Origin of the sequence: Pedobacter sp. MR2016-19, assembly GCF_014947265.1 — a bacterium.
Classification (GTDB): domain Bacteria; phylum Bacteroidota; class Bacteroidia; order Sphingobacteriales; family Sphingobacteriaceae; genus Pedobacter.
In genome coordinates this window covers 57,672-115,342 of sequence record NZ_JADCNK010000005.1, presented here as the reverse complement: position 1 = coordinate 115,342, position 57,671 = coordinate 57,672, and the positions used below count along the sequence as shown (strand labels likewise).

The following is a 57,671-nucleotide window of genomic DNA, read 5'->3' as shown; positions in this document are numbered from 1 at the left end:
TTTAACCAGGGCCCCCAAGCCCGGCTATATTTGTAACATATGGGAAAAAGCAAGCCACGTAACCGTCATAAACACTATAAAGTTCCAGCGCCTGGCACCAGTCCGGGTTTGTACGCCATCGATGAAGATGCATTAAAGCCACGCATTGTATTGCACACTTATAATGATAAGAGTTATAAGAAAACCGAACTGGAAAACATTAATAACATCGATAAACTGATCGAGAACAAAGATTTTTATTACTGGTTCGATATCAAAGGTTTGGCTGATCCCGATATATTTGAAACCCTCTACGATAAATTAGACATTAGCAGGCTCGTGCTTGAAGATATTACGAGTTCTTATCAGCGGCCTAAACTGGATGAATATGATAATGATAAGTATATTTTTTCAGTAAGCAGGCATTTATATTTAGGTGAGGATAATGTGCTCTGCAATGATCAGATTTCCTTTATTTTATCGGAACGGACATTGATTACCTTCCAGGAAACTTATGCAGATTGTTTTGAACCGGTAAGGAAACGTTTGGAAATAGGGAAGGGCAATATCCGCATTGGTGGCAGCAGCTACTTAATGTACGCAATTATGGATGTGATTGTAGATAATTATTTTAGCCTTTTAAATTTTTGGGGTGAAGAATTAGATGCAATTGAAGACCGCTTATATGATCATCCTGATAAAAGGATCATGTACGATACACAGGCCATAAAAAGATCTTTGATCACAATTAGGAAAGTAACCTGGCCGGAAAGAGATAAATTGAACGATATTATCCGTACGGACAGTCCTTTGATATCCGATCTGACTAAGACCTATATGAAAGATGCTTACGACCATTGCATCCAGATCATTGATTTTATTGAATCCTTAAAGGAGATTGCTTCTGCCAATATTGATATGAATTTATCGATCATCAGTAACCGGATGAACGAAATTATGAAGGTATTGACCATTATTTCGTCCATATTTATTCCATTAACCTTTATTGCAGGGATATATGGAATGAATTTCAGCAGGGAAGATCCTGCAACAGGAAAAATACTGAAAGATAATATGCCTGAACTATATGCGGCACACGGTTATTTATACACCTGGATTGTGATGGCGGTGATTGCAGTTTTGCAGGTAATTTATTTTTGGCGTAAAGGTTGGTTTAAATAAAATTTGTTAAATAATACCAATTATTGGTATATTTAATTAAATAATATAATTATGGGACGAAATACATCAATCCTGCTAGGCGATCATTTCGATAATTTTATCAACGAAAAAATTGCTTCTGGTAAATTTAATTCTGCAAGCGAGGTGATTAGAACAAGCTTAAGACTTTTAGAAGAAGAAGAAAAGCAGATCGAATTGTTGCGTGAAGCTTTAAAAGTTGGTGAGGAAGGTGGGTTTGTAAAAGATTTCGACCCCGTTAAACACTTGCAAGAGTTACACCGCAAGCATTTATAATGGTTACCTACCATATTAGTAAGCCTGCACAGATAGATCTTGAAGATATTTGGTTATATACATTTAAGAATTGGTCTAAAGATCAGGTAGATAGATATTACAGTTTATTACTTAGTGAGTGTGAATATATATCAAATCATTTTGAACATGGAAAAGTAATGGATCATATATTAATGGGATACAGATGTTCGGCGGTTAAATCTCACCTAATATTCTATAAGTTGGGAAAGGATGGCTTAGTGGAAATAATCAGGATTTTACATCAAATGACTAATATTAAAAGTCACTTATTGTGAAAAATAAATTTTTAATATTTGTAGCTTTAGGGCGTTTTGGTTAGGTTATAGATGCAGTCATTCGAAATAGATAAAAGCGACGTACTCAAGGTTAAAAATGCAATTTTAGCCGGTGATGAAACTTTAAAAATAGTTTTAGAGGAATATCATGCCTCAGAAATCGCGATTTTGTTCGAACGTTTGGATAAATCCGAACAACGGCATATTATTAACCTACTTCCGGCAGAAATCGCTTCCGAAATTATTTCGGAAATGGATGAAGAATCCCATCCGGAGGATTTACTCTTTGAGCTTCACCCCGATAAACGTACCGAAATTGTTGAGGAGCTGGATTATGATGATGCAACGGACATTATTTCGCAACTGGAAGACCACGAGCAGAAAGAAATTCTGGAAGATCTTACCGAAGATCATGCTTCAGAAATCAGGAACCTTTTAACTTACGACGAAAAAACCGCTGGTGGTTTGATGAACACAGAACTGATCTGTGTAAACATCAACCTCACTAAAAAAGATGCAATTGAAGAGATTATCCGCCAGAGCGAAGAAATGGAGGAGTTTTACACCATTTATGTGGTAGATGACGAGGAGATTTTTAAAGGCATTGTTTCGTTAAAAGATATTATAAAGGCAAAACATAATGCCAAAATAACTGAACTGGTTAAAATAGATGCCGTTTACGTGCATCCCGATACCGACCAGGAAGAAGTAGCCAACCTCATTTCTCAATATAATTTAACCAGTATCCCGGTAATAGATGATCATCAGAAATTATTGGGAAGGGTAACTTTCGATGACGTGATCGATGTAATGGAAGCGGAAAGTACAGAAGATATCTTGAAAATTTCAGGGGTATCGGAAGATGAGGAATTAAGTGGTAACTGGGTAGAAGCGGTAAAATCGCGTCTACCATGGTTAATCATCAACTTGGGCACGGCTTTTTTAGCTTCATCAGTAGTGCGATATTTCGATCCCACCATTAAATTAATCCCTTCCTTAGCAGCTTACATGACCATTATTGCCGGGATGGGCGGAAATGCAGCCACCCAAGCGCTTGCTGTAACTGTAAGGCGTATTTCGCTATATGATTTAACAGATAAGCAAGCTTATAGAACCGTTTTAAAAGAGTTTACCGTAGGCTTGATCAATGGGGCATCAAACGGAATAATTGTATTTATTTTTGCGTTCTTTTTTGATGGGAACCCAATGCTCGGTTTGGTTATCTTCCTGGCTATGACGGGTAATTTGGTTATTGCGGGTATCACTGGTGCAGGTATTCCACTTATTTTAAAACGTGTAGGTATCGATCCTGCCATTGCATCATCTATAATTATTACTACTTTTACCGATGTTTTTGGCTTCCTATTAATTTTAGGATTGGCCAGCAAACTTTTACTATAATCGGGATTTGCTTGATTTTAGGAGTTCGGTATCTTTATCCGAAAGACTGAATTGGCTGCCTGCTAATTAACTAAGACGAATAAAATTAAATCTGTAAAATCTGATCCACATGCAAACAACAAGACACGATTGGACAAAAGAAGAAATATACGACATTTATAACAGGCCATTTTTAGATCTGGTTTACGAAGCTGCAACTATCCACAGAGAGAATAAAGATTACAATGAAGTTCAGGTAAGTTCATTAATCTCGATCAAAACCGGAGGTTGTGCCGAAGATTGTTCATATTGCCCACAAGCTGCCCGTTACCACACCGAGTTAGAAGTACAACCTTTAATGCAGGTTGGACAGGTAGTTAGTGCTGCTGTTAAAGCTAAAGAAGGTGGCGCATCACGTTTGTGTATGGGTGCTGCCTGGCGCGAAGTGCGCGATAACCGCGATTTCGACCGCGTAATTGAAATGGTTAAAGCGGTTAATGATATGGATATGGAAGTTTGCTGTACCTTGGGTATGCTTACTGAAAACCAGGCGCAGCGATTAGCAGATGCCGGTTTATATGCTTATAACCATAATATCGATACTTCGGAAGATGATTATAAACGCATCATCTCAACCAGAACTTACGATGACCGTTTAAATACCATTAAAAACGTGCGTAAAGCTAAATTAACGGTATGTAGTGGTGGTATTATCGGTTTAGGTGAAACTGTAGAAGACCGTGTCTCAATGTTGCAGACTTTATCGAATATGGAAAAACATCCTGAATCGGTTCCGGTTAATGCTTTAGTTCCGGTAAAAGGAACGCCTTTGGAAAATCAACCGCGTGTTCCAATCTGGGATATGGTAAGGATGATTGCTACTGCACGGATCGTAATGCCAAATTCGGTAGTGCGCTTATCAGCTGGTAGAAATGAAATGAGTACGCTGGAACAGGCTTTCTGCTTTATGGCCGGTGCAAGTTCTATTTTTGCAGGCGATAAATTATTAACTACACCAAATCCTGCTTTTGTAGATGATATGGCTATGTTTGAACTATTAGGTTTGAAAACCCGTGATGCCTTTAAAAATGGCAGACCTGCAAATACAAGGATTGAACAAGAAGCTGTTTAGCTAGAAAATATAATCCAAAAAAAAAAGTCCCGACTAAAACCGGGACTTTTTTGTTGCTATTTTTCATAAATAGTGGTGTCAGATATTACTAACTGACATTAAGTTAACTCCTGTTTTAAAGTCAGATGGTAACATCTGACCTCACAACTCAGTAAGATGTGTTTTACTAGACTGCAGTAACCCTTACTTCAATATTTCCTTTAGTTGCTTTCGAATATGGACAGGCCCGATGTGCCTTATCAGCCAGAACTTGTGCTTCCTCATGAGAAATCCCTGGAATATGAACATCCAGATCAGCAGAAAGTACAAAAGAGTTTCCGTCTTTATTAAAAGAAACCAATACTTTCACATTTGCTTCGCTAATATCAACACCTTCACGTTCCGCAACTGAGCCTAACGCTCCAAGATAACACGGCCCCCAGGCAGCAGCAAAAAGCTCTTCGGGGTTTGTAGCACCTCCTTGCCCTCCAAGTTCTTTTGGTTTTCTTAGCTCTAAATCTAAAATTCCATCACTTGATTTAATGTGTCCGTCTCTTCCTCCAGTAGCTGTAACTTCAGCTGTATATAGCTTTTCCATAATAATTTCTTAATTGATTAAGTTTAACAAATTATACTTGTCTTTGTTTTTAGTAGCCGCAAAGATTGCCTAATCATACCGCCGGAGGATATATAAAATTTAATGTAAGCCGATTCGGGCGGCTATCAGAAATGTTGTTAAGATCTTAAATAATTTGTTTTGCAGCTTTCCATTTTAGCAGGTGCCTAGGTGACCACTTAGCAAGAAGTTTTTTTAACTAAAGTTTTATTTTTACCGATAGTTTGTAGATGTCGTAAGCAACCTTCTGGATCAGATCGAATTGCTCCGGAATTAAATCTTCACCTTTTTTTATTCCCAAACCATTGTCGTTTAACCTGATTAAGGGTACATTATCAATGGTATTGGTTCCCTGCTCCAAATTATCAATTGATGTATCCAATAAATAATTGGTGTTATTGGCAAGAGGTTTTAGGTTATCGAAACTTTCGAAGATAAATTGATGCTCCTTATTGTAGAGCGAAAGTGTGGCAACATAAGAAGACAATAAATGACTTAAAGCTGTAAACTGATGCACCTCTTTTATGAACAACTGTTTGCTTTTGGGTTCAGAAAACATTCTTTGAAACAGGGAAGCCAAGTTTGCCGTGCTTACATACACTTCTTTCCGTGCCAGTTTATATTCCGTTCTGTTATAATTTTTCTCAAAATACAACTTAATTACCTGTTCATAATAAGCCTTATTTGCTCTTAAGATGTTGATCATAGCCTCTTTGAGCTTTTCATACTCCCAGGTTGGGAATAAAGAATAACTGGCCAATAACGCAATGCCGGAGCCTATAAAAGTATCGTAAATCCTTTCACGGGCCAGCGCTATTGATCCCATACCCAGGAAATCAAAGAGGATTAAGATATAGGGTGTCATAAATAGGACACTCACTACATAATTTTTCCTTTGGAAACTATAACAGCCAATCATGCAGATTAACAGAATCACGAATAAAGTGTTTCGATCGTGAATGTAAGTTATTACGGCCATACCAATAAAGGCCCCAACTGTGGTGCCGATTAAACGTTGATAGTTACGTTCTTTGGTTAAACTAAAACCCGGTTTCGAAATTACCAGGATGGTGAGCAGAATCCAGTAACTATGCGAGAAGTTGAGGATCTGAGCCACTATAAAACCCAACAACATCACCACGGTAACCCGTAGCGAATGCCTGAAAGTAGAGGAAGTGTAGGTTAAATTCTCTGAAAATAGTTTAAAATCGAATTTTTGTCTGGTGATAAATTTCTCTGTATCTACATCAGCCTGCCGAATATCTTTGCTGTTTCTGATTTTAAAATAGCTGAAAATAGTTTTAACCCTCGATAGAATATTCTCAATATTCACTTCAATATTCTTTAAGGCAATAATACCCAAAGTATTGTACTCCTGATTCTGATTATTCTTTTCCAGATCGTTAATTTTGATCTTTAACCTTTCAATCTCAATCAGTAAACGTTTGGAAACAACAGGTGTCCCACCACTTTTTAGTGCAAATGAAATATCATCAAGGGCATACGAAATCCGCTTAATGGCCATTTCATAATCTGATAATATGCCTGCTTTATCAAACTGATCGTGCAACTGCTCATAATTATAATAGGTAGACATTACCTGCTCAAACAGATCAACCATATCTACAAATACCAATAATAAAAATCTGCCCTCAGGAGTAGAATCTCTTACAATTTCGCGAGTTCTAAATAGTAATTCTCTTACGGCATCTTGTTTTTCATGAACTGAAACCTGGAGCTGTAATAAATCCGAATAGGTTTTATCGTAATTGTTGTTCTGATGATAAAACTTAGCTTTTTCGCGCAGAAAATCTGCAACCTCTAAAATAGAATCACTTAACGATTGCTGTACCAAACGGAAAGGACGTAATCTATACACAAAATAGCTTAAACCAGTATACCAAAGTCCACCAGCCAGAACCATAAAAGCGTATAATAATACTTCTTGCCATGGACGAATATCATCAATGCTCAATACCATAATCAACAAAACTGCAGTACCAACTGATGCAGCCCTAACCCCATAGATGTAAAACATCGAAAATACAAAACTCGATACAGCCAATAAAAAACCGATAAAATAATGGTTTTTGTTGGTTAACCCGGTTATGATGGAAAAGGTAAATATGAGTGCTGTGGTAATCAGCATGGCATTTCTCCGGTGGACCATTGGCCCCGGACTATCTACCACACTTACACACAATGCCCCAAGCGATAAGGTCATCCCGTACTTTAACATGCCAAACTGGGCCAGAATTAAAGAGGGGAGCAGCACGCCAATAGTAATACGGAGACCGTCGGCAAAATACGTACTCAATAAAAAGTCTTGTATATTTCTAATGGGTTGCCTGATCTGCATGTTACAAACATAACATAATAGCGAAGTTTTTTGTTGTGATTAAAATTAAGTTTTTTTTCTTTTTTTCATTTTTAAGCAGAAAAATAATAACTGTCTGATTGATAAATTGATAAGCTATGTTTATAAGTTCAATTGTTATTATTGTTAATAACCTTATAAGATGCAGTAATTTTGTTGTGAAAACGAAGATTTTTAAAAACTAACATGTTGATAAACAGTATTTTTAAGTGGATAACTTTGTTTATAAAAACGTTTACTTTTCTCTTGACAAAAGTGTGTTTTCGTACTAAATTAGATCATATCAAATACGAAGTACTTTGAATTCTGACAAAACAATCCAAAAGAGATAAAGAACCGAAAGGAGAATTGTTTCGGATAGTTTACAGGGAAAACGATTAATTTCAGAAAGGGTTAAACCGAGTAAGGATATACATGACCACCGCAAGGTTGGAGAATGAGAAAATCGAACAGGCCCAAACAGAGCTTATGGAAAACCGAGAAGTTTACGGACGGAAGAGTTGGAAATAAATTTTCACGGATCGCAAAAGTTGCAAAACCTAATGATAACGGAAAAATCAAAGTAACAAGAATTAGATGCTTTAAAATACAGCTATGGTTGTTTTTAAAGTTAAAACGGGGAAAGAATCGAAAGAAGAAGGTCCCCGTTTTTATTTTGCCTAAAAATTTGCTCCACTCTTAAATATTAAAAAAATGTATATTTGTATATAAATACATTACCATGGAAAGCTTTGTAATACATATACCTTCTAAAAAAGCTAATTTAGTTAAAGCGCTTTTAAAGGAACTTGGGGTTACTTTAAAAGCTTTAGATCCTAACTTAGAAGATTGCAATAAAAATCATGTTCCCAACGAGGAAACCATTAAAGCAATGACAGAAGTTAAAGAGTGGAAAGGTGTAAAATTCGCTACAGCAAGCGATTTATTTGCAAGTATTAAATAATGTATCAAATTGTTGCCTCCAACAAATTTCTTAAAGATTTAAAACTACTTAAGAAAAGATCATTAAAGGATTTTGCCCTGCTGCAAGACGTTGTAACAATACTAACCGAAGAGGGACATTTAGGATTAAGTAGAAAACATTTCGCCCATAAATTAACTGGAAATTTTAGCGGTTATTGGGAATGCCATATCAAGCCAGATTTACTTTTGATCTGGGATGAAAACGAAGCAATAAAATTGATAGAATTAATTCGAACAGGCACCCATATTAAGACCAAAAAAGAATAGCCAATTCTTCTGCTAATTATCCCTAAAATATTAAATTTACCAAATGGCCAAAAAAGGTAAATCAATCTCCCATCCATCAAAAAAAATATTCGTTTTAGATACCTCGGTTATTTTATACGATCATGATGCGATAAATAACTTCCATGAGCATGATGTGGCCATTCCCATTCAGGTTTTAGAAGAGCTTGATAATTTCAAAAGCGGTAATGATACCCGGAACTTCGAGGCCAGAAGTTTTATCCGTCTGATAGATGAAACTTCAAAACAAAAACTGATCAGCGACTGGATTTCGCTAAAAAGTCCGGATTCCGGTAAATTTAGGGTAGTACTGAACGAGAAACCTTTAATTGTAGATGCAGAGAACATTTATGGAAAAGGCAAAACAGACCATAAAATTTTAAATGCTGCATTAAGCTTAAAAGAGGAGCATCCTGATAAAAAAGTAATCCTGGTATCGAAAGACATTTGCCTGAGGTTAAAAGCAAAAGCACTCGATTTAAATGCGGAAGATTATGAAACGGGTAAAATTAAAAATGTAGATGAGCTTTATGCGGGCAAAACAGAACTGGTTGATTTCCCTGTCGAAGTGATAGAAGAGGTAAAAAAACATACTTTTATAGATGCAACTGATTTAGGATTACCGCCTAAAAATGCCAATCACTTTTATATTCTAAAAAACAAAAGAAAAACCGCTAACATATTTTACAATAACAGTTTAAAAACCATCTCGACCGTTTCTACTGATGCCATTTTTAAGATCAAACCCAAAAATATAGAACAGGCATTTGCCATTCATGCCCTTTTAGATCCCGAAATCAAGCTGGTAAGTATTCAGGGTAATGCCGGAACCGGAAAAACCTTGTTGGCGCTGGCCAGCGCTTTAGAACAGCGTAAAAATTTCAGACAGATTTATGTTACCCGGCCGATCGTTTCCTTGAGCAATAAAGATATCGGCTTCCTTCCAGGCGATGCAAAATCAAAAACAGATCCTTTTATGGCGCCGATATGGGATAACCTGCGTTTTATTAAAGAACAGTTTACTGGCGATGATAAAATGTCGGAAAAGATTGATGAGCTGATTACGACCGAGAAAATAGCCATAGCCCCTTTGGCATTTATAAGAGGCAGAACACTGACCAAAATCTTCTTTATCATTGATGAAGCGCAGAATCTTACACCACATGAAGTTAAAACGATCATTTCGAGGGCAGGGGAGCACACTAAAATTGTTTTTACGGGCGATATTTACCAGATTGATACCCCTTACCTTGATTCAGAAAGTAATGGCCTGTCTTATTTAATTGAAAACGCGAAAAATCATCCCCTTTATGCCCATATAACCTTGCAAAAAGGCGAAAGGAGTGAGTTGGCCAATTTGGCAAATGCCTTACTTTAGTTTATTCTGAATACAAAATTTATATTTCTACACCATTAAAATTCTATTCTATTGGGTTCCATGTTCTCTTTGTTCTTCATCATTATTGTAATTCGGGTAATGAATAAATATCTGGATAAGGATTCTGGTAAATTAACTGTAATGGATAACCCAAACAACGGAACTAATAAAATTGAGAATTTTAGTCCTCTGGTTTTTCATTTAGTTATCATTGTATTGATTTTAATTTCATGTTTCACACCAGGAATTTTAAATGCACAAAGAATCAAAATCCTGATAGCTGATGGTGTTTTTCAGTTTGTAAGTACAATGCTGATTGTGATCATTGGATTGATAAATCCTTTTATATCTTTTTCACCTGAAACAAGATCAAAGCTCGAACAGAAAGCCTCTGAAGCTGATTTTGAATGGATGAAATGGCTTTTAGTAAATAAGAACTGGCAGTTATTGAAAGCGTTTTTTTGTATTGTTATAGTTGCTTATTTTATTTATAAAGGTTATCTGGTTATTCCAAACCTGAACCAAGGGACGCTATCAGGAATTGCAATCTTTTTAATTTTGTTTTTTGTATTCGGAAATCTCATTCAACTGATTAAAGATCCGGTACTTTTTAAAAGAAAAACCCTTTTCAGATTATCAATGCTTTATCGCTCATTTAAGCTTTCCTTTTTTATATCGGCAGGATCAATCCTGGTCATTTTTTTAGCTGCTACAATCCTTAAATTAGATATTGATAAGCTGGTAAATATCCAGGGGATAATTCTTTTGGTTTACAATATGGTTATGGCTTATAACGAATACAGGGTATTGAATGCTTAGCTTAATGGTATTTTCTTAACGACCTAAGCGCTATAAACAAACCAATCAACGTTGACATGGCACTCAATATAAACGGTGCTCCTGGAAAATAAACAGTTGCTTTGCCTTCTGCTAATTTAGAGAATGAACTGTTATAGTGATTTGTTCCCCGCAAATTCCGCAGAAAAGGTGCGCAGATTTAAGAGGATTTTTATAAATGTAATGTGGAGCTTTTAGCTGCCAAATCTGTATGATCTGCGTTTTTTATCTTCTCAAATCTGCGGGGAATTCATTAATGATATTTCTTCAAACTCCTTAAACAAATAAACAACCCAATTAACGTTAACACGGCACTCAATATACGGTATTCTTATTATGCTCCAAAAAGGGGAGTGCAGCAATTCGCTAATTTAGCGAATGAACTGTTTATAGTGATTTGTTTCCCGCAAATTCCGCAGAAAAGGTGCGCAGATTTAAGAGGATTTTTATAAATGTTAGCGTGGACCTTTTAGCTGCCAAACCTGTATAATCTGCGTTTTTTATCTTCTCAAATCTGCGGGGAACTCATTAATGATATTTCTTCAAACTTCTTAAACAAATAAACAACCCAATTAACGTTAACACAGCACTCAATATAAACGGTGCACCCGGAAAATAAACGGGTGCTTTGCCTTCTATAAAATAAGCAAAAATATGCGTCATCACCCACGGTGCAAATATGGCCGCCAAACTCTGTAAACCCGTTAAAACACCTTGCATTTCACCTTGGGCATTGGATGGGATCTGATTAGAGATTAAACCCTGCATCGCTGGCCCGCCGATTCCGGCCAAACCGTAAGGGAGCATAAAGGCAAACATCATCCAGCCTTTTGACGCAAAAGCAAAGGCTATAAAGCCGATTACATATAAAATCAGGCCAAAATAAACCGCTTTCTTTTCTCCAATTTTCGGCAAAATTACCCTGATTAAACCTCCCTGTACAATTCCAATCACCAAGCCCACAAAACCCAATGAGTAACCCACCCATGCGGCATCCCAGTCGAATTTTTCCATGGTATAAAACGTCCAGTTCGATTGAACCGAGTGACTTGCGAAGTACAATAAGAATAAAGTAATCATCAGCCCCAGTAAGGCAGGGTATTTACCGATACTAACCAGTGAGCCTATTGGGTTTGCTCTTTTCCATTCGAAAGCCCTGCGTTTTTCAACTGGTAATGACTCAGGTAATATAAAATAGCCATAAAGCCAGTTAATCAAAGATAAACCTGCAGCAACCATAAAAGGAACACGGGTACCAAAATGACTGAATGCACCACCTAAAACCGGACCTAAAATAAAACCTACACCAAAAGCAGCACCAACCAGACCGAAATTCTGCGCTCTTTTCTCAGGCGACGAAACATCAGCAATATAGGCCTGTGCAGTAGTAAAACTCGCTCCGGTAATCCCAGCGATAATCCTTCCAACAAATAACCAGGTAATGGAAGGGGCGAAGGCTAAAAAAATATAATCAATACCTAAGCCGAACAAAGAACTTAATAATACTGGCCTTCGTCCGTACCGATCGCTTAAAGCGCCAATAATCGGCGAAAAAATGAATTGTACTGATGCATAAGCAAGCGTAAGCCAGCCCCCATATTCTGCTGCCAACCCAAAACCGCCACCGGTAAAATCCTGTATAAGTTTAGGTAAAACCGGAATAATGATCCCAAAACCTGTAAAATCGATCAGGAGGGTTACCATAATAAAACTCATTGCAGATTTTTTCTCGTTTGCCATCTTATAAAAGGTTGAAAAGCAAAAGTATCAGAATTACCTAAGAATGTAAATTTTACTTTTACAAACCTATCAGGTTTTAAAAAAGCTGATAGGTTTAAAATAGGATCATAAATACAGAACCCCTGTTTATAAACCTGATATAGCGAAAAGCCCGCATCCCGATTTAAGCACCGTCTATGTTGTCTTTTATTGAGTGCTTGCTTGTTTCACAGGTTTCATCGGGGAGGACTTGGAGCGGTAGCAGGGCTGCAGACCGCCACCTACACGGTACCCTACATTTCCAAAAAAAAATATCAACCCAATCTGACAAACCTCGCAGTTTTCAAAAAGCTAAACAGGTCTAAATCAAAAACTCATAAACTAGCCTTCAATAACTTAAAATTACATCGGGAGTGAAAAACCTATAACAAAGGTCAAAAATTTTCCACAATGCCTTAATTCGGCATAATTTTGTTAAATTCGCAAGGTTATAGTAATACCCTTTTTTAATATCGTTTTAAGTAACGAGAATAATAATTTATGGCAGAAGATTTAGAAAATCAGCAGAACGACAAAATCATTCAAATTAACATAGAAGAGCAGATGAAATCGGCCTACATTGATTATTCAATGTCGGTTATCGTATCAAGGGCTTTGCCTGATGTACGCGATGGATTGAAACCAGTACACCGCCGTGTGCTCTACGGCATGTTGGGTTTAGGTGTAACCAGCGGAAAACCGTATAAAAAATCTGCCCGTATTGTGGGGGAGGTTTTAGGTAAGTATCACCCACACGGTGATGCATCTGTATATTTTACCATGGTTCGTATGGCTCAGGATTGGAGTTTACGTTATCCAATGGTAGATGGTCAGGGTAACTTTGGTCACATTGATGGTGACTCTCCGGCTGCAATGCGTTATACTGAGGCACGTTTTAGCAAACTTGCTGAAGAAATGGTTGCAGATATCAATAAAGATACAGTAGATTTTCAATTAAACTTTGATGATACAGAGCAGGAGCCAACGGTTTTACCTGCAAAAATACCTAATCTTTTAGTTAACGGTTCTTCCGGTATTGCGGTAGGTATGGCCACCAACATGGCGCCACACAACTTAACTGAAGCAATTGACGGTGTTATAAATTATATCGACAATAGAGATATCACGATAGAGGAATTAATGAAGTTTGTAAAAGCTCCCGATTTCCCTACAGGTGGTATTATTTATGGTTATACGGGTGTAAAAGAAGCATTTGAAACTGGCCGTGGACGTATTGTAATGCGTGCAAAAGCCGAAATCGAAAACATTAAAGACCGTGAAGTAATCATTGTTACCGAAATTCCGTACCAGGTAAATAAAGCACAAATGATTGAGCGTACTGCTGAATTGGTTGGCGAGAAAAAACTGGAAGGTATATCGAACATCAAAGACGAATCGAACAAAGATGGTATCCGCATCGTTTACGAAATTAAACGTGATGCAAATGCTTCTATCGTTTTAAACAACCTATATAAGTATACAGCTTTACAAACCTCTTTCAGTGTAAATAACATTGCATTGGTAAAAGGCCGTCCACAGATGTTGAATCTTAAAGATTTGATTGTTCATTTTGTGGATCACCGTCATGATGTAATTGTTCGCCGTACCAAATACGAATTGGCCGAGGCTGAAAAACGTGCACACATTTTAGAAGGTTATTTAATTGCTTTAGATCATTTAGATGAAGTAATTAAATTAATCCGTGCATCAGAAACGCCGGAGGAAGCCCGTTTAGGCTTAATGGAAAAATTCGGGCTGAGTGACCTTCAGGCACGTGCGATCCTGGATATGACATTGCGTCGTTTAACAGGACTAGAGCGTGATAAGATTAAAGAAGAATATGCTGAATTAATGAAAACCATCGATTACTTGAAATCTATTTTAGCAGATGAAGGTTTGCGTATGCAGATTATCAAGGATGAACTGGAAGAAGTGAAACAGAAATTTGGCGATGAACGCAGAACTACAATCGTTCACTCAGCCGAAGACATGAGTATGGAAGATTTCATCGACGATGAAGAAGTTGTGATCACCATTTCTCACGAGGGTTATGTTAAACGTACGCCAGCAAGCGAATTTAAAGCACAGGGAAGGGGCGGAAAAGGATCTAAAGGCAGTAACTCAAGAAATGAAGATTTTATTGAGCATATGCTGGTAGCTACCAACCACAATTACATGTTATTCTTTACCGAAGCCGGAAGGTGTTTCTGGTTGAGGGTGTACGAAATTCCGGAAGGTTCGAGAACCAGTAAAGGAAGAGCGATACAAAACATCATCAATATCCCGAAAGAAGAGAAAATTAAGGCGTATATCAAAGTTAAAAACCTTAAAGATCAGGAATACTTAGAGAACAATTTCATCATCATGTGTACTAAAAAAGGTACCATTAAGAAAACTTCTCTCGAAGCATATTCACGTCCACGTGTAAATGGTATCAATGCCATTAATATTAACGATGGCGATATCTTATTAGAAGCTTGTTTAACCAACGGTGAAAGCGAAATTGTAATGGCTTTACGCTCAGGAAGAGCCATCCGTTTCAATGAAAAAACCGTTCGTCCGATGGGTAGAACAGCTACAGGTGTTCGTGGTGTAAGACTTGCGCACGATCAGGATGAAGTTGTTGGCATGATTGCTGTAAACAATCCTGAAGTTACGGTGTTAGTAGTATCAGAAAAAGGTTACGGTAAACGTACTGATATTGAAGATTACCGTGTAACCAACCGTGGCGGTAAAGGTGTAAAAACAATTAATGTTACTGAAAAAACCGGGCAATTAGTTTCTATAAAAGACGTTACTGATAGCGAAGATTTGATGATCATTAACCGTTCAGGCATTGTAATCAGAATTCCGGTATCAGCATTAAGGGTAATGGGACGTGCAACACAAGGGGTTCGTTTAATATCGTTAAAAGGTGATGACGAGATTGCATCGGTTACTAAAATTGACCACGAAGAAGACGAAGAAGAAACAGTAGATTTAACAGATGTTATAGTTACAGACGGTGAAGAAATAGAAGCCGATACTACTCCGGAAGCTGATGATACTGAAGAAGAAGGCGAATCAGATAACGAAACGGAAAAAGAAAATTAACTAAATTAAGATTAGAATAAAAATTATGAAAAGAGTATTTCTAAGTATATTTCTAGCAGGTGCGGTAAGCGCTGCTTTTGCTCAGAAAAGTGAAGTAACCGCGGCAAAAAATGACTGGGGTTTATTCCAGTTAACTTCTTCAAGCGCTACAACTCCATTGGCAAAAAAACTTGAAGCGTTAGCTAAAGGCTTGGCCCATACTGATAAAGCCATTGCGGATGAAAAATCTAAAGTAATGCCTGAAGCATGGTCTTACCGTGCGCTATTTGCTTCTTCTTCAGCGATTTTAGATTCAACCAGTACTGCAAACGCTGATGCAAATTTGAAAATTGCACAAGAAGCTATTGCTGAAGCAAAAAAACTGGATACTAAAGGTGCTGAAAAAGACAACATCAGTTCAGCTGAAACGAATGTAAGCAATGCCGTTAGAAACGCTGGTGTAATCGCTTACAACAAAAAAGATTACAAAACAGCTTACGAAAAATTTGTTGCTGCTACGGTAATTAACCCACAAGATACTGCGATGTATTTAAATGCGGGTATTGCAGCAAGAAATATTGAAGATTATCCAGGTATGATTACCCAGTTTAAAAAAGTAATCTCTTTAAACTCACCACAATCTAAAGATTTATATTCTGAAATTATCAATGCTGTTTTAAGCAAGCAGAAAGATACTACAGCTGCTTTGGCCGTTATTAAAGAAGCAACTGCAAAATTCCCTGAAAATACCGACTGGATTAAAACTGAAACCCAGATCTATATTGATAGGGGTGATGCAGCAAAATCGGAGCAAATGTTGGTTGCTTTAGCTGCAAAAGAGCCAAATAACCCTAGCTATCAGGTTTTATTAGGTAATATCTATTTCAGCCAGGCTTTAAAATTACAGGCTGACAGAAATAAAATCGATCCTAAAAAAGTGAAAGAATTTAACGAAGTAACCGGTAAAATGAATGCTTTGTTAGATAAATCACTTCCATTTTACAAAAAAGCTTTAGAAGTTGATGCTAAAAACCAGGGTGCATTAGAAACATTGAAAACGATCTATGCTTTTAGAAATGACACTAAAAATTACGAAGATGTCAAGAAACGTTTAGATGCATTACCTAAACAATAATTCTGATACGATTTAAAAAAAGAGCCTTGAAATTTCGGGGCTCTTTTTTTTATGTTTATTTTTATGGTTTATTACGGTTTTATCACATCAATACATTATGCAGAATTGCCTTAAAATATCTTTAACCGCTTTAATTTTCGTCTCTTTTAATGCTGTAGCCCAAAAAAGTCAGATCCTCATTGCCAGAAATTCAGTCGGCAAACTTCAGGCATCTATAGCCAACAAAGAAGATGAGAAAAAGCAGTTAAGCATCATTACAGAAGGCTTAAAATCGATAGAATCTGCTGAAAAAGATAATAAAACCAAAAACTGGACAGAAACCTGGTCTATAAAATCCTACCTTACCTCATTTGCATCACTGATTGATACCGACCCGAACAATGCAAATAAATTTTACGACAGCGCAGTAGAGGCGGTTGCCAAAGCAAAAGCATTAGACCGTTACAATGATAATGCGGGACTTATTAAAGCGTCTGATCACAACATTTTAATCAAAAAGCAGGATAAGGGTAATGAAGCTTATTTTAACAACGAATTTAAAGAGGCTTTTGCCGACCTGAAAGAAGTTTCAGATAATTTTCCTGCCGATACTACTCTGGCGTTAAATACCGCGATTTGTGCATTAAATATTCAATCTTACGATGAATCTTTAACTTATTTTAAACGTGCAAAAGAAAATGGAATTAAAAATCCATCTGTTTTTCAGAAAATGGCTCAGATGTACGTAGTGAAATCAGAAAACGAAACCGCCATCAAAACTTTAGAAGATGGATTGGTTTTAAATCCATTTAACCGTTTTTTAACGAACGATTACATCAATCTTTTGCTTGACACAGAAAATTATAGTAAAGCACAGGGATTGATCGAAAATAATTTAAAAGTAGAAAAAGGAAATAAACTGCTTTATTTTCTATATGGTTACCTGCAACAGGTTGGTGGAAATAATGCTACAGCAATTTTAGCTTACGATAAAGCTTTAACCACAGACCAGAATTATTTCGATGCCTTGTACCAATTGAGTTTAGCTTATATCAATACGGCGAACGAAACTTTGCGCAAAAGCGATGCGGACAAAACCGAAAAATATAAAGGTCTAATTAACCGTGCACAATTTGCTTTACAACGTGCCAACGAAATTAATCCAAACGATAAGAAAACTGTACAGTTGCTGATAGATATCTATAACAAAAAAGGCGCAACAGATAAGGCACAGGAACTTAACCGCAAACTTCAGGAACTGTAATTTTATAGAGAATCTAACGAGAATAGGATAGTGTTAGAAAACACAACTTAACATAATATTAATTATAGGACAATTAATTTATAAACACTATTTCTCGAAGGCTCCAGCAGCTGCTACAATTCTTAACAACTCTTCTTTGTGATCTGTTTGATAAATATAGTGAAATGTTTATAAAACATTCGATGACAATTTTTGGGATTTTTCTTCACTTTTGGTGAAGTGCTTCATTCGTTTATATTAAGGATAACAACGATGAGCGTTTTAGTATTCTTCCCAAATCAAAATGGTTCATGGTTGTTGGGGATTTCGGCTGGAACAAGCCATCTGTATCTGGATGCGGCCCTTTTAATTTTATCGTTACACTTAGGTTTAGTCAAACAATTTGCAGCATTAACTTGTACTAAAGCCATGTACGAACACTACAGCTTCGAAGAGGCTACCGCTTATCAAATTGAACTGGCTAAACAATTAAAATTTCAACCGCTTGATAAAATAGAAACCATTGCAGGCGCTGATATTTCTTTCAACAAAAACAGTTCTACGATGTATGCCGGAATTGTGATATTAAGTTATCCCAGTATGGTATTGAAATCTTTTGCACTGGAAACCTACGAAACTAATTTTCCATACAAGCCAGGATTTTTGGGTTTTAAGGAAGTTCCGGCATTATTAAAAGTTTGGGAATTGATAGTCGAAAAACCAGATGTTGTAGTGCTGGATGGCAATGGAATTTTGCATCCACGCCGTATGGGCGTTGCTTCACATTTTGGAATATTAGCTAATCAAAGCACAATTGGCTGCGCAAAAAGCCTCTTGCACGGAAAAGATCACCAGCCAGAAAATGTCAGATATAACACTTCAGAAATTAAAAATAATACAGGCGAGCTCCTTGGTTTTGCATTGAAAACAAAAATCAATTGCGCACCTGTTTATGTATCCGCTGGTCATTTAATTACTGCTGATCAAAGCTTAACGATCATTAAAAACTGTGTCGGAAATTATCGCATTCCCGAACCAACCCGCATGGCTCACAATGTTGTAAATGATTTTAGAATTGGAAAACTGAAAGCTGGTTTTCACGAGGTATCAGCACCGCTAACTTTGTTTTGATTTCCCAATTTACCGTCATTTCGAGCAGAGTAGGACGCAACCGAGAACCACGTAAGTGCTCAGCGAAGCTAAATCTATCATGGCATATCCCTCCATTCCGCTGCGCTTCATTCGATAGCTATCGAATCGAGATGACCGAATTCCTAAACCCAGTTGATCCCTTTTTTAAGCAGTTGTTGGGTTTTGTATTCATCAGAATTAGCTTCTGGTTGAACATTATAACCCCAGTTGGCCTGTGGTGGTAAACTCATTAAAATAGACTCAATCCGTCCATTGGTTTCCAGTCCGAATTTAGTTCCGGAATCGTAAACTAAATTAAATTCTACATAACGGCTACGGCGTTGGTATTGCCATTCTTTCTGTGCTTCGGTAAATTCTTTATCCCGGTTACGGTCGATTAATTCGGTATAAATCGGCAAAAATGTTTCACCAATATTAATGGAAAAGTCTAAAATCTGCTCCCATGATAAATTTGTGTTTTCAGGTTTTAAACGATCGTAAAAAATACCGCCAATACCACGCGTTTCTTCACGGTGTTTAATAAAAAAATAATCATCAGCGTGTGTTTTGAATTTTGGATAAAACTCAGCACCGAAATCGTCACAAGCCTGTTTTAGTTTATGGTGAAAGAAACGGGCATCGTTTTCGAAAACATAATGTGGCGTTAAATCAATACCGCCACCAAACCAACGCGTTTCTTCATTGAGTTCAAAATAGCGAATATTCATGTGGATGATTGGTACCAAAGGATGATTTGGATGGATCACAATAGAAACACCAGTGGCAAAAAAATCATCTTCTGTCACATTAAAGGCTTTTTTTACCGCTTCAGGAAGCTTTCCATGTACAGCAGAGAAATTTACACCACCCTTTTCGATAATAGCACCATTTTGCATAATCCGGGTACGTCCACCTCCCCCGCCGCTTCTCTCCCACAGTTCCTCTTCAAATTTTCCTTTGCCATCGGCAATTTCCAATCCACGGCAAATTTCATCCTGAATTTGCTTATATCTCTCTGCTACTTCTTCTTTAAACATGACGGCTCTTTCTATTTCTGTACAAATTTAACCCTATTAAACCAGCTATATTGATTTATGTTTAGATAGTACATTTTATTGACATTGCTGTTAATCCAGAGTCCTAAATTAGTTTTCTAAATAGTTAAGGTCTTTATTAAAGCTTTCTTTTAAATAGATAACCGAAATCATGGCGATCACGGTAACAATTCCCATGACAATAAAACCAGCCGAAATAATGTTGTAACGGTGCACAAAAAATTCAAAAACAAATGTAATCGGAATTAATGCCCCACGCACAAAGTTTGGAGCTGTGGTGGTCACGGTCGAACGGATGTTAGTGCCAAACTGTTCAGCGGCAATAGTTACAAACGTTGCCCAATAGCCAACTGCAAAGCCCATAAACAGGCAGATCAGGATAAAGCTACTTTCTGTTAAACCTGTACTGGTTAAATAAACAATTACTGTAATTACCGACAGACTTTGAAAAATAAGGACTGTTTTTCTGCGTGACTTTAATACCTGTGCCAAAAAGCCACATACTACGTCGCCGATGGCGATACCGAAGTAAGTGTACATAATGCCTGTACCGGCATTAAGCAGTTCTTTTGCACCAAGTGCTTTTCCAATCTCTGGCGATTGAGTAACTAAAATACCTACAATAAACCAAAGTGGAAGCCCTAAACAGATACAGGCCAGGTACTTTAAAAACCGCTTCCGGTTAGAAAAAAGCATAAAAAAGTTGCCTTTCGAAACTTCTGAACTTTGCTCAGCATGTTTGAACATTCCAGATTCGAAAGTGCCAACGCGTAAAAGTAGCAGTAATAGTCCCATGCCGCCTCCTACAAAATAAGAGGTTTGCCAGGTAAAATGTTTTCCTATGGTAGCTGCTGCTGCTGCTCCCAGTAAACCGATGCCAGCCACCACCATAGTACCATAGCCACGCTTTTCTTTGTCCATGGTTTCAGTAACAAGGGTAATGCCTGCGCCTAACTCCCCTGCCAAACCAATACCTGCTATAAGCCTGATAATGGCATAAGTATGTACATCCGTAGCAAAACCATTGGCTAAATTTGCTAACGAATACATTAAAATTGATCCAAATAATACTTTGATTCTGCCGAATTTGTCGCCGATGATTCCCCAAAGCAAGCCACCAAGCAATAAACCGAACATCTGCATATTGATTACATACTCCCCTTCGGTACGCATATGTGCTGCAGAAATACCGATATCGGTAAAACTTTTTACCCTTACAACAGAAAATAGAACAAGATCGTAAATATCGACGAAATAGCCCAGAGCAGCTACAATAACTAAGAAAATTACATTGCGGCTGTTGGTTTTTGCTTGAGAATCCATTTAATTATTTGGTTTAAACGCTGAAAGTACGCAATAACACAAATATTTAAAATAGATTTTTAAAAATAAAAGCCACTCTGCGTTAGAGTGGCTTTTAAGATCCTACATAGTAGGGTTCTTTTTTGTAGTGTCAGTTGGCATTTTTGTTGTCGTGTCTGGCATTTTTTTAGATGTTGTATCCATTGGTGCCGTTGTTGTCGAATCCGTTTTAGTGCTGTCTGAAGAACCAGCCATATTTTTTGACGAATTGCATGCTGATGTGGCTATCATAAGAGAACCCGCAAAAGCAAGACTTAAGATTATTTTTTTCATAGTTTTTATTGTTATCTATCATCCTAACAACCTTCTAATCATTTGGTTTTATTTTTTTTCTTCAAAAAGGATATTTTTTGACAGATAATACTGATTTTTAAATGATTATGTTATAAAACAATTGCTATTTGTGATGGATCTTTAATTTATTCTGCAGCCTCGAGATATATTTTCAATTAAAATTAAATTATAACCACAACTATCCAAATCTGTTAAAGCGTCGCTAAGGGTATCATAACATGCATGATCTAAATTACTGAAATATTACTAAAACAACATGGCCAAAACTTTAAAAGGTGATAAAACTTTCTGATATTAGTAAGTATGATAATTTCTCAAAATACCCTTAAATGGGTAATGCGTTTTTACCCACCCCTATTTTTTCAACGCATTTGGGTTCAGAGATTTGAAAATGAATTTAGAAGCTGTACAGTTAAGCTTAGCAAGAGTTTTCTGAATAAAAATTATAACGGCTCTATTTTTGGAGGTACTATTTATGCAGCTACAGACCCATTTTATGCCTTGTTATTTGATCAGTTGATGCAACGTCGGGGATTTAAAGTACGTGTGTGGTTAAAGAGCGCCTCTATACAATATTTAAAACCTGGTCGTTCTACATTATATTTTACTATAACAGTAACTGACGACATGCTTGCTGAAGCAGAACATGCCTTAAAAACCATTGGAAAGTTTGTAAAGGCTTACCCCATGGAAATAACCAATAAGAATGGTGAACTGTGTGCGACCGTAATGAATGAAGTATATATCCGAAACCTGCATCAGGGCGAAACGCCCACAGTTGCTTACTAATTTTTAGATTATGCCGAGTATTAAGAGTTTAATTTTGCAGGGTGAGGGCGTTATGCTCGATTTTAAGAAAACCATTACCAATACCGAGAAAATTGCCAAGAGTTTGGTTGCCTTTGCTAATAATAAAGGTGGTAAATTATTAATTGGTGTGGCCGATAATGGATCTATTAAAGGTGTGAAATCAGAAGAAGAAGAAAAATATATGATTTTAACTTCTGCGCATCAGTTCTGTAAACCTGCTATTGAACCTTACTTTGAGGAAATTTATGTTGATGATAAATTAGTGCTGGTAGTTAATATTCCTGAAAGTGATACCAAACCGCATTATGCACTTGATGTTCAAAAAAAATGGTGGGCTTATATCCGCATTGATGATAAAAGCGTTTTAGCCAGCCGGATTATTGTTGAAGTCCTTAAACAGGAATATAAAAATGACGGCGTGTTAATCTCTTACTCGGAGAACGAGAAAAAATTGCTCGAATACCTGGAGCAGAATGAAAAAATAACACTGAAAGAGTTTAGCAAACTATTACGCAGTTCTTATCGGAAAGCCCAAAAAGTATTGGTGAATTTAATCCTAACCAATGTAATTAAGTCGCATACTTCAGAAAAGGAAGAGTATTTTACAGCGGTGAGGTAGTTGAATATAATTATAATAGAATTTAATTAGAAAAATCGTCATTCCCGCGCAGGTGGGAATCTTAATCTTTAGGCTTATGGCATTAAGATTCCCAATCGACCAGATAGCTATCGAGTTGGGAATGACGATTCCTCGCGCTACCCTATCTCAACTGAAGCACAGCCCCATAAATTCGGAAGAAAAATCTATCTCTTTAGATTTCTCCATTTCGCTGCGCTTCAGTCGAAAGAACGATCGTTAGAGATTAACTTTTCTACATCCCTACTTTTTGAGCTTTAAAAACGCGACCTTTGCAAACTATGTTTTCTAAAATTTACACCAGGTATAAACCTTATTATAAAGAAAATCTTCACTTGGCACTGCCAATTGTAGGTTCTCAGGTTGGTCATACTCTGGTACACATGGCTGATAGTATTATTGTAGGTCATTTTACAGATACTATTCAATTGGCTGCTGTTTCATTAGTGAACAGTATATTTATGCTTATCCTTGTAATTGGGCTGGGTATTTCTTATGGTTTAACACCATTGATTGCACAGGAAAATGGCCGTCAGAATTATGATGAATGCGGAAAACTTCTATCAAACAGTTTAATAATTAATATCTGTATAGGCATATTTTTATATATACTGGTTCAATTGGGGATATTTTTTGTCATCGATCGACTTGAACAAACCCCTGAAGTAGTACGCTATGCAAAACCCTACCTGAATCTTTTATCAATTTCAATTATTCCATTATTGATTTTTCAGACCTTTAAACAGTTTGCTGAGGGCTTAGGTTTTACCAGACAGGCGATGTTCGTTTCGATCTGGGGAAATGCACTCAATATCATTCTGGGAATTATTTTCGTTAAAGGAATGTTTGGCATTAAATCGATGGGTGTTAGCGGAGTAGGTTTAAGTACTTTAATTGACAGGATTTTAATGGCTACAGTAATGTGTTTTTACGTTTTACGTTCACAGTACTTTAAAAAGTACCTGACGAGTTTTAAAGCCACGTTTTTTGATAAAATAAGGGCAATTAAAATTGCAAAGATCGGAATGCCGGTTGCCATGCAATATTCTTTTGAGATTAGTGCTTTTAGTGGAGCAGCAGTGCTTATCGGTACCATTGGTGCAACAGAACAGGCTGCACATCAAATCGCCATTAGTTTAGCTGCAATGACTTATATGATTGCCAGTGGTGTAGCTTCTGCAGCGACCATTAAAACCGGAAATAACTTTGGAAAGAAAAATTTTGACGATTTACGTAAATCTGCTATAGCCAGTTATCACGTTATTTTATTGTTTATGTGCTGTACAGCGGTAATTTTTGTATTGGCAAATAACATGATGCCCTTTATTTATACCGAAGATGCAGCAGTAATTCCTATTGCAGCACAACTATTAATTATTGCAGGCTTTTTTCAATTATTTGATGGTACCCAGGTAGTGGGATTAGGTGTTTTACGTGGCATAGGCGATGTCAACATTCCAACCTTTATTACTTTTTTAGCCTATTGGGTAGTTGGAATTCCTATTGGTTATGTATTGGGATTTCATTTTAACTTAGGCGTTAATGGTATTTGGTATGGGTTAACCTTAGGTTTATTAACAGCCTCTATCCTATTGTTTTTAAGGTTTCAGAATAAAACAAGAAGTTTGAAGGTGGAGCAGATGCATCCTTAGATAAATTCGTCATTTCGACCGCAGTGGAGAAATCTATCAAACAGAATTTCTTATGGATAGATTTTTCCATTTCGCTTCGCTCCAGGCGAAATAACGCGAATAAGTAATAAAACGAGAAATTTGAAGATTATTTAATTGTCATTCTGAGGGATAATTTATTATATAAAAATCAATATGAATGACAGATTTTTTAGGAAACTATAGGCTGCGAGGAATCGTCATTCTCAACTTGATTGGGAATCGTAATGCAAGCACTTTAAGATTCCCGCCTGCGCGAGAATGACGGCCGTACTGATAGATTCTGTCAATGGTAGCGCAGACGAAATCCCTTAACCAAGAATAGTGGATCCTGTGACTTCCCCCAGGCTCAACAGAAGATTGAAGTTAATATACGCTGAGTCAAAACAGATTCTTCGCTGCGCTCAGAATAACAGCAGGTGCTATTTCCCTCCAACATTCACCACAACACCAATGGTGAAGATAGAATTACCAGCTGACATGTATTTGCGGTTCTTTAGGCCAATATTACTGCTCGTGGTATATTGTAACTGAAAGGTTTTGCTCAGCGCCATGCGGGTAAAGAAAACCGGCTCAAAGAAAATATTGTCTTCTTTTGGTTGGACAACTCCATTTAAAAAGAAACGGTCCATTTTAATATGACTAATTCTGAGTGCAGTACCATAACTGATCGGGAAGTCGGTTCCAAACAAACGCAGGTTGTTTTTCTTTTTCGAACTATAATTTACCTGTAAAAACGTTTTTCTGTAATCTACTTCCTGCAATTCACTGCTGATCAGAACATCATTTTGAAAATCGCGGTAGGTAATGTCACTCCAACCCTTACCTACGCCAGCATAAACCTCAATAATACGGTTGTTATCCGGACCAAAGGTATCAAAGTAACCACCGCCGATCTCAATTAATTTATGTCCAAAATCTTTGGTTTTTCTTTCGCTGTTCATTCTTGAACCACTAAACAATAAACCAATATGATCAGAAACGGCATAAGCGCCATTAACACTGGCATTACCTTTTAATGAAATGTGTGCGCCTCCGCTAAATTCGCCCTGTTTACTTAACATAGGCGTATTTGGAACGTTTGGCATATAAACTGAAGAACAACTGGCTGCGAAAAGCACTAAAACGGGGAGTGTAAAACGTAAGTATTTAATCATAGATGTTATATAAACAGATTTTGGTTTTAAAAATTGTGCTAAAGTTTCATTTTCATGAAATCCATCACTCTTTTAAATTCCTCATGTAGACCGGCTTTTAAATGGATTCTTTCCTTTGTAACGGGGTGAATAAACTCTAATTCAGAAGCATGCAGTAACATGGTGGTCATATCCCATTGCGCTTTGAAAAATTTATTCTGTTTGTTGCAGCCATGTGTCCTGTCGCCAATAATTGGATGTAAGATATGACTAAAATGACGCCTAAGTTGATGCATTCGCCCGGTTTTAGGGGTAGCTTCTACCAATGAGTAGCGGGATGTTGGATGTTTGCCAAAAGCTACTTCAACCTCTGCTTTTTGAAGTGTTCTGAATGAGGTGAAAGCATCTTGCATGGTTCCGTTTTCTTTAGCTAATGGATAGTCAATATCCATGGTATCAGGCGTGAAACCACGCAGAATAGCCAGGTATTTCTTATCTGTCTCTGCATTCATAAATTGTTGATGCATAGCAATTTCAGAAGGTTTATCAAAAGAAAATAATAGGATTCCACTCGTCTTTCTATCTAAACGATGAACCGGACTAACGTGTTTGCCCACCTGATCTCTCAGCATCTGCAAGGCAAATTCGGTCGCATCTCTGGCAATTGATGATTGATGCACCAACAATCCGTGGGGTTTATTAATTGCAATTAAATTTTCGTCCTGGTAAATAATCTCCAACATATTCCCGCGAAGATAAGGATATTATGTTTTTTGAGGGATGGCTTATGCAAATAAATCAAAAGCCAATCGGTAGGTATTGCAATGCGCATCAACGATGTCCTTAATATCTGCTGAATATCCCCCACCCATACTAACCTGTAAAGGCAAGTTTTTATCTTGACAGGCCTGCAGCACCATCCTGTCGCGTTCCTTGCATGCCGCTTTGCTGAGTGACAGTTTACCCAACTTATCGGTAGAAAGCACATCAACCCCAGATAAATAAAATACAAAATCAGATTTGGCTCTTTCGAAAACCTTTTTCAGATTGACTTTTAAAACAGAGAGGTATTCTTCATCCTGTACGCCATCTTCTAAAGGAACATCCAAACTGGAAATTTCTTTTCTAAAAGGGAAATTTTTATCGCCATGCATTGAAAAAGTAAACACCCTTGGCTCATTTCGAAAGATTTCTGCTGTTCCATTTCCCTGATGCACATCTAAATCAATAATTAAGATACGATTGGCTAATTTTTTAGCTAACAAGTAATTAGCGGCAATAGCCTGATCGTTTAATAAACAAAAACCTTCGCCCCAGTTACTGCCGGCATGATGTGTACCTCCTGCAACATTAAAGGCAATGCCACTACTTATTGCAAAATGAGCAGCATCAATTGTACCCTTTGTAATCCTCAGTTCACGTTCTAAGAGTTGCGCATTTAAAGGAAAACCTATCCGTCTTTGGTCTTTAGCTGAAAGTGTTAAATCCCTGAGCTGTTCCCAATATGCTTTTTCGTGAGACAGGAGTATAATATCTTCGGAAACTGGCTCTGGGCTAAATAAATTATGCGATGTTATAGTTCCCTCGTGCAAAAGCTGTTCAGGTATCAATTCATATTTCAACATTGGAAAACGATGCCCTTCAGGTAAAGGGTGCGCGTAAAGCGGATGCCAGGCAATCTTGATCATTAGCCTAAAATCTCTCCTAAGTGTTTTTCGATATTGGTACAAATCTGATCTACCGGTAGATCATTCGCATCATAGCCAAACGGGTTCTCTATTTCTTCAGCTATCAGCTCCAAACTCGCTAATACATAGAGAATAAAGGGAACAATTGGTATCACAAAATAACCTAAACTGAACACCCAACCAAAGGGTAAAGTGATCACATAAACAAAAATAAATTTTTTAATAAATGCGCTGTAAGAAAACGGGATTGGAGTGTTTTTAATCCTTTCACAGGCACCACAAATATCGGTAAACTGATTAAAGTCACTTGAAAGAACAATAAACTGTTCCTGCGAAATCGAACCTTTTTCTAACAGCCCGTAGAATCTGTTGGTTAAACTACCCGCTATCTGGTTTGGAACATGTTTGCCTTCTTCAACTTCTATCAACAAACTGTTCTTCCCAAAATACATTTTTTCTCTTAAATGTTCTTTTAACGCAAAAGCATATTTAGGAATGCCGTATTCAAAAAAGCGTACATCCTCATCAGTTAGTTTAAGTGCTTTAATCTTTAAAGCCAGGTTACGACTTACATTGGTTAATGATCCAAGCAGTTTCCTGCCTTCCCACCACCTATCATAAGCCGTATTAGTTCTGAAAACCAATAAAAGCGACAAAACAAAGCCCAATAAGCTATGCATCATACCAATATTAGTTACATTGCTCGTTTTGGAAAGCTGAAAGTAATTCAATTCAGCATAAGCAACGAGCCCCGAAAATATAGCTACTCCAAGCATTAAAGGCCAAAGCTTTCTAAAGGTGTCGCTTTTATCAATATGAAAAATGAAGGTACTCCAGTCTTTAGGGTTGTAGTTAATCATTTTTTATTCTTTTCTACGTTAAAATATCTTTACTCACTTTTAGTAGCGCCTTTCCGGCTAAGTAAATATCTTCGAAAGAGTTATAAAGTGGAACAGCACTTAAACGAATTACATCAGGTTCGCGCCAATCGCCGAGTACATGATTGTTCATTAAACCATCAAAAATTTGCTTACCGCTACGCTGGGCAATGATGGATAACTGTGCTCCTCTATCTTTAGGATTATTTGGTGTGATGATTTTATATTGCTCAAATCCTAAATCCTTATTCACTTCATTTATAATGAATTCAAGATAAGCAGTTAAATTAATACTTTTCTCTCTTAATGGCGCTATGAAACCTGCTTTTTCGAAAATCTGTAGCGAAGCATGATATAAAGCCATTGGCATTACCTGCGTACAGCTCACCTGCCAGCCATCAGCACCTGCTTCCGGAACAAAACCTTTTTCCATTTTAAAGCGTTTACTTTCCTGGTAACCCCACCACCCTGCAAAGCGATTCAATTGGGTATTACTGAAATGTTTTTCGTGAACAAAGATTCCGCTTATTCCTCCCGGACCTGAGTTTTGATATTTGTATGAGCACCAGCAGGCAAAATCAACATCCCAATCATGCAATTTAACAGGAACATTACCTGCGGCATGCGCCAGATCCCAGCCTACAATTGCCCCGATTTCATGCCCTGCTTTGGTAATGGTTTCCATGTCGTACCATTGCCCGGTGTAGTAATTTATCCCGCCAAATAAAACCAAGGCGATTTCATCAGCATTCTCTTTGATTTTAGCTATGATATCTTCAGTGCAGAGTATTTCTTCGCCTTCTTTTGGAAAAACCTCTATAATCGCTTCTTTTGGGTCAAAACCATGAAATCTCACCTGACTTTCTATTGCGTACTGATCGGATGGGAATGCTCCGCCTTCCATAATGATTTTGAAGCGTTTGCCTTTGGGCTGATAAAAGCTAACCATTAACAAATGGAGATTTACAGTCAAAGTATTCATCGGGCAAACTTCAGCTGGTAATGCGCCAACAATCGGGGCCATTAACTTTTTAAGTGCCTTATGGTAGAACATCCAGGGTTCGTTTCCATCAAACCATCCCTCCACAGCATAGTTTGCCCAGTTATCGAGCTGACCTTTCAAAACTTCAGATGCAACTTTAGGTTGAAGCCCTAATGAATTGCCACACAGATAAATAAAATCTTTTCTGTTGTGGTTTGGGAATAAGAACTGAGACCTGAAATGACGGAGCTGATCAGCTTCATCAAATTTTTGTGCGAATGATAGGTTATTTTCGAAATTCATTGGCTCAAAACTACAAAAAAAGCAGGCATTGTTCCCAATCCTGCTTTTCGATTTATTTAATGCTTTTAAAATTTAATTGTATCGTGCTTGCCTAAGTCTGGCGTATCACCAGTAACAACTGCTTTTAACATGCTGAATAATACAACAATTTTAGACGATGAAGCATCCCAGTATTCTGCCTCTTCCGGAGTAACTTTAATCAGGATTAATCTTGGGTCTTCGACTCCATCCGGAAACCATGCTTTCACAAATGGTGAGAAATACGCTTCTTTACGAACTTTATCATCCACAAGCTCAGCTTTACCCTTAACGGTAAGGTACGTATTATTGGATGGATCGCTGTAGGCCAGCAATACATTATTTTCTTTTGAAATTTCTTTTGATTTCAGCGAATATTCGTTTGTGTAAAACCACAAACTACCATCGTCTTCGATTTTCGCAGTTCCCATTGGTCTGCTTCCAAATTCATCTGATGAAGAAAATGTGGTAAACATACACGTTCTCACACTTTCGGCCATTTCTTTAAGGATAGCTATATTTTTCTCGTTTTTCATCTTTATTTTGTTTTATAAAGACAACAGGAAGTGCGGTAAAATGTTTCTGGTGATTAAACCTTATTTGGTTTACTTACATATTTATTACCTTTAACAAAGAATCGCCAGGGCAGCAAAGCATGCTCTTTAGCATAAGCAATACCTACACGCGGTGTAGCCGCAATATCTTCTTCATTATATTTTACACCATGATCTTCGATCCAGATATCATCACCAGAAAGATTTTTTGCGTTAAAGGTTTTATCGATCCCTAATGCTTTTGCCGCAGATCCGGGTCCAGCAGAAATAGCACCTTTTGTATGAGGCATATTTCTCCGTTCTTCAATAATTTCTATACCAACCAAAGGCTCAATACCCCTGATCAAAACTGCATGAGGATCATTTTCGACGGAAGTAACCACATTAAAAAGATGATGCATGCCATAACAGAGGTATACGTAGGCAATGCCACCCGAACCGTACATGGTTTCGGTGCGGTTGGTGCGGCGACCGCCATAAGCATGAGACGCCTTGTCTTTAATTCCAAAATAGGCTTCTGTTTCTACGATTATTCCCGCAGTGATTTCATCACCGATTTTCGTGTACAAAACCTTACCGAGTAAATCTTTGGCAAGACCTACAACATCCTCATTTAGGTAATATTCTGGCTTTAATTTCAATATCAGATGTAAATTATCTATTTAACAAAATAGCGATAACCTGCTCTAAATAAAGTTGATCCGTTTCATTAAATTTATTCAACACTTCGCTATCTACATCAAGCACGCCAATCACCTCACTGTTAACGATTAATGGCAGAACGATTTCTGACTTTGAAGCTGATGCGCAGGCAATGTGTCCGGGGAATTCCTCCACATCTGGTACAATGATGGTTTTGGCTTCTGCCCAGGAAGATCCACAAACACCTTTTCCTTTTTTAATCCTCGTACAAGCCACAGGACCCTGGAAAGGCCCAAGTACCAGCTCATCCTGCTTTACCAAATAAAACCCTACCCAAAACCAACCAAACTGCTCTTTAAGTGCTGCAGCAACGTTTGCCAGGTTGGCGATAAAATCTGTTTCGCCATGCAATAATGCTTCAATTTGAGGGATGATGGATTGATATTGTTCTTCTTTTGAAGTATCTCTGGTAATAACTAAATCTTCTGCCATTTTCTATTTTGTGTAATTCAAAGTTAATCATGATTTGTGAGATGTACATAAACTTTGGTTTTAATGACGAAAATTTGAACGATAAGCTATCTTTAAATTCCTTAGTTTTGGCAAATCAACCACCAATTTATGATTGTAGCATTAACCATTACCAAATTCCGTGGCTTTACCATCCCTTTTGCCTTTATTGGGATGGTGGTTTTAAGGTTTCCCTTATGGTTAAATAAAAAGTGTAGGTTTTGGAAATTAATGGGAAGTGGAAAAGATGCTCAGGTAGATCTTGCACCAGATTATAAACACTGGGCGGTACTTACGACCTGGGATAACCGTATAGATTGTGATAATTTTTATCGTGATTCTTTTGTGATGAAATGGTTTAGTTTCTTTGGAATTGAAAGTTTTACCATCTTACTAAACCCTTTATCCAGTCATGGCTTATGGTCAAAAATAGAGCCATTTAAAGTTGAAAAAACAAGCAAAACTTACACCGGAAAGATTGCCGTAATTACCAGAGCTGCGATTAAATTTAACAAGCTAAATGAGTTCAGGCAGAATATTAAAAGAGCGGCTGATGCTATGCGGGTTGCCCCTGGTTTTATCTTATCTGCTGGTGTAGGAGAAAATCCATTTTTTGACCAGGCTACTTTTTCGATATGGGAAAGCGCTGAAAGCATGAAGGCTTACGCTTACCAATCACACGATCATTCAGACGTTATTAAACTCACCAGGGAGCGTAAATGGTATAAAGAAGAGTTGTTTGCCCGTTTCTCCATTATAGATAGTTGGGGCACGCTTAATGGTGTATGTATTGAATCGTAAATAAATATAAAAATAAATGAGAGTAGTAGCAGAACTTCCGCACCCGGAATGTAAGATTACCATTTTTTCGATGAACCAGAAATTCATCATCAAATTTGAACAGGGTACTTTTGAGCAAAGTTATAAACTGGCTGAGCTTGACCTGAGTGGAGGAGGCGTAAATGATGTATTCGAAATTTTGGATGAAGAATTTATACAGACTGTTATTGCTAAGTTTAAAATTATGCGTACCGACTTTACAGCAGCATACAACAGGCATCAATATTAAAAATAATTATCTCAATGATCTGATTTAAAGCTTATTAATATGTTATTCAAAATTATATTCTGAATTTAAAGGTGTTTTTGCAGTTAAATAAAGGTGGTATTGATAGTTTTTATTAAGATAAAGTAATTTAAGTTATTGATATATTGGTTTTTGAATTATTATACAAAATATAATTTTGACACTTGATTTAGCCAAATAAATGGGAGGTTTAGTGATTTTGGGATGAAACAAGAATTACTTTATAAAAAACATCTTTCAATAAAATTCTATGCAAAGGTCGTCATTTCGACCGCAGTGGAGAAATCTTTTACCACAGTTTAAAGATTTCTCCATTCGCTGCGCTTCAGTCGAAATGACGATCACCAGTTCCTACACCACAATTCCTTTGTTTATCAAACACAAATCTCTAGGCATTAGGCAAGATAAGCTGCAATTAAATAAAATCTGTGTTTATCCGTGTGCATCTGTGGTTAAAATGTATATTTATCAGTTGGAACCGAAATAACAATGGGTTTTAAACAGAAACCACTGTATCATGTACAACTACCCTGTACCAGTTTTGAGAGAATTTTTCTACCGCATCTAAATGCGTTTTATCTTCCTGGTAAGCATTATGATCTGCGATGTTGGCAAATGTAATAGTTAGCGAATAAGTAAAAGAGTTATCAGTTACGGGGCGTACAGGTGTATTAGCTGCTAGTCCATAACTTAATGTTTTGATATATTTTATTGGTTTTAAACTTTCGAAGAAATTGGCGAAATCTGCGATTTCAGTTTTAGTCAGTTGAGGTTTTAACCAAAACATTACGAAGTGTTGAATCTGTCCTTTATCAGCGGTAGGGATTTCTGTCATGGGTTCTTTTTTCTTTAAATATATTAATCATTTTTTATTAGACATAAAAAAAGTCCTGATGTAAACCAGGACTTTCATATCTTTTAAAAAAAAGATTAGTTTTTAGGCTGTACCCGACCAGATTTTCTGTCTTCGCCTCTACCGATCAAATAACCGCCACCAGCTCCAACTAATCCGCCGATTATGGCACCTCTACCTTTTTTCTTATCGATTAAAGCACCACCAACGGCACCACCAACACCACCGATTACTGCGCCTTTAGCGGCATCGCTCCAGCCTTTTTTCTTAGCAGTTGGTTGCGTACCACCATAAGCAGCACTTGAACTACCACCAGAGCTTGCATACGATCTTGATGATCTTGACGACGCTGCTCCTGCCTTTCTGGCTGCTATTAATTCTGCCTGATGTTTAGCCTCTTTTTCCTGCTCCACTTTTGCAGCAGCAGCTTTATTAAAGCTATCTAACCTTAAACTGTCTTTTACTGCTTTAATGGCTAATTCCTTTTCAGCTTGTTGTTGTTTTAATGCAGCTTCTTCTTTTGCTTTATTGTTACAAGCAAATAAAACTGAAGAACTTAATGCGATTACTACCAATATCTTTTTCATAACTTTTAATTTTTTAAATGACACTTGTTCAGCTACCTAACCTCGCTAAACAGGTTTCAATGGATGTGTGATTTAGTTAATTAATAGTACTAAAGAAAAAATGATGCCAAAATGTTTTGAAAATGGAAAATTATTCCACTAAGTCGGAATACCAGAATCCGGAAAGTACTGAGGTTTGGCATGCTAAATCTTCATTTTCATCCGTTTTCCTTGGTGTATTATAAGTTCTGAATACCTTCTCACCTATGTTAAAAGCGATTTTATTCCTAAATATTGGTCCCTCAAAGGCGAATGTATGGAACTCTCCGTTTTCTCCGCAAGGGTCAATTTCTGCAGGTAATTGATTAATTAAATCCATGCTGATTACTTTTCCACAAAAGTTTTCGAGATTTTGTTGTGTGCAGACTATGATGGTTTTATAGCTCAGGTTTAAGAATTCTTCAATTAATTCTTTAGTATCTTTCTGCCACAATGGAAAAATTGCAGTAATTCCTATTTCTGCTAATTTGTTTTCGCGGTATGTTCGTAAATCCTCCAGAAAGATATCACCAAAAATAGAGTGGGTAATGCCTTCTTCTTTAAACTTAGCCAGGTGTTGTTTCATTGTACGATCGTAGGTTTCCATATCAGGCATTTCTCCTAAACGGATCTGATACAATGGAATACCAATGCTTTCAGCTTGTTTAATCAGCAGGGCTTCTCTAACACCATGCATGGATACTCTATTGTACTTTTCTGTGACCGTGGTAATGAGGTAACGGATTTCTATAGTTGGTTCCTGTAGGGCGTAGTGGAGTGCCAAAGTACTATCTTTACCTCCACTCCAGTTAAAAATACAAATCTTTTTATCTGGCATTCGATAATAGTTCTTTTAGTTCTGCAACACCTTCGACTGCATTTTTCTCGATGTTGATTACCTTTTTATAACGTTTTACATCTGGTGTCTTAGGATCAATGATGTATTTGTCGATCACAGATGGCACAAAGTCTATCAGGCCTGCTGCCGGATAAACGGCTAATGATGTACCAATAATTGCAAATACGTCGGCCTGTTTACAAAGTTTAGCCGCTACTTCTATCATCGGAACGGCTTCACCAAACCAAACTACATGGGGCCTGAGCTGAGAACCGAATTCGCATAACTCGCCCATTTTAATTTCAGCGCCTGTAATGGGATAAACTAATTCTGATTTTAAATCGGATTGCGATTTGGTAATTACACCATGAAGATGGGTAACTTTGGTTGATCCTGCCCTTTCATGCAAATCATCAATATTTTGGGTAATAATTTCTACATCAAAATCTTTTTCCAGTTCTGCCAATAAATGATGGGCATGGTTGGGTTTTGCCGCTAAAACCTGTCTTCTTCTTTCGTTATAGAACTCCTGTACTAATTCCGGATTTCTTTCCCAGGCTTCTGGCGTAGCTACATCGTATACATTATAACCTTCCCAAAGGCCATCGGCATCCCTAAAAGTTTTTAACCCACTTTCGGCACTGATCCCTGCTCCTGTTAACACAACTAATTTCATATAATATTACACTGATTGTAGTGATTGCGCGTAATTGATAAACTTCTTAGCCATATTTTCATCAGCTTTAAAAATCTCCGGGTGGAACATACAAGCTAAAGCTTCAATACCTTCTACCAAAGTACCAATGCTTGGTTGGGTAAACATATCAAAGTCGGCAATGTAAACCTGATTATTTTTTACCGCTTCTAAATTATCCCATCCTGGTTTCGAGGTGAGCAGCGCCATTTCTTCAAGACTTCTTTTTTGATCAAACCCACACGGGGCAATCACTAAAACCTCGGGATTATACTTCAGAATCTTTTCCCATTGGGTAACAATCGAATCACCCGCAGGGTTCGAAAGCATATCAACCCCGCCAGCAGCAGCAATCTGAAAAGGAATCCAATGTCCGCAATTATAGATCGGCTCGATCCATTCCATCAGCATAATCCTTTTTAAAGGTGCGCGGTTGGCCCTAAGCTGATCTAAAATATAATCTGTTTTCTTTTGCATGGCTGCAAGGTAATTTAAAGCCACTTCTTCCTTACCCAAAGCTTTTGCAATGGTAATAGCGCATTCGAATACATCCTGTAAGTTATTTGGCGATAAAGGAACCAGCGTAGGTGTTTTGCTTAGCTTCATTACTGCGGTTTCGGTACAAACGGTATCGATGTTGCAAACTTCACATATATCCTGTGTAAAAACTACATCCGGTGAAATACTTTCTAATAGTTCATCATCTACCCAATACAAACTTTTACCCTGCGCTTTTGAAGCTGAAAATATGCGATCGATTTCAATGCTTGAATAATTTTTACCTTCGAGGATACAGCGGACAACTTTTGGTTGATCTACTGCCTCTTTAGGGCATTCGAATGTTACGCCATGTAGGTATTCTTGCAGGCCCATATCGTAAATCATTTTGGTAGCAGCAGGTAAAAAGGAAACAACTTTCATTTGGAGGTAAGATGTAATAGGTAAAATGGAATTGATTTTCTAAGTTAAAAAAAATCCTCTTTTGAATCGAATCAAAAGAGGATTTCTATTTTTTTTGTTTAGTGAACCACCAATCAGTTAATTATAACTTTTGCGTTTGCAGCTTTAATACCGGGTATTTTGCTTTCAAGATTTCGAAAGCTCCAAAAAGTAATGCGCCGTAAATTACAGTTCCTTCTAAAAATCTGATTTCGAAAGGAATAGCTTTTACCAAACACGCCCAAAAACCGGCAATATCTTGCGTATATGCAGGGTTATGGTACCATACACCAATATCGCTCACAACCCAGTGAATTAAAACAATAACTAAGGTTGATGCCAACAGATTTACTATGTTCACATTTTTAAGTATTATTCTACCAACCAATACCATCAAAGCAAAGGCAATATAGGTCCAATACCAACCTTCATAAAGAAAACCACTGCTGTATTTGCTAAATATAGTGGCCGATAAAATGAAATCACTTAAGAACAAGCTTAATAACGGGAAGGCAAATGCTTTTAAATTATCTTTAAAATAGGCTCCTCCAAATAAAGCTACAGCCCCTATTGATGAGAAATTGGCGAACTTTAATTCATCAGAGTTGAATGTTACCAATAAACGGAATGCCGTTATGGCCAATATCATCAACAGCAAAATTAATGTGCGTGGATTAAATTTTAAATGAGACATTTTATTTTGGTTAATATGTATGCTGCAAAGTTAAATTTTTATTAGCGGATATTAAAACTTACACCTGTATTAAAGTTAAAGCCCGGTGTATTGTAGCCAATAATTTCAGTATATTTTTTGTTCAGTATATTTTTGGCATCAAAAAATACTTTCACGTGTTTTTTAGCAAGGGCATATTCTACATATGCATTTAACAGGCTATATGATGGCATCTCTTCATCTAAATAAGATATAAAATTGGTATCGAAACGTTTGCCAAAATAACGGAAGTTGACACTTGCATATAGGTTGCTGGTTGCCTGTGCACCTGCATTAATGCCGAAGGTGTGTTTTGGTCTACGGATTAAAAATTTAGTTGTTCCTGTATTTCCTTCAACGAAAGCATAGTAACCATTAATATTGAAAACGCTAAATTTTGCCGCTGGCTCAACCTCAAAACCTTTATACTTTTGGTTACCCTGATTAATATAACCAGTGGTGTAAACGATAGCATCAGTTAAATCGCGTTTAAAACCTGTAATGCGCAAAGTAAATGCTTCTTCATCGATATTTAAGTTTACACCAGCCTCATAATTTTGAGATTTTTCTGGTTTCAGATCAAGATTGGCACCATATTGACCAAACAGCATATTCAGTGTAGGCACTTTGAATGCAGTAGATACTGTTCCAAATAATTTTACTTCTTTAATGATGTTAATGCTTGGGGTAACTGAGTAGGTATAGTTTTCGCCATATTGGTCATGTTTATTGTAACGTCCGCCTACTTCCAGGTTAAAAATGCTTAAATCATGTAAAAACAAAGATCCATAAGCGGCGAAGATATTGGTTGTTGGGTTTTTGGTATCAGTAACCAATTTCATTTTTCTGTTGTCGATACCTACCAATAAATCTAATTTACTACCCAGTTTCTGGTTATAGAATAAATCAACTACATTAAGCCTTCCGAAGTTTAAAAAATTACTTGGAAAACCTGCATAACTAGACTTTACATCATTCGAATTGCTCTCGTGGCTATAATTTAGTGTTATTTTACCGGTATTGAATTTATATTCAGAGTTAAAGCCTGCACTAAACTGCTTTAAAATAGAATTATTGGTTGGCAAGCCATCGGCAAACGCACCTTCATCTATTTTATAATCGCCATAGAAATAACGCAGAAAAGGATTAACGGAGAAATGTTTGTCGAGTTTAATCCCGAAATTGGCATTTAAACCATCTGTTTTAAAACCGTCTTTATCAAACATGGCTGCACTTCCAACTGGCGCAACTGCTTCCGAAATACCATCAGTTTTGAAATGCGTGTAATTGATGTTGTAAGAAAAACCTTCTACACCACCATTTAAACCGATCGTTCCTTTATAAGTTTCAAAACTTCCTGCACTGGCCACGCCGTAAATGGTATTTCCTTTAGGGCCACCCTTTTTAGTTACGATATTGATTACGCCTGCAACGGCATCAGATCCATAAATGGTAGACTGACCACCTTTTAAAATCTCGATATGATCGATCTGGTCAATTGAGAACAGACGTAAATCGAAGGTTCCGCTAATGCTTGAAGGATCATTCTGTACAATACCATCTATTAATACCAGGGTGTAACCACTGCCCGATCCCCTGAAAAAGATACTTTTATCTTTTCCCTGGTTGCTGTTTCCTCCGCTGATGATGATACCAGCCTGTTCAGTTAATAAATCGGGTAAAGATTTGCCGTTACTGCGATCCAATATTTCGCGACTGATGATAGTGACCACTTTTCCGGTCTGGGATTGTTTCTGATCGTTTTTTGTTGCAGAAATTACAACATCTTTTAGCTGCAAACTGTCTTGAGTTTGAGCATTAGCCACCTGGCCAATCATTAACTGCGCTAGCCCTAAACTGGCTACAGTTAGCATTCTTTTTTTGTTCATTTGATTGTGGATTTGCCCACAGCCAACAGATTAGAAAAGGAAATGAAAATACGAACAACGTTAATATCTCAATCCTAGCTTCAATCCCCGAAAGCTATGAAATTAAACGCTAAAGGCAGGTCTTCTGACTTACTCCCGTTTTTTCCGTCTTCCCGCTCAGTAGTTAATTGGGCAGTGACTTAAGAATTGAAAAACGTTACAGAGCTTACAGCTGCGGGACAGTTACAGATTTACACTGTATTCCCTTTTAATCCCGGTTGTAAGCCGGAAACCAAAAGCAGCGCAAAGGTAGTAAAAAGAGCGGAGAGCCAAAAGCAGTTTAATATGTCTATTAGGTTGCTCTTATCTTTATGAAATAGTGGTGCAGACTATTTAGAATTAAAATTTTCCTTTGAAAAGCATTTTCAGTGATGCTTCGGAAACGGCATTCCCGTTATTCGCTATAGCTCCGGGGAAACCGGAGGCTACAGCTACTACCAGGTTTATAAATGAGGGCTTATAGTATAAAATCAAGCTTCATAAAAAAGGCCTGCAATGATTTGCAGACCTTTAACATTTGAGGCGTAATAATTTTAATGAAAGATTGCTAAATCATTAAAAAATATCTTTGTAAAATCGGTAGTAACGCCATCACCACCGTATTTAATTCTTTTAACCAATGCACCTGTAGATGCATTATAAATCAATAAGTAGTTTACGGTAGCAGCTGCCCCATAATTTTGAATTCCGTTTACTACGATATAATCTCTGTTTTTATCGTAACGGATGGCTCCGTAAACCATAAAAGGATCTTCGCTTATATTAATAAATGGCTGCGATAGCGACGTTTTATCACCATCAATGTATTTATAAATTGCCTTTCCTGAGTGATAGAAAACGGCATTTTCTTTTGTTGATGAGGTAATGCGGGTCGGTGCATCCAATCCAAATGTTCCTATTGACACAGGTAATGCTATACCTGCTGTATCTAAGTTATTATCAATGGCAATTAACCTGCTACCCGTAGATGCCCAAATTTTTCCATTAGGTGTTTGAGCAAAACCTCTGTTAATACCGGAGAAACTTTTAATTAGTGAATAATTATTAGCGGATACAATTTTGGCACCATTGCTCTGCAACAGGTAAATGTAATCGCCTTTTTTCCACATGTCGCCGGTATTCACTGCACCAACTGAAGTCAGTTTATTTTGTACGGCTAATGTGTTCAGATCAATCTGGTAAACACCATCGTTTGCACTCACCAATCCCCTGTTTCCATCAACCTGTATAATACTTCTCCAGTTGCTGGCTTCCTGTACATATCTTGCTTCTTCTTTTAAGGTGTATTCGTTTATTTTTACAATCGGGCCATTTACCTTGCACATTAAATAAATACTTCCGTTAATAACCGAAGCAAACTGCAACGTACTGGTTTTGGCAGCATTTGATAGTATTTTACCTGGATTTTCTTTTTCATAAGCCCTGATATTAAGGGTATCATCACCATAACGGTAAAAACTCACTGCGCCCGAATTTTGGCCATAAGAACCTTCCCCAATTACAAAAAAGCCATTTTCGTATTTACCTACAACCGGATCTATCTGCAGGTTTTCTATACTGTCCTTTTTACAAGCGTATAAGCCGGTAGTTAAAACTAATGCCCCTATCAGAAGCTGTTTTAAGTTCAATTGTTTCATTATAATATATTGTGTTATTTATTTTTTTAAAAGTTTAAGATCAACAGCTCCGCCAAATTCTGTTGAGATTTCGCCTAAATAGCGCGACCGCTCATTATCATTATCCGGACTGAATGGGTTTCCGTTGCTATTCTGTCCCGTGTAAACCTTTACAAAATCGATAGCAGTGAGATTTACTTTTTTTCCGGCTGCATCTACTGCCCAATCAATATCGAAGGTGTTATATCCCCTCCCCAGCGATTCCTGCAAAGCGATGTACTCACTCGATCCATTATCAGAATAGCCAAATGCGAAAGGTTTATTGGTGATGATTTCTCCAGGGTTCAATGTGTTTTTAAGTAACGTTCCGGTGAAAGAAATTTCGTTTGTAGTTGCCCATGAAGGGAAATAATCCTGCGCATGAAACTGGTTTCTCAGCACAAAGCCTTCTTTACCCTGATTATCCGTCCAGCGTACATCATCCGTTACTTTTGAGGGTTTGTAATAGGTGATTTTATAATTTTTTATGGTCGTTGAGGCATTGTATTCACTTCCGGCAAGTTCATACCAAATATCATCAGGCAAACCATTTTTGTTTAGATCCTGCATTACGCACACGATGCCGGACTCCGAGAATTCCATATCCATACCAATAAGGGGGTTGCCATAAATACCGAGATCGGCACCGGCTGCATTAGTCACACTGTGATCGAAACCAAATACGATAAAACCACCATAAGCGCCAAGTGAAACCAGACCATTGCCAGCGCTACCGATCAATATGTCCGTTTTAACCAGATCGTTGGTAAACTGCCCGGGAGCTTGTTTGAATTCGTATATTTTGTTTAAATAAGGAGATTGATTAGCAACAGGCTTTTCTCCCGTTCCATCTTTTTCAACTGCACTTTCCTTTTTACATGAGAAAAGTACAGTTGATAAAAGCATTAAGCTGATAATAGATTTTGTTTTCATTTTTTAAAGTCCGGGGCAGATGTCGGAAGACAGAAGTTGATATCGCTAAGAATTTAATCTTTGCCCTTCAAACTGTTGTCCTACGATTCTTTGGCCATTTTCTTGAATTGAATTAAGATTGCATTAATCCTGTTTTGATCGATACTATTTTATACCTAAATCCATAGCACCTTTAACCTCGGTTGATATTTCGCCCAAAAGTGTATTTCCTTTTTCCCTTTGTCCGGTGTATACTTTCACGAAATCGATGGTATTTAGAGCGATTTTCTTTCCATTTTTATCAACTGCCCAATCTAAATCAAAGCTGTTATATCTTTTAGTGGCATAATCATCATCAATAGACCAGCTGTCTGTATAACCCCACGCAAATGCACTGTTAATGAAAATACTTCCGTTTTTACCCCATGTAGAGGATAATAAGGTTCCTTTTAAAGTTAGTTTTTCCTGATCAGGCGCAAATTCAGGGTAGAAATTATGCTTGTGGAAGTTGTTTACATCATAAGTACCGCTGTTGCCCTGGTTATCCGTCCAGTTAACGTTGGTAAAACCTTTTGGATTGGTATAAGTGATTTCATAATTTTTAATGGTTAATGGGTTGTTGTATTCGCTACCAGCCAGTTCATACCATTCATCATCAGGTTTTCCGTTACCGTTTACATCCTGGCTTACCATTACAATCCCCGGCTCAGCCCATGGCGTTGTACCTCCGATCGGATTACCGTAAACAGCCAGATCTGCGCCTGCATTATTCACTACAGAATGATCGAAGCCAAAAATAACATAACCACCAAAGCCTCCTAAGCTGATGAGACCGGTTTTGTTTACATCACCAATAATTTTTTGTGCGCCAGCCAGGCTACCCAAATTCTCATTAATAAACTGGCCAGGTGCTGGGAGGTATTCGAAAACAGCAGTGATATATTTGGTGCTATTCGGTGTAATTTCTACCACCGGAACCGGAACAGTTACTGTGTATTTGTGAGCAAACGATCCAGTGTTATTACTTGCGGTATACTCAATAACATAAGTGCCGGCTTTAGTTGGCGTAAAATCGTAATTATAGACATTACTTACCACTTTACCATCCAACTTCCATTGGTGATTAAACTCAATGCCATTGTTAGTTCCGGCAGCAAAAGTGATTTTGGTATTTACTTTTGATGTCATTGTTTCTCCTTTAATGGTGAGGTTAACATCTGGTGCAACTTCAATGTCTTTTTTACAACTGTAGATCAGGGTTGCAATACCGAGCATTACTATTAGATAAGTTTTTTTCATGTGTTATTGATTATTTATTTTTTGGATGCTTTTATTATTCGTATTTATAATTGTAATTGAATACGGCATGTTGCGGCAAACCTGCAGTTTTAAAGCTGAACTTTACTTTTCCATCCGTCCCAAAGCAATAAGTAAGACCCTCGCTGTTGTTGTAGTTATTGGCATCGGCAACCACAACCTCTTTGCTGAATGGATTAATGGTGATTCCATAAATGGTATTAATAACCTGCCCATCAGTAATTAAACTTGCACCTAAGGCGCCACTAGTGGTATTAAAGGCTTTAATATCAGGACTGTTGTAAATATCTTTAGATAGATAAGCTGTTGATCCATTGATGGCAATAGCACCCAGATCATAATTGTAAGATGCAATTTTGGTATCCGTAGCGCTGCTGATCCTATCCAATGATGGATTGTTATTAATGATATAGTCATTCCAGCATACCACGAACAAATCGCCATTATCGGCCGCTTGTATCCTTACTGGATTATTGTTTACGGCAATATCTTTCGTTTTGGTAAAGGTTGCTAAATCGATTACTGATACCTTGTTTTTTGCTCCGTTCTGATAATAAGGATGTGAAGAATTGCACACATATAACTTGCCATTAGCTACTGCCAGTTGTTCAAGTCCTTCCGATAAGGTAATTTCACCATCAACAGCCATCGATGCGGTATCGATACGGCTCACTTTTCCATCATATCTCGAAACGTAAGCTTTATCTTTATAGAAAGCTACAAACCTTGGGATATAACCATCAGTGGTCGAATTGAATGGAATTCTTTTTAGTGATTTACAGGTTTTAATATCAATAATATCCAAAAACGATTGTTTTGTACCCTGAATACCTGCTACAACGCAATACATTTTGCTGCCATATTGCTCTAAATCGTTTGCGGTTTCTCCTAGCGATACGCCATTTACCTGTTTGTAATAGTCGGCAACTGCAGTTTGGGTTGCTACATCATAATAAGAAATGGCACTGTTATTATTCCCCATCAATCCTTCGCAAAGCATATAAATGCCTTTGGTTTCTGTAATGATCTGTTTTTTTTCCAGTATCTCTGTTCTATCTTTTTTACAGGCAGAAATAGACACGGCCGTTGCGGCGAGGATAATTAAAATGTGTTTTTTGTAAAATTTGCTCATGGTATATATTTAATTTATAAATGCAATGTGGGCTGGGATATCGCCAGTAGTAACCGACCATTTCAGGCGGCCTTCCGGGCTGTAACAGTGTAATTTTCCGGGCGTAACATAATCTTTAGCGTCGGTTACATATACATCTTTACTGGTAGGGTTAACCGCAATTCCGTAAGGGATTTTAATGTTCTTTTCAGTACCATCCGTAATGAATTTTCGGTCCATTATCGTTTCGTCCTTTATGTTGATCATGTTATAGCTAATGTTATTTTTACCCGCTATATAGTTCCATTCTGTACTATAGATATAAGCGTAATCATCATCGATAACCAGATTACCAGCGGCAATATTGAATACCTTTTTAATTTGGTCGGTTTGGGTATCAATTACAAAAAGCTTTGAAGGGATGGTATAATAATCACCACGTGAGGTCACATACAAGTCCCCATAACGATCAGCTTTTATACGATGCAGGTTAATGGCAACTTCAATGCGTTTAATTTCTTTAAGACTAGGTAGATCGATTACCGATACGGTATGCTCATAATTCGGCGGACTATAACCACCAGAATTGGCTACATACAATTTACTACCAATAATGGCCATTTCTTCTGGCTGTCTGCCAACTTCAACATTACGGTTTATGCTGAGTGCTGCGGTATCTATCTCGGCCACAATTCCATTCGGTGCCTTCGGATCGCCAACTTTACCTAAATAAGCACTTACATAAGCTTTGCCGTTATTGAAAGTGATATAACGGCAATTGGTGATATTGATTTGTCCGATTTTCTTTCCCGTTTTCACATTCAGCACCTCAACTTTATTCGATACATTAACCACTACATAAAGCTTGCTACCATAACGTCCAATATCATTTCCCACATCGCCCAAACCTTTGGTTACATCTGGGTTTACCTCATTATATAAGTTGCGGGTATAAATGCCATTTACCAGGTCCATATAATCTAAAGAGGCCTTGTTCATGTTCATATTACCTTCGTTAACCAGGTAAAAACCTTTAATGGCAGAAGTTGGATCTGGTTCTACCTTGCTAATTTCCGAAGGCAAAGGCTGGGGATCTTTTCTACAGGCGCAAATACCCAACAATAAAACCAATATATATATCTTAGATTTTAAAGGCCTCATAATTTATAATTTAGCGTTAGCCTGTAATTTCTACCCGGCATTGGGAAATTTGGGATTAGGTCGTAGTATTGGTTAAGCAGGTTATTTACTTCGCAGTTGATATTGATACTTCCTTTTTTTAGCTTAAACTCATAACCAATGGCTGCATCATGGGTGTACCAGGGCTCCATGTAATTATAAATGTTGTTTGCCTTTTGGTTATAACGGAAACCTGTGTATATAAAGCCATAGTTTGCATGCCAGTTTTGGTAATCCAGGCGTGCTAAAAATGAACCACTGTTTTCGGGGATATAAGGAATCTGATCCTTATAATTTTCCTCCTGTTTTGAAGTCACATCGACTGCTTTTTGATAAGTGTAATTCAGTCCAACATTAACCAGTAGATTGGTAAAAGGCTCAAATGCGGTTTTGGCATTGATTTCCAAACCATGAATATCGACCAAACCGATATTGTACATAATCCAGCGGTACAGGTTTGCACCTGGTTGTGCCACAATTTTATCTTTTACCCGGTTGAAATAAACATCAGACTGGATATCAATAAACTTTAATTGCTGATTTTTGAAGTTTTTGAAATAGGTTATACCAACATCATACTGTTTAGTGTATTCAGGCTTTAAAAGCGTATTACCAATAAAAGTATAATACAGATCATTAAAAGTAGGCATCCTGAAAATGTCTTTATAAAATGCCCTGACCCTGATGTCCCGATCCTTTAAAAACTTCCACGAAAGCATTACCGTTGGACTAAAAACCTGCTTGTTACCCGCTGAAGAATATAACTTTACATGATCAATTACAGTGGTGCTCAATACATTTGCCTGGATAGTGAGCTGTTCTAGTGTTAAAGATGAACTTAACACATTTAAAAAAGTATTCCTGCTTGGGTAAGGAAAACGATAAATATTGGCATCCAAAGTCTGAAAGGTATAATCAGATGCATAAGCCACCTCCCAAACCGAACTGATTTTATATTTTCCCGATACAGATAAGTAAGCTTCCTGCTCTTTAAAGCGGTTATCTAAAAAGCCAGTGGTGGTTACATAATCAGGATCTAAATAACGCTGATAAACATAAGCGCATTTTCCATTTACAATTATGCTGAATTTATCGGATAGGTTTTTCTCTATGCTCCCCTGGATAAAGAAATCGCGGTCCCAGATTCTTTGCGTAAAATCGAATCTGTTGGCCACAATAGCTCCTGGTAATCCCCTATCTGATAAAAATGAATAAGCTTGGGCATGCCATTTTCCGTTTCTAAATTTGCCAAACAATGCGGCCTGTAAACGGAAACGTTCTACATCACCATTATTTCTTACCGCAGTGGTATCAAAAACGCCATTGGTATACCTGAATTTATATTTCCCATCGGCATGTATATATTCGGTATTGATACTGGCAATTAAATTCTCGTTAATTTTATTGCGATAAATTAAAGAAGGATTGATTAATCCAAACGATCCGCTTTTTAAACCCAGCTCAACTTGTTGTCGCTGGTTTCCTTCGAAATCAGGTTCTTTGGTTTTTAAATAAATACTACTAGCCGAAGCATAACCCTTAGCTGGAATAAGCAATTCAGGTTTTTGCCCGCTGTATAAAGCAATTTCTTCGAGATTGCTGAGCGAGAATTTCCCTAAATCTACTTGCCCGTTCTGTGCATTGCCAATCTGGATGCCGTCTAAAAAAACTGCTGTATGGTTGGTGCCTAAGCTTCGAACATTTACCGTTTTTAAACCACCTATTCCACCGTAATCTTTCAATTGTACACCCGAAAAGTAACGGATGGCATCAGCTACTGATAAACTATTGATTCTTTTCAGATCTTCGCCCGATAAGATCTGAAGCGGTGTTGGTGATTTGCTTTGCTCAGTTAAACGGTACTCCCTGATCTGAACCTCTTTCAGCTGAGTTGCTTTTTTGGTACTGTCATTTTGTGCCCAGGTATTTAAAGGCAATAAAAATCCTGTCCATAAAATGGAAGAAAATAGAAAAAACTGCATTTTGCCCGCATAGGCAGAATGTTTTTGTGTCATTTTGATTGTGAGTTTAACCCACAGCCAACAGATAGAAAAGAAATGAAAATACGAATACGTAAGTACATCACTCCTTAGCTTCAATCCCCGAAAGCTATGAAATATAATGCTAAGGCAGGTCTTCTGACTTACTCCCGGTTTTCCGGCCTTCCCATTCCGACGTGTCGGAACAGTGGCAAATTGATTGGAAATTCGTTAAGGAGCTTACAGCTGCGGGACAGTTACAGATTTACACTGTATTCCCTTTTAATTCCGGGTGTAAAACCGGAAACCAAAAGCGCTGCAAAAGTAACAAAATTAACCAATATGTAAAATGCATGAATGGAAGACAGTCTTTCTAACAGAAAAAGCTAAATTAGGAATCAAATTTCCACCCATGAAAAGGATTTTAATTATTGCATTTTCATTGATAAGCTTATCTGTTATGGCACAAAAAACCGATACTCTTTTTCTAAAAAAGCTAATGGAAAGCAAGCCTGCACTTTTTTCAGCTGTACTTAATCATCCAGGTAAAAACCAGATTCAGGTTCTTTATACCCAGGTTAACCGCGATGCAAAGAATAAACCCTCTTTTAAAGCCTTTAGTTATAATTTAGATCCTCACCATTACTTTTACCCAGCCAGCACAGTTAAGCTTGCTGCAGTCATTTTTGCTCTTGAAAAAGTGAACCTTTTGAAAAGTACCGGCTTGACGCCTTATAGTACAATGATTACTGATAGTGCATTTAAAGATCAAACAAAGGTTTTAACAGATACGAGTGCTAAAAATAAACTTCCATCAATAGCGCATTATATTAAAAAGATTTTGCTCACCAGTGATAATGATGCTTTTAACCGCTTGTTTGAATTTGTTGGAAGAGCAGAAATTAATGAAAAACTAAAAGCTAACGGGTTAAATAATAGTCATATTTTAAACCGATTGGCCATTGGCGATACAGGAGAATCGGCCAGGCACAGCAATCCCATTAAGTTTTATAATGGCGATAAATTAGTGTATGATCAACCTGCACAGTACGATCCAAAAGAATATGAATTGAAATTGACCAATCTGGTAATGGGTAAAGGCTATTTAGACAGTGCCGATAAACTGGTTAATAAACCATTTAGTTTAGCAGGAAAAAATGCCTTTGCCATCAACGATCAGCAAAAACTGATGCGGAAACTGATCTTTCCTGAAGCATTTCCTGCTAAAGATAGATTTAAACTTACTCCTGAAGACTATAAGCTAATCTACACCTATATGAGCAAATATCCAACAGAGAGCGATTATCCTAAATACAATCCTGAAGAATTCTGGCCTACTTATGCTAAAATGCTATATTATGGAAGAGCGCAGGTAACACCAGATCCAAACATCCGGATTTTTAATAAATATGGCGATAGCTATGGCTACATTATCGACAACTCTTATTTTGTTGATTTTAAAAACAGAATTGAATATTTTCTAACTGCGGTTGTTCAAAGTAACGAAGATGGAATTTTTAACGATAACAAATATGAATACGATACCGTCTGTTTCCCCTTTATGAAAAATATAGGCAAAAGCATTTATGAAGTGGAATTAAACCGCAAGAAATTGCACCAACCAGATCTGAGCAAATTTAAACTCAATTATTCCTATTGAGATTAAATGTTTAAGCCTTATCAAGTTTATTGCGTATAAATTGTATAAAAAACTATACATTAATTAAAAAATAATATATTCGCATTTCAAAAATTAAAGAATACATCTCTAATGGCTAAATTATTAATAATTGACGATGAGCGTGCGATAAGGAGTACCTTACGCGAAATTCTGGAATATGAAAATTACGATGTTGAAGATATCGATAACGGTATCGACGGCCTCGAAATGATCAAAAAAGGAAATTTCGATCTGGTTCTTTGCGATATCAAGATGAATAAGATGGATGGTATGGAAGTGCTCGAACAGGCACAGCTTATCAAGCCAGACTTGCCTTTTATTATGATATCTGGACATGGAACCGTTGAAACGGCCATCGAAGCCAGCAAAAAAGGAGCTTTCGATTTTATTTCTAAACCACCTGATTTAAACCGTTTACTGATCACTGTACGTAATGGTTTAGACCGTGGAAATTTAGTTACTGAAACCAAGGTTTTAAAGCGTAAAGCAAGTAAAACCCGCGAGATTTTAGGTGAATCTGAAAGTATTTCTAAAATTAAGGAAACCATTGAGCGTGTTGCTCCTACCGAGGCCCGTGTATTAATTACCGGTGCAAATGGTAGCGGTAAAGAACTGGTAGCGCGTTGGTTACACGAGAAATCAAACCGGGCAGATAGTCCTTTAATTGAAGTAAACTGCGCTGCTATTCCCTCAGAACTAATTGAAAGTGAATTGTTTGGTCACGAAAAAGGTTCTTTTACCTCTGCTGTTAAACAACGTATCGGTAAATTTGAACTGGCCAACAGCGGAACTTTATTTTTGGATGAGATTGGTGACATGAGCCTCTCTGCCCAGGCAAAAGTTCTACGTGCTTTGCAAGAGCATAAAATTTCGCGGGTGGGTGGTGAAAAGGAAATTGAAGTAAACGTTCGTGTTTTAGCAGCAACCAATAAAGATTTATTAAAAGAAATTGAAGATGGTAATTTCCGTATGGATTTGTATCACCGTTTAAATGTAATCAATATCCATGTTCCGCATTTAACAGAGCGTACTGATGACATCCCTGTTATTGCCCAAAACTTTTTAGAAAGCATTTGTAGTGATTATGGAATGCCGGTTAAGAAGATAAATGAAGGTGGCATGGCGGCTTTACAGGGTTTACCATGGACAGGTAACGTACGTGAGTTACACAATATGATTGAGCGTTTGATTATTTTAAGCGATAAGGTTATTACAGAAAATGATGTACGTGCCTTTGCTAATCCAGGCGGTGGTACGAACATTGGCGCCGCAACCAGTACACAGATTGCAGGTGCTGGCGGATCTAACCTGGCTTCTTCTTTCGATTCGTTTAATAATTTTCAGGATTACAAAGATTATGCGGAACGCGAATTCATCAAATTCAAGTTGGAAAAAAACAACTGGAATGTATCAAAAACAGCTGATGAAATAGATATCCAAAGAAGTCACTTATATAGTAAAATTGAAAAGTTCGGTTTAAAGAGAGCGGAATAAGTTGAACTAATTTACAAATCGTCATCTCGACTGAAGCTTAGCGAAATGGAGAGATCTATTAAATTATTTGCTAATAGATTTCTCCACTACGGTCGAAATGGCGATATCATAGGATTTAGGGGTTATCCCATATAATCATTTTGCCTCATCAGCAATGCCCTGTATTTATTAAAGATAGCTGCTTTAGAAACAAAACCTAAATATTGATTCTGTGCGGTTAACACCGGTAAAATCCATACATTATCCTGTTCCATTTTTTCTAGTACCATTTTAAGTTCATCATTTTCTTTAATGGTATTCGGTGCAGACTGAACCAAATGAGAAGCCATTAAATTTCCTTTATCAGGATGGTTGATCATCTCATTAAATAACTCTTCAATATAAATAATCCCCTTAAAATCACCCAGTTCATCGGTAACCGCACAGATATTTTTATGCGATTGCAAAATTTCATTCATTTTAACGGAAATCAGATCATTCATCTTTAACTGAGGATAACTTTTCTCGATCAGGTATTTCAGTTTCATCTGGTTTAAAACAGTGGTATCCTTATCCTCGTGAGATAATAGTTCTCCTTTATCGGCTAGTGCTTTCGTGTAAATAGAGTGTTTTTGCGAGCTGCGGTTAATGGCGTAAGAAATTGCAGTGGTAATCATCAATGGCACCATTAAAATATACCCTCCCGTAATTTCAGCGATCAGAAAAATACCTGTTAAAGGCGCATGCATAATGGAGCCCAAAGCAGCAGCCATACCAGCCACAATAAAATTAGAAACGTTAAGCTGTGCTATTCCTGACAGGTTCACCACGTAAGCAAATATAAACCCGATTAAACCACCCATAATTAAACTGGGTGCAAATGTACCTCCATTACCACCAGCACCTAAAGTAACCAAAGTCGCTATGGACTTCATGAAAATGGTTACCAAAGAAAACAACACTACTATAGCCGGAATGGTATTATAATCGGCAAAAATACTGTTGTTAATTACGGTATTATAATCGCCTTTTAATAACCCTTTTATGGTAATGTATCCTTCACCATATAGTGTTGGAAATAGAAACACCAAAGCTCCCAACATCAAACCACCAACAATCACTTTGGTATAAGGATGTTTTATTTTATAGAATAATCCTTTTACTGCATAATTTGCTTTGGTAAAATAGATGGAGAACAAACCAATAAAACAAGCCAGTATGACATAGTAAAATAAAGCATTAACCTTCCATCCTTCTGTAACCAAAAAGAAAAGCTGTTGGGTATAGAATAATCTTGCCACTACCGCTGCAGTTGCAGCTGACAACAGAAGCGGAATAAATGCAGGGATGGTAAATTCAGGCAATAGAATTTCGATGGCAAAAACAATTCCCGCTACCGGGCTATTAAATGCTCCTGCAATACCAGCTGCAGCCCCACAAGCCACCAGCATTGTAATTTCGCGGTACGATAAACCCAATACACGGCCAAGATTGGAGCCAATGGCTGAACCGCTGGTTACAATGGGTGCTTCCAAACCTGTCGATCCACCAAAACCAACCGTAACCGCTGCGGTTATAATCTGCGAATAAATATTGTGTGCTTCTACCTTACTCGATTTTTTTGAAATGGCATAAAGTAAAGGGGTTAAACCCGTTTCGAACTTCGTTTTACGGATAAAGTATTTGATGTACAGTACCGTTAAGAAAATGCCGATCATCGGAAAAATAAAATACAGATAGTATTTGTATTTCCAATGCCAATCAGACTGAAGAAATTCTTCGATGTGGTGGGTTAAACTTTTTAAAGCAGCGGCAGCCAATCCGGCCAAAATCCCAACAATTACGGCAAGGATAACTAAGAAATTACGGTTTGATATTTTAGATTTCCGGTACTGGTTAATCTTATCAAGGTAATTTACAAATCTGATGTACATTCTATTGTTTTTTAAATAGAGGGCGATGCCCAAAAGTAACAAAAACAAAGAGAGAAGCCAATTTAAAGGCCTCTTTTATGCATCAAATTTGTCCAATAATTTAATTAATGTTGCAAAATCTTTAGGGTATGGCGCATCAATCACAATATCCTGATCGTTAAGTCCCTTAAAAACCAAATGGCGGGCATGCAAAGCAAAACGTTTCATAATGGGTTGCTCCTCTTCACCCTTGGTTAATTTATAACCCCTTTTAATTGAAGAAAGAAAAACCGGTTTACCTTTATACATATCATCCCCCACAATAGCAGCCCTTTGCGTAGCCAGGTGAATACGGATTTGATGCATACGGCCTGTTATTGGCTTACATTCCACCAAAGTATAGTGTTTATAATATTTTAACGAGTCGAAAATAGTCTCTGCTCTTTTGCCTTCTGCCCTATCAATGGTTACATTTTTATTGCCATCGTTCAAAATGGGCAGATCAACTGTAAGCTGGTCAAAAATTACGTGTCCATCTACTACCGCATGATAGGTTTTATTCACTTTTCTTCTTTCAAATTGCATGGAAGCATGGCGGTAAGCTTCAGGGTTTTTAGCAATAATTAAAGCACCAGAGGTTTCTTTATCCAAACGGTGACAAACCTGTGCATCATCGCTGTATTGTTTAGCCAGACGTAACACATTGGTCTCTCCAGATCCTCCTCGTTCATCGAGTGAGGCTAAAAATGGAGGTTTATTGATCACAATAAAATCGTTGTCTTCGAAAAGAATAAGGTCTTTAAAATTTGGAAATTTCAAACTGTGCTGTAATTAATGAAGCGCAAAAGTACGATTTTATTTTTTCTTACAGTCGACGTTGCCCTTAATTTATTCATCTTGCCAGCGTGGGTAATCATCCTTTCGACTGAAGCGCAGCGAAATGGAGAAATCTGAATCATCAAATTTTTCTACAGCAGTCGAAATGAAAAACAAAAAAAGCCGCCCCGATGTTTGATCAGAACGGCTTAATACCTTTAGCTTTTATAATTTAAGAAAGCTCAAACTTATAACCTACTCCTTTTACGGTTGATACATAAGTTTCACCTAATTTTTCTCTTAATTTACGGATGTGCACGTCAATGGTCCTATTGGTTACCACTACTGAATCTTCCCAGATATTTTTTAGGATCGATTCGCGTGTATATACTTTTCCTGGTTTTGACGCCAGTAAGTACAAAAGCTCAAATTCTTTTTTAGCCAGTACCACTTTGTTGCCGCCTTGAAAAACCAAATAAGCTTCACGGTCGATTACTAAATCGCCAATTTCCAATTTGTTTTCAGATACTTCTTCCGTACCAGTATTTCTTCTTAAAATAGCATTTATACGGCTAACTAAAGCACGTGGTTTAATTGGTTTTGCGATATAATCATCAGCACCTACATTAAAACCTGCAATTTCTGAATACTCTTCACTTCTGGCGGTTAAGAAAACCATAAATGTATTCTTAAACTCGGGTATTGCACGCATTAAACGGCAAGCCTCAATCCCATCCATTTTAGGCATCATAATATCCAGGATAATCAAATCCGGATGTACCTTTTTCGCAACAGTAATTCCTTCCTGGCCATTGGTAGCTGTGAAAACCTGATAACCTTCTTTTTTAAGATTATATTCAATAAGCTCCAGAATATCTGGTTCATCATCAACAATTAATATTTTCTGACCTGCGTTGTTCATAGTTAAATATTTGTTACGAAAGTAGTGTCTATGATGCAATATTTAGTTAAGTATAAGTTAAGAAATTGTTAATTACTTAAATTAGTTTAACATGGAATTTTTTTTAACGTAACGTTTTAGCTAAAAACCCTTCCAGTTCGTCGCCACGCAAGTTTTTAGCTACTATTTTTCCAGCAGGATCAACCAGATAAGAAGTTGGGATGGCTTGTACCTGATATTTTTTTACCGTTTCGCCGTTAAAGTCTTTTAATTCTGATACATGTGTCCAGGTTAATCCATCTGCTTTTACTGCTCCTAACCATGCAGCCTTATCAGTATCTAACGAAATGCCAATAATATCAAAGTTCTTATTTTTATATTTATTGTAAACTTTAACTACGTTCGGATTCTCCTGGCGGCAAGGCTGGCACCATGATGCCCAAAAATCGATCAGTACGTATTTCCCTTTATAATCTGATAAACTTACCGGTTTATTTTCTGCTGTATTAATGGTAAATGCCGGAGCAACCTGCCCCACCTGAACCGCTTTTAAAAGCGCCATCTGTTTTACAAAAGCATCAACCGTAGCATTACCTTTAATTTCTTCTTTAACTTCATCTGCAAATTTCACCAGTTCTCCTTCAAATTCTTGTGGACTTAAAGTATTCATGGCATAGAAACTGGCTAACGTACCTTTATTGTCTTTAGCAAATTTAATAATCTGTGTATTCAGTTGGTTGATATAAGATTCGTACTGAGGTTTCATCGATTCTAACACAGCGGCCCTGTTTTGAGGTTGTGTTGCCACTTTTGCTTCAAAATCGGCCTGCAATTTTTCTACCTGTTTCGCGAAATTATTTCTAATGGCATTCAGTTCTGATAATTTTTCTACCTCATTCGCTCCTGAAATTTTATACGCCATGGTTTTATCAGCCAAATCAGCCTCTAATTTAATTTCATCGCCATTTTTTGCAATTAACATAAACTCATGGTTACCTACCGATACCCTAAAGAAATCAACCGATGGAGTTTTACGGATGAATTTAAATTCACCTTTTTCTGATAAATTAGTTGAATCGATTGCAACCATATTGCTATTTTGCATGCCGTATAAAAATACTTTCTTCTCCTTACCCGGATTTTGGAAAGTTCCGTCAATCGTAAAGCTATCTTTAGATTTACATGCAGTGAAGGCAATCGCGATCAGCATGATCAGGCTCAATTGTTTTAGTCTCATTATTTCAGTTTTTCAAGTATTAATTCATTTATTTTTTTAGCATCGGCTTTTCCTTTGGCTAGTTTCATTACCTCACCAACAAACAAACCTAAAACGCCCTTTTTACCTTTCTTGTACGCTTCTACCTGTTGAGGGTATTTATTTAACACTTCATCAATAAAACCACTTAATTCGTCTCCATTTTCAGAAATAAGTAAGTTTAATGATTGCGCTAAATGGGTCACGTTTGCATTTTCCTCTGATTCAATAGCTGGAAACAATTGTTGAATGGCAATCTGCTGGGTGATTTTTTTATCATCAACCAAATTAATTGCCTCGGCCAACTGTTCAGGTTTTACTTTAAACCCGGCAATGCCAATCCCTTTTTCATTTAAAACAGCCCTTATTGGACCGATTAGCCAATTGATCAGGCTTTTTTTATTGTTTACAACCGGTTTGGCTGTATTAAAATAAACCAGAAGATCTAAATCCTCTGCAAATAATGCTGCATCTGCCTTGCTGATTCCAAAATCGGCAATCATTTGCTCCGAAATTTCATTTGGCAAAGCAGGCATCAATGATTTGATTTCTGCCAACCAACCATCTGAAATATGAATGGGTTGTAAATCAGGATCAGAAAAATAACGGTAATCATTGGCTTCTTCTTTGGTACGCATTGGAGAAGTAGTTCCTTTATCAGCATCAAAATTCAAGGTACTCTGAATAATCCTTCCACCATTGCTAATCACTTCTACCTGGCGGCCAAATTCGAAATCCATTGCCCTACGTACGTTACGCATCGAGTTTAGGTTTTTTACTTCGCAGCGGGTTCCAAATTCGGTAGTGCCTTGCTGGCGTATAGAAATATTGGCATCGCAACGTAAACTGCCTTCTTCCATATTGCCGTCACTTACATTTAAATGCCTTACCAGTTTCCTGATTTCGCTCAGCAATACCGAAGCTTCTTCCGAACTGCGAATATCTGGTTCGGTTACAATCTCGATTAATGGCACACCTGCACGGTTCAAATCAACCAACGAATAGTTATCGTCCTGATCATGAATGCTTTTTCCAGCGTCTTCTTCGAGGTGGATGCGATTGATTCCAACTTTCTTCTTAGAACCATCAGCCAATTGAAGTTCTAAAAAGCCATTTACACAGATTGGTTGATTATCCTGAGTAATCTGATACCCTTTTGGCAAATCAGCGTAGAAATAGTTTTTCCTGTCGAAATGATTGATCTGGTTAATGGTACAATTTAAAGCTAAACCAATACGGATAGCTTTGGCTACCACTTCTTTGTTTAATTTAGGTAAGGCTCCGGGCAGTGCCAACGAAACCGTAGATATATTTTGATTAGGTAAAGCCCCAAAAGATGCACTATCAGTAGAAAATATTTTCGTATTTGTATTTAACTGAACGTGGATCTCTAATCCTGAAATGAGTTCGAAAACAGTTTGGGGGCTTGTTTCTTGTAAAGGCATTTAAAGCTTCTTATTGTTATAAGTTTTATTAACCAAAGGTACAGTGCAATACAGATTTAATCTATGGTTAAGTATTAATGTGTCAAATATAGTTATTATTTAGTCTTTCGTTAAAAAAGGCTTGATGGAGAAATTTTTAAAAACTCTTGCCATGGCAATCCTCCGGCTCCAACTAAAAGTATTTTATCTGGCTTATACATTTTGCTAAAGGCATCCATTCCAGATGTACCTGTAACCAATCCTGTACTTTTAACTTCTATGCCGATTACTTTACCACGTTTTTCTAAAATGAAATCTACTTCATCGTTTCTGTGTCTCCAATAAAATACTTTGTAACCTTCTACAAAAGAATGATTTAATAGGTGCGAACCTATTGATGATTCGACCATTCTCCCCCATTCTGCCGGCTGTTTTCTGATCTCTTCGAAGAATTCATTTCTTTGAGCGCTTACCAAAGCATTATTATGCACCTGGAATTTTGGACTGGATGAACGTTTACGGATTACATCAGCAGCAAATTTTTCAATACCACCCAGCAAACCTGCGGTATCTAATAATTGTAAATAATGCGACAATGTTGTGGTATTACCTGCATCAGCAAGTTGGCCTAATATTTTGGTGAAAGACAGGATCTGACTGGAATACAGACAACCCAATTCAAACAAACGTTTCATTAAAGCAGGTTTGTCTACACGGGTCAGCATTAAAATATCTTTCGAAATACTGGTTTCTATCAATGCATTAGAGACATAGTTTTTCCACCGCTCTTCATCATTAATTAAGCCCGCAGAACCTGGGTAACCACCAAACCATACATATTGTT

Annotated in this window: 54 protein-coding genes and 2 riboswitches (2 of these 56 cut by a window edge); of the genes, 21 read left to right on the top strand and 33 right to left on the bottom strand. The window is 37.3% G+C overall.

Features of this window, described 5'->3' with window-relative positions; genetic code table 11:
* The 6 genes from IM793_RS09370 to bioB form a co-directional block, all read left to right on the top strand.
* Positions 1 to 36 carry the final stretch of a WbqC family protein gene (locus IM793_RS09370; protein ID WP_193420730.1) on the top strand. Its footprint begins 576 nt before the window's first position, so only the last 36 of its 612 coding nucleotides appear in the window; its start codon lies off the left edge, out of view; its stop codon occupies positions 34 to 36.
* A gap of 3 nt (positions 37 to 39) precedes the next feature.
* Positions 40 to 1,161 (top strand): magnesium/cobalt transporter CorA, encoded by a 1,122-nt coding sequence (gene corA / locus IM793_RS09365; RefSeq protein ID WP_193420729.1) that lies wholly within the window; start codon positions 40 to 42, stop codon positions 1,159 to 1,161.
* Between the two features lie 51 nt (positions 1,162 to 1,212).
* Positions 1,213 to 1,455 carry a type II toxin-antitoxin system ParD family antitoxin gene (locus IM793_RS09360; RefSeq protein WP_193420728.1) on the top strand — a complete coding sequence of 81 codons (243 nt, stop codon included), beginning with the start codon at positions 1,213 to 1,215 and terminating at the stop codon, positions 1,453 to 1,455.
* Positions 1,455 to 1,751 (top strand): type II toxin-antitoxin system RelE/ParE family toxin, encoded by a 297-nt coding sequence (locus IM793_RS25110; RefSeq protein ID WP_193420727.1) that lies wholly within the window; start codon positions 1,455 to 1,457, stop codon positions 1,749 to 1,751. Before IM793_RS09360 ends, IM793_RS25110 begins: the two co-directional genes overlap by 1 nt.
* Positions 1,752 to 1,802: 51 nt before the next feature.
* Complete coding sequence (gene mgtE, locus IM793_RS09350; protein ID WP_193420726.1) at positions 1,803 to 3,152, top strand: magnesium transporter; 1,350 nt, start codon at positions 1,803 to 1,805, stop codon at positions 3,150 to 3,152.
* Positions 3,153 to 3,261: 109 nt separating this feature from the next.
* Entirely contained in the window at positions 3,262 to 4,263 is a 1,002-nt protein-coding gene (bioB, locus tag IM793_RS09345) for a biotin synthase BioB (protein WP_193420725.1), read from the top strand.
* Positions 4,264 to 4,429: 166 nt separating this feature from the next.
* Here the strand turns inward: bioB and IM793_RS09340 are convergent, their stop codons facing one another.
* Together IM793_RS09340 and IM793_RS09335 are read right to left on the bottom strand one after the other, a co-directional pair.
* Positions 4,430 to 4,840: an organic hydroperoxide resistance protein gene (locus IM793_RS09340; RefSeq protein WP_193420724.1), complete on the bottom strand. Its 411-nt coding sequence runs from the start codon at positions 4,838 to 4,840 to the stop codon at positions 4,430 to 4,432.
* Between the two features lie 217 nt (positions 4,841 to 5,057).
* Positions 5,058 to 7,217: an FUSC family membrane protein gene (locus IM793_RS09335; RefSeq protein ID WP_193420723.1), complete on the bottom strand. Its 2,160-nt coding sequence runs from the start codon at positions 7,215 to 7,217 to the stop codon at positions 5,058 to 5,060.
* 739 nt (positions 7,218 to 7,956) lie between these two features.
* Between IM793_RS09335 and IM793_RS09330 the strand changes: the two genes are divergently transcribed.
* The 4 genes from IM793_RS09330 to IM793_RS09315 all read left to right on the top strand — a co-directional run bounded on the left by IM793_RS09330 (position 7,957) and on the right by IM793_RS09315 (position 10,680).
* Complete coding sequence (locus IM793_RS09330) at positions 7,957 to 8,178, top strand: hypothetical protein (RefSeq protein WP_193420722.1); 222 nt, start codon at positions 7,957 to 7,959, stop codon at positions 8,176 to 8,178.
* On the top strand, positions 8,178 to 8,465 hold the full coding sequence (locus tag IM793_RS09325) for a type II toxin-antitoxin system YafQ family toxin (protein ID WP_227256196.1): 288 nt from the start codon (positions 8,178 to 8,180) through the stop codon (positions 8,463 to 8,465). Before IM793_RS09330 ends, IM793_RS09325 begins: the two co-directional genes overlap by 1 nt.
* A gap of 43 nt (positions 8,466 to 8,508) precedes the next feature.
* Complete coding sequence (locus IM793_RS09320; RefSeq protein ID WP_193420721.1) at positions 8,509 to 9,861, top strand: PhoH family protein; 1,353 nt, start codon at positions 8,509 to 8,511, stop codon at positions 9,859 to 9,861.
* Positions 9,862 to 9,960: 99 nt separating this feature from the next.
* Positions 9,961 to 10,680: a hypothetical protein gene (locus tag IM793_RS09315; protein WP_193420720.1), complete on the top strand. Its 720-nt coding sequence runs from the start codon at positions 9,961 to 9,963 to the stop codon at positions 10,678 to 10,680.
* A 546-nt stretch (positions 10,681 to 11,226) separates the two neighbouring features.
* Here the strand turns inward: IM793_RS09315 and IM793_RS09310 are convergent.
* Entirely contained in the window at positions 11,227 to 12,438 is a 1,212-nt protein-coding gene (locus IM793_RS09310) for a TCR/Tet family MFS transporter (protein ID WP_193420719.1), read from the bottom strand.
* Between the two features lie 519 nt (positions 12,439 to 12,957).
* Between IM793_RS09310 and gyrA the strand changes: the two genes are divergently transcribed.
* From gyrA to IM793_RS09290, 4 genes are all read left to right on the top strand, one after another.
* On the top strand, positions 12,958 to 15,549 hold the full coding sequence (gene gyrA, locus IM793_RS09305) for a DNA gyrase subunit A (RefSeq protein ID WP_193420718.1): 2,592 nt from the start codon (positions 12,958 to 12,960) through the stop codon (positions 15,547 to 15,549).
* 25 nt (positions 15,550 to 15,574) lie between these two features.
* Positions 15,575 to 16,663 (top strand): tetratricopeptide repeat protein, encoded by a 1,089-nt coding sequence (locus tag IM793_RS09300; protein ID WP_193420717.1) that lies wholly within the window; start codon positions 15,575 to 15,577, stop codon positions 16,661 to 16,663.
* A gap of 97 nt (positions 16,664 to 16,760) precedes the next feature.
* Entirely contained in the window at positions 16,761 to 17,906 is a 1,146-nt protein-coding gene (locus IM793_RS09295; protein WP_193420716.1) for a lipopolysaccharide assembly protein LapB, read from the top strand.
* 252 nt (positions 17,907 to 18,158) lie between these two features.
* Positions 18,159 to 19,016: an endonuclease V gene (locus IM793_RS09290; protein WP_227256195.1), complete on the top strand. Its 858-nt coding sequence runs from the start codon at positions 18,159 to 18,161 to the stop codon at positions 19,014 to 19,016.
* A gap of 143 nt (positions 19,017 to 19,159) precedes the next feature.
* Here the strand turns inward: IM793_RS09290 and hemF are convergent, their stop codons facing one another.
* From hemF to IM793_RS09275, 3 genes are all read right to left on the bottom strand, one after another.
* Positions 19,160 to 20,053, bottom strand: a complete 894-nt coding sequence (gene hemF / locus IM793_RS09285; protein ID WP_193420715.1) for an oxygen-dependent coproporphyrinogen oxidase — start codon at positions 20,051 to 20,053, stop codon at positions 19,160 to 19,162.
* Positions 20,054 to 20,161: 108 nt separating this feature from the next.
* Positions 20,162 to 21,394 (bottom strand): MFS transporter, encoded by a 1,233-nt coding sequence (locus IM793_RS09280; RefSeq protein WP_193420714.1) that lies wholly within the window; start codon positions 21,392 to 21,394, stop codon positions 20,162 to 20,164.
* A gap of 102 nt (positions 21,395 to 21,496) precedes the next feature.
* The gene (locus tag IM793_RS09275; protein WP_121284832.1) at positions 21,497 to 21,706 is read right to left on the bottom strand and encodes a coproporphyrinogen III oxidase; all 210 of its coding nucleotides are present in this window, start codon (positions 21,704 to 21,706) and stop codon (positions 21,497 to 21,499) included.
* Positions 21,707 to 22,030: 324 nt separating this feature from the next.
* On the opposite strand from IM793_RS09275, the gene IM793_RS09270 reads away from it, so the two are divergent.
* The 3 genes from IM793_RS09270 to IM793_RS09260 all read left to right on the top strand — a co-directional run bounded on the left by IM793_RS09270 (position 22,031) and on the right by IM793_RS09260 (position 24,826).
* Positions 22,031 to 22,516: a PaaI family thioesterase gene (locus IM793_RS09270; protein WP_193420713.1), complete on the top strand. Its 486-nt coding sequence runs from the start codon at positions 22,031 to 22,033 to the stop codon at positions 22,514 to 22,516.
* 10 nt (positions 22,517 to 22,526) lie between these two features.
* Complete coding sequence (locus IM793_RS09265; protein WP_193420712.1) at positions 22,527 to 23,156, top strand: helix-turn-helix domain-containing protein; 630 nt, start codon at positions 22,527 to 22,529, stop codon at positions 23,154 to 23,156.
* A 299-nt stretch (positions 23,157 to 23,455) separates the two neighbouring features.
* Entirely contained in the window at positions 23,456 to 24,826 is a 1,371-nt protein-coding gene (locus IM793_RS09260; RefSeq protein ID WP_193420711.1) for an MATE family efflux transporter, read from the top strand.
* 440 nt (positions 24,827 to 25,266) lie between these two features.
* Here IM793_RS09260 and IM793_RS09255 read toward each other — a convergent pair whose 3' ends face one another.
* The 8 genes from IM793_RS09255 to IM793_RS09220 form a co-directional block, all read right to left on the bottom strand.
* The gene (locus IM793_RS09255) at positions 25,267 to 26,001 is read right to left on the bottom strand and encodes a hypothetical protein (protein ID WP_193420710.1); all 735 of its coding nucleotides are present in this window, start codon (positions 25,999 to 26,001) and stop codon (positions 25,267 to 25,269) included.
* 38 nt (positions 26,002 to 26,039) lie between these two features.
* On the bottom strand, positions 26,040 to 26,723 hold the full coding sequence (locus tag IM793_RS09250; RefSeq protein WP_193420709.1) for a pseudouridine synthase: 684 nt from the start codon (positions 26,721 to 26,723) through the stop codon (positions 26,040 to 26,042).
* A gap of 42 nt (positions 26,724 to 26,765) precedes the next feature.
* Positions 26,766 to 27,668 (bottom strand): histone deacetylase, encoded by a 903-nt coding sequence (locus IM793_RS09245; RefSeq protein WP_193420708.1) that lies wholly within the window; start codon positions 27,666 to 27,668, stop codon positions 26,766 to 26,768.
* The gene (locus IM793_RS09240; protein ID WP_193420707.1) at positions 27,668 to 28,528 is read right to left on the bottom strand and encodes a bestrophin family protein; all 861 of its coding nucleotides are present in this window, start codon (positions 28,526 to 28,528) and stop codon (positions 27,668 to 27,670) included. Before IM793_RS09240 ends, IM793_RS09245 begins: the two co-directional genes overlap by 1 nt.
* A 13-nt stretch (positions 28,529 to 28,541) precedes the next feature.
* Entirely contained in the window at positions 28,542 to 29,831 is a 1,290-nt protein-coding gene (kynU, locus tag IM793_RS09235; RefSeq protein WP_193420706.1) for a kynureninase, read from the bottom strand.
* Between the two features lie 65 nt (positions 29,832 to 29,896).
* Positions 29,897 to 30,385: a pyridoxamine 5'-phosphate oxidase family protein gene (locus IM793_RS09230; RefSeq protein ID WP_121284823.1), complete on the bottom strand. Its 489-nt coding sequence runs from the start codon at positions 30,383 to 30,385 to the stop codon at positions 29,897 to 29,899.
* 53 nt (positions 30,386 to 30,438) lie between these two features.
* Positions 30,439 to 31,044, bottom strand: coding sequence for a DNA-3-methyladenine glycosylase (locus IM793_RS09225; RefSeq protein ID WP_193420705.1), 606 nt, complete (start codon positions 31,042 to 31,044; stop codon positions 30,439 to 30,441).
* 13 nt (positions 31,045 to 31,057) lie between these two features.
* On the bottom strand, positions 31,058 to 31,537 hold the full coding sequence (locus IM793_RS09220) for a GAF domain-containing protein (protein WP_193420704.1): 480 nt from the start codon (positions 31,535 to 31,537) through the stop codon (positions 31,058 to 31,060).
* Between the two features lie 129 nt (positions 31,538 to 31,666).
* Between IM793_RS09220 and IM793_RS09215 the strand changes: the two genes are divergently transcribed.
* Together IM793_RS09215 and IM793_RS09210 are read left to right on the top strand one after the other, a co-directional pair.
* Positions 31,667 to 32,356, top strand: coding sequence for a DUF3291 domain-containing protein (locus IM793_RS09215; protein WP_193420703.1), 690 nt, complete (start codon positions 31,667 to 31,669; stop codon positions 32,354 to 32,356).
* 16 nt (positions 32,357 to 32,372) lie between these two features.
* Positions 32,373 to 32,624 (top strand): hypothetical protein, encoded by a 252-nt coding sequence (locus IM793_RS09210; protein WP_147230439.1) that lies wholly within the window; start codon positions 32,373 to 32,375, stop codon positions 32,622 to 32,624.
* A 514-nt stretch (positions 32,625 to 33,138) separates the two neighbouring features.
* Here IM793_RS09210 and IM793_RS09205 read toward each other — a convergent pair.
* From IM793_RS09205 to IM793_RS09145, 13 genes are all read right to left on the bottom strand, one after another.
* Positions 33,139 to 33,477, bottom strand: a complete 339-nt coding sequence (locus IM793_RS09205) for a Dabb family protein (protein ID WP_193420702.1) — start codon at positions 33,475 to 33,477, stop codon at positions 33,139 to 33,141.
* A 95-nt stretch (positions 33,478 to 33,572) separates the two neighbouring features.
* The gene (locus tag IM793_RS09200) at positions 33,573 to 34,082 is read right to left on the bottom strand and encodes a YMGG-like glycine zipper-containing protein (RefSeq protein ID WP_193420701.1); all 510 of its coding nucleotides are present in this window, start codon (positions 34,080 to 34,082) and stop codon (positions 33,573 to 33,575) included.
* A gap of 130 nt (positions 34,083 to 34,212) precedes the next feature.
* Positions 34,213 to 34,938 (bottom strand): diphthine--ammonia ligase, encoded by a 726-nt coding sequence (locus IM793_RS09195; RefSeq protein WP_193420700.1) that lies wholly within the window; start codon positions 34,936 to 34,938, stop codon positions 34,213 to 34,215.
* Positions 34,928 to 35,614, bottom strand: coding sequence for a Sir2 family NAD-dependent protein deacetylase (locus IM793_RS09190; protein ID WP_193420699.1), 687 nt, complete (start codon positions 35,612 to 35,614; stop codon positions 34,928 to 34,930). Before IM793_RS09190 ends, IM793_RS09195 begins: the two co-directional genes overlap by 11 nt.
* A 6-nt stretch (positions 35,615 to 35,620) precedes the next feature.
* Positions 35,621 to 36,553 carry an ABC transporter substrate-binding protein gene (locus IM793_RS09185; RefSeq protein ID WP_193420698.1) on the bottom strand — a complete coding sequence of 311 codons (933 nt, stop codon included), beginning with the start codon at positions 36,551 to 36,553 and terminating at the stop codon, positions 35,621 to 35,623.
* Positions 36,554 to 36,674: 121 nt separating this feature from the next.
* Positions 36,675 to 37,265: a DUF6580 family putative transport protein gene (locus tag IM793_RS09180; RefSeq protein WP_193420697.1), complete on the bottom strand. Its 591-nt coding sequence runs from the start codon at positions 37,263 to 37,265 to the stop codon at positions 36,675 to 36,677.
* A 41-nt stretch (positions 37,266 to 37,306) separates the two neighbouring features.
* Positions 37,307 to 39,172: a TonB-dependent siderophore receptor gene (locus tag IM793_RS09175; protein ID WP_193420696.1), complete on the bottom strand. Its 1,866-nt coding sequence runs from the start codon at positions 39,170 to 39,172 to the stop codon at positions 37,307 to 37,309.
* 96 nt (positions 39,173 to 39,268) lie between these two features.
* Positions 39,269 to 39,463, bottom strand: a riboswitch (cobalamin riboswitch).
* Positions 39,464 to 39,744: 281 nt separating this feature from the next.
* Positions 39,745 to 40,848 (bottom strand): DUF5074 domain-containing protein, encoded by a 1,104-nt coding sequence (locus tag IM793_RS09170; protein ID WP_132397670.1) that lies wholly within the window; start codon positions 40,846 to 40,848, stop codon positions 39,745 to 39,747.
* 18 nt (positions 40,849 to 40,866) lie between these two features.
* Positions 40,867 to 41,799, bottom strand: coding sequence for a PKD domain-containing protein (locus tag IM793_RS09165; protein ID WP_193420695.1), 933 nt, complete (start codon positions 41,797 to 41,799; stop codon positions 40,867 to 40,869).
* A gap of 144 nt (positions 41,800 to 41,943) precedes the next feature.
* Entirely contained in the window at positions 41,944 to 43,077 is a 1,134-nt protein-coding gene (locus IM793_RS09160; protein ID WP_193420694.1) for a PKD-like domain-containing protein, read from the bottom strand.
* A 34-nt stretch (positions 43,078 to 43,111) separates the two neighbouring features.
* Positions 43,112 to 44,227, bottom strand: a complete 1,116-nt coding sequence (locus tag IM793_RS09155; protein ID WP_193420693.1) for a YncE family protein — start codon at positions 44,225 to 44,227, stop codon at positions 43,112 to 43,114.
* 9 nt (positions 44,228 to 44,236) lie between these two features.
* Complete coding sequence (locus tag IM793_RS09150; protein ID WP_132397662.1) at positions 44,237 to 45,367, bottom strand: YncE family protein; 1,131 nt, start codon at positions 45,365 to 45,367, stop codon at positions 44,237 to 44,239.
* A complete protein-coding gene (locus IM793_RS09145; protein ID WP_193420692.1) occupies positions 45,364 to 47,400 on the bottom strand; it encodes a TonB-dependent siderophore receptor in 2,037 nt (678 codons plus the stop codon). The genes IM793_RS09150 and IM793_RS09145 overlap by 4 nt, the downstream gene beginning before the upstream one ends.
* A 95-nt stretch (positions 47,401 to 47,495) precedes the next feature.
* A riboswitch (cobalamin riboswitch) is annotated at positions 47,496 to 47,691 on the bottom strand.
* Positions 47,692 to 47,776: 85 nt separating this feature from the next.
* On the opposite strand from IM793_RS09145, the gene IM793_RS09140 reads away from it, so the two are divergent.
* Both IM793_RS09140 and IM793_RS09135 read left to right on the top strand, forming a co-directional pair.
* A complete protein-coding gene (locus IM793_RS09140) occupies positions 47,777 to 49,024 on the top strand; it encodes a serine hydrolase (RefSeq protein ID WP_193420691.1) in 1,248 nt (415 codons plus the stop codon).
* Between the two features lie 111 nt (positions 49,025 to 49,135).
* Complete coding sequence (locus IM793_RS09135; RefSeq protein WP_193420690.1) at positions 49,136 to 50,539, top strand: sigma-54 dependent transcriptional regulator; 1,404 nt, start codon at positions 49,136 to 49,138, stop codon at positions 50,537 to 50,539.
* Positions 50,540 to 50,661: 122 nt separating this feature from the next.
* Here IM793_RS09135 and IM793_RS09130 read toward each other — a convergent pair whose 3' ends face one another.
* From IM793_RS09130 to IM793_RS09105, 6 genes are all read right to left on the bottom strand, one after another.
* Positions 50,662 to 52,452 (bottom strand): chloride channel protein, encoded by a 1,791-nt coding sequence (locus tag IM793_RS09130; protein ID WP_193420689.1) that lies wholly within the window; start codon positions 52,450 to 52,452, stop codon positions 50,662 to 50,664.
* A gap of 75 nt (positions 52,453 to 52,527) precedes the next feature.
* Positions 52,528 to 53,250, bottom strand: a complete 723-nt coding sequence (locus tag IM793_RS09125) for an RluA family pseudouridine synthase (protein WP_121284806.1) — start codon at positions 53,248 to 53,250, stop codon at positions 52,528 to 52,530.
* Positions 53,251 to 53,479: 229 nt separating this feature from the next.
* Entirely contained in the window at positions 53,480 to 54,169 is a 690-nt protein-coding gene (locus IM793_RS09120) for a response regulator transcription factor (RefSeq protein ID WP_029274338.1), read from the bottom strand.
* Between the two features lie 103 nt (positions 54,170 to 54,272).
* Positions 54,273 to 55,385 (bottom strand): TlpA disulfide reductase family protein, encoded by a 1,113-nt coding sequence (locus tag IM793_RS09115; protein ID WP_193420688.1) that lies wholly within the window; start codon positions 55,383 to 55,385, stop codon positions 54,273 to 54,275.
* A complete protein-coding gene (gene gatB / locus IM793_RS09110; RefSeq protein WP_193420687.1) occupies positions 55,385 to 56,848 on the bottom strand; it encodes an Asp-tRNA(Asn)/Glu-tRNA(Gln) amidotransferase subunit GatB in 1,464 nt (487 codons plus the stop codon). Before gatB ends, IM793_RS09115 begins: the two co-directional genes overlap by 1 nt.
* Before the next feature lie 110 nt (positions 56,849 to 56,958).
* A protein-coding gene (locus tag IM793_RS09105; protein ID WP_227256194.1) for an ATP-binding protein crosses the window boundary here: on the bottom strand, positions 56,959 to 57,671 show its 3' portion. 436 nt of this gene lie beyond the right edge of the window; only the last 713 of its 1,149 coding nucleotides appear in the window; its start codon lies off the right edge, out of view; it ends in the stop codon at positions 56,959 to 56,961.

Excerpts from the sequence above, each read along its gene's own strand:
- IM793_RS09210 (WP_147230439.1), top strand. The coding sequence starts at position 32,373 with ATGAGAGTAGTAGCAGAACTTCCGCACCCGGAATGTAAGATTACCATT.
- IM793_RS09145 (WP_193420692.1), bottom strand. The coding sequence starts at position 47,400 with ATGACACAAAAACATTCTGCCTATGCGGGCAAAATGCAGTTTTTTCTA.
- IM793_RS09340 (WP_193420724.1), bottom strand. The coding sequence starts at position 4,840 with ATGGAAAAGCTATATACAGCTGAAGTTACAGCTACTGGAGGAAGAGAC.
- corA (WP_193420729.1), top strand. The coding sequence starts at position 40 with ATGGGAAAAAGCAAGCCACGTAACCGTCATAAACACTATAAAGTTCCA.
- IM793_RS09115 (WP_193420688.1), bottom strand. The coding sequence starts at position 55,385 with ATGAGACTAAAACAATTGAGCCTGATCATGCTGATCGCGATTGCCTTC.
- IM793_RS09310 (WP_193420719.1), bottom strand. The coding sequence starts at position 12,438 with ATGGCAAACGAGAAAAAATCTGCAATGAGTTTTATTATGGTAACCCTC.
- bioB (WP_193420725.1), top strand. The coding sequence starts at position 3,262 with ATGCAAACAACAAGACACGATTGGACAAAAGAAGAAATATACGACATT.
- IM793_RS09165 (WP_193420695.1), bottom strand. The coding sequence starts at position 41,799 with ATGAAAACAAAATCTATTATCAGCTTAATGCTTTTATCAACTGTACTT.
- IM793_RS09175 (WP_193420696.1), bottom strand. The coding sequence starts at position 39,172 with ATGAACAAAAAAAGAATGCTAACTGTAGCCAGTTTAGGGCTAGCGCAG.
- IM793_RS09360 (WP_193420728.1), top strand. The coding sequence starts at position 1,213 with ATGGGACGAAATACATCAATCCTGCTAGGCGATCATTTCGATAATTTT.
- IM793_RS09130 (WP_193420689.1), bottom strand. The coding sequence starts at position 52,452 with ATGTACATCAGATTTGTAAATTACCTTGATAAGATTAACCAGTACCGG.
- IM793_RS09135 (WP_193420690.1), top strand. The coding sequence starts at position 49,136 with ATGGCTAAATTATTAATAATTGACGATGAGCGTGCGATAAGGAGTACC.
- IM793_RS09220 (WP_193420704.1), bottom strand. The coding sequence starts at position 31,537 with ATGGCAGAAGATTTAGTTATTACCAGAGATACTTCAAAAGAAGAACAA.
- IM793_RS09155 (WP_193420693.1), bottom strand. The coding sequence starts at position 44,227 with ATGAGCAAATTTTACAAAAAACACATTTTAATTATCCTCGCCGCAACG.
- IM793_RS09215 (WP_193420703.1), top strand. The coding sequence starts at position 31,667 with ATGATTGTAGCATTAACCATTACCAAATTCCGTGGCTTTACCATCCCT.
- IM793_RS09180 (WP_193420697.1), bottom strand. The coding sequence starts at position 37,265 with ATGTCTCATTTAAAATTTAATCCACGCACATTAATTTTGCTGTTGATG.
- IM793_RS09200 (WP_193420701.1), bottom strand. The coding sequence starts at position 34,082 with ATGAAAAAGATATTGGTAGTAATCGCATTAAGTTCTTCAGTTTTATTT.
- IM793_RS09290 (WP_227256195.1), top strand. The coding sequence starts at position 18,159 with ATGAGCGTTTTAGTATTCTTCCCAAATCAAAATGGTTCATGGTTGTTG.
- IM793_RS09255 (WP_193420710.1), bottom strand. The coding sequence starts at position 26,001 with ATGATTAAATACTTACGTTTTACACTCCCCGTTTTAGTGCTTTTCGCA.
- IM793_RS09150 (WP_132397662.1), bottom strand. The coding sequence starts at position 45,367 with ATGAGGCCTTTAAAATCTAAGATATATATATTGGTTTTATTGTTGGGT.
- IM793_RS09205 (WP_193420702.1), bottom strand. The coding sequence starts at position 33,477 with ATGACAGAAATCCCTACCGCTGATAAAGGACAGATTCAACACTTCGTA.
- IM793_RS09295 (WP_193420716.1), top strand. The coding sequence starts at position 16,761 with ATGCAGAATTGCCTTAAAATATCTTTAACCGCTTTAATTTTCGTCTCT.
- IM793_RS09260 (WP_193420711.1), top strand. The coding sequence starts at position 23,456 with ATGTTTTCTAAAATTTACACCAGGTATAAACCTTATTATAAAGAAAAT.
- hemF (WP_193420715.1), bottom strand. The coding sequence starts at position 20,053 with ATGTTTAAAGAAGAAGTAGCAGAGAGATATAAGCAAATTCAGGATGAA.
- IM793_RS09315 (WP_193420720.1), top strand. The coding sequence starts at position 9,961 with ATGAATAAATATCTGGATAAGGATTCTGGTAAATTAACTGTAATGGAT.
- IM793_RS09140 (WP_193420691.1), top strand. The coding sequence starts at position 47,777 with ATGAAAAGGATTTTAATTATTGCATTTTCATTGATAAGCTTATCTGTT.
- IM793_RS09120 (WP_029274338.1), bottom strand. The coding sequence starts at position 54,169 with ATGAACAACGCAGGTCAGAAAATATTAATTGTTGATGATGAACCAGAT.
- IM793_RS09320 (WP_193420721.1), top strand. The coding sequence starts at position 8,509 with ATGGCCAAAAAAGGTAAATCAATCTCCCATCCATCAAAAAAAATATTC.
- IM793_RS09270 (WP_193420713.1), top strand. The coding sequence starts at position 22,031 with ATGATAATTTCTCAAAATACCCTTAAATGGGTAATGCGTTTTTACCCA.
- IM793_RS25110 (WP_193420727.1), top strand. The coding sequence starts at position 1,455 with ATGGTTACCTACCATATTAGTAAGCCTGCACAGATAGATCTTGAAGAT.
- IM793_RS09325 (WP_227256196.1), top strand. The coding sequence starts at position 8,178 with ATGTATCAAATTGTTGCCTCCAACAAATTTCTTAAAGATTTAAAACTA.
- IM793_RS09300 (WP_193420717.1), top strand. The coding sequence starts at position 15,575 with ATGAAAAGAGTATTTCTAAGTATATTTCTAGCAGGTGCGGTAAGCGCT.
- IM793_RS09170 (WP_132397670.1), bottom strand. The coding sequence starts at position 40,848 with ATGAAACAATTGAACTTAAAACAGCTTCTGATAGGGGCATTAGTTTTA.
- IM793_RS09240 (WP_193420707.1), bottom strand. The coding sequence starts at position 28,528 with ATGATTAACTACAACCCTAAAGACTGGAGTACCTTCATTTTTCATATT.
- IM793_RS09160 (WP_193420694.1), bottom strand. The coding sequence starts at position 43,077 with ATGAAAAAAACTTATCTAATAGTAATGCTCGGTATTGCAACCCTGATC.
- gatB (WP_193420687.1), bottom strand. The coding sequence starts at position 56,848 with ATGCCTTTACAAGAAACAAGCCCCCAAACTGTTTTCGAACTCATTTCA.
- IM793_RS09190 (WP_193420699.1), bottom strand. The coding sequence starts at position 35,614 with ATGAAATTAGTTGTGTTAACAGGAGCAGGGATCAGTGCCGAAAGTGGG.
- IM793_RS09245 (WP_193420708.1), bottom strand. The coding sequence starts at position 27,668 with ATGATCAAGATTGCCTGGCATCCGCTTTACGCGCACCCTTTACCTGAA.
- IM793_RS09250 (WP_193420709.1), bottom strand. The coding sequence starts at position 26,723 with ATGTTGGAGATTATTTACCAGGACGAAAATTTAATTGCAATTAATAAA.
- IM793_RS09330 (WP_193420722.1), top strand. The coding sequence starts at position 7,957 with ATGGAAAGCTTTGTAATACATATACCTTCTAAAAAAGCTAATTTAGTT.
- IM793_RS09185 (WP_193420698.1), bottom strand. The coding sequence starts at position 36,553 with ATGAAAGTTGTTTCCTTTTTACCTGCTGCTACCAAAATGATTTACGAT.
- IM793_RS09275 (WP_121284832.1), bottom strand. The coding sequence starts at position 21,706 with ATGAAAAAAATAATCTTAAGTCTTGCTTTTGCGGGTTCTCTTATGATA.
- IM793_RS09265 (WP_193420712.1), top strand. The coding sequence starts at position 22,527 with ATGCCGAGTATTAAGAGTTTAATTTTGCAGGGTGAGGGCGTTATGCTC.
- IM793_RS09230 (WP_121284823.1), bottom strand. The coding sequence starts at position 30,385 with ATGAAAAACGAGAAAAATATAGCTATCCTTAAAGAAATGGCCGAAAGT.
- IM793_RS09195 (WP_193420700.1), bottom strand. The coding sequence starts at position 34,938 with ATGCCAGATAAAAAGATTTGTATTTTTAACTGGAGTGGAGGTAAAGAT.
- mgtE (WP_193420726.1), top strand. The coding sequence starts at position 1,803 with ATGCAGTCATTCGAAATAGATAAAAGCGACGTACTCAAGGTTAAAAAT.
- IM793_RS09335 (WP_193420723.1), bottom strand. The coding sequence starts at position 7,217 with ATGCAGATCAGGCAACCCATTAGAAATATACAAGACTTTTTATTGAGT.
- IM793_RS09280 (WP_193420714.1), bottom strand. The coding sequence starts at position 21,394 with ATGGATTCTCAAGCAAAAACCAACAGCCGCAATGTAATTTTCTTAGTT.
- gyrA (WP_193420718.1), top strand. The coding sequence starts at position 12,958 with ATGGCAGAAGATTTAGAAAATCAGCAGAACGACAAAATCATTCAAATT.
- kynU (WP_193420706.1), bottom strand. The coding sequence starts at position 29,831 with ATGAATTTCGAAAATAACCTATCATTCGCACAAAAATTTGATGAAGCT.